The 57,390-nt window shown below is 58.8% G+C and carries 49 protein-coding genes and 3 tRNA genes (2 of these 52 cut by a window edge); 32 read left to right on the plus strand and 20 right to left on the minus strand.

Annotated elements, in window-relative coordinates; all coding sequences use genetic code 11:
• A protein-coding gene (locus tag TU76_RS15290; RefSeq protein WP_048351998.1) for a TonB-dependent siderophore receptor crosses the window boundary here: on the plus strand, positions 1-1,664 show its 3' portion. The gene continues 769 nt to the left of window position 1, outside the view; the window shows 1,664 of its 2,433 coding nt (coding positions 770-2,433); its start codon lies off the left edge, out of view; the stop codon is at positions 1,662-1,664.
• Positions 1,665-1,838: 174 nt separating this feature from the next.
• On the opposite strand, the gene TU76_RS15295 is transcribed toward TU76_RS15290, so the two are convergent.
• The 3 genes from TU76_RS15295 to TU76_RS15305 form a co-directional block, all read right to left on the minus strand.
• Positions 1,839-3,083: a D-mannose isomerase gene (locus tag TU76_RS15295; protein WP_048351999.1), complete on the minus strand. Its 1,245-nt coding sequence runs from the start codon at positions 3,081-3,083 to the stop codon at positions 1,839-1,841.
• A gap of 91 nt (positions 3,084-3,174) precedes the next feature.
• A complete protein-coding gene (locus tag TU76_RS15300; RefSeq protein WP_048352000.1) occupies positions 3,175-4,038 on the minus strand; it encodes a LysR family transcriptional regulator in 864 nt (287 codons plus the stop codon).
• Between the two features lie 99 nt (positions 4,039-4,137).
• On the minus strand, positions 4,138-5,043 hold the full coding sequence (locus tag TU76_RS15305; protein WP_048352001.1) for a LysR family transcriptional regulator: 906 nt from the start codon (positions 5,041-5,043) through the stop codon (positions 4,138-4,140).
• Positions 5,044-5,157: 114 nt separating this feature from the next.
• On the opposite strand from TU76_RS15305, the gene TU76_RS15310 reads away from it, so the two are divergent.
• Both TU76_RS15310 and TU76_RS15315 read left to right on the plus strand, forming a co-directional pair.
• On the plus strand, positions 5,158-6,000 hold the full coding sequence (locus tag TU76_RS15310; protein WP_019829012.1) for a type 1 glutamine amidotransferase domain-containing protein: 843 nt from the start codon (positions 5,158-5,160) through the stop codon (positions 5,998-6,000).
• Between the two features lie 46 nt (positions 6,001-6,046).
• Positions 6,047-6,823, plus strand: a complete 777-nt coding sequence (locus tag TU76_RS15315) for a transporter substrate-binding domain-containing protein (RefSeq protein WP_053070221.1) — start codon at positions 6,047-6,049, stop codon at positions 6,821-6,823.
• A 108-nt stretch (positions 6,824-6,931) separates the two neighbouring features.
• Here the strand turns inward: TU76_RS15315 and TU76_RS15320 are convergent, their stop codons facing one another.
• Positions 6,932-9,406, minus strand: a complete 2,475-nt coding sequence (locus TU76_RS15320) for a TonB-dependent siderophore receptor (protein ID WP_048352002.1) — start codon at positions 9,404-9,406, stop codon at positions 6,932-6,934.
• Between the two features lie 326 nt (positions 9,407-9,732).
• On the opposite strand from TU76_RS15320, the gene TU76_RS15325 reads away from it, so the two are divergent.
• On the plus strand, positions 9,733-10,599 hold the full coding sequence (locus TU76_RS15325; protein WP_048352003.1) for a pirin family protein: 867 nt from the start codon (positions 9,733-9,735) through the stop codon (positions 10,597-10,599).
• Positions 10,600-10,709: 110 nt separating this feature from the next.
• Here TU76_RS15325 and TU76_RS15330 read toward each other — a convergent pair whose 3' ends face one another.
• Entirely contained in the window at positions 10,710-11,891 is a 1,182-nt protein-coding gene (locus TU76_RS15330; RefSeq protein WP_019829019.1) for an acetyl-CoA C-acyltransferase family protein, read from the minus strand.
• 39 nt (positions 11,892-11,930) lie between these two features.
• Positions 11,931-12,851 carry a LysR family transcriptional regulator gene (locus TU76_RS15335; protein WP_019829020.1) on the minus strand — a complete coding sequence of 307 codons (921 nt, stop codon included), beginning with the start codon at positions 12,849-12,851 and terminating at the stop codon, positions 11,931-11,933.
• Between the two features lie 133 nt (positions 12,852-12,984).
• On the opposite strand from TU76_RS15335, the gene leuC reads away from it, so the two are divergent.
• The 20 genes from leuC to TU76_RS15435 all read left to right on the plus strand — a co-directional run bounded on the left by leuC (position 12,985) and on the right by TU76_RS15435 (position 32,918).
• Positions 12,985-14,403, plus strand: coding sequence for a 3-isopropylmalate dehydratase large subunit (gene leuC, locus TU76_RS15340; protein ID WP_046809810.1), 1,419 nt, complete (start codon positions 12,985-12,987; stop codon positions 14,401-14,403).
• Between the two features lie 10 nt (positions 14,404-14,413).
• The gene (gene leuD / locus TU76_RS15345) at positions 14,414-15,058 is read left to right on the plus strand and encodes a 3-isopropylmalate dehydratase small subunit (protein WP_019829022.1); all 645 of its coding nucleotides are present in this window, start codon (positions 14,414-14,416) and stop codon (positions 15,056-15,058) included.
• 119 nt (positions 15,059-15,177) lie between these two features.
• On the plus strand, positions 15,178-15,945 hold the full coding sequence (locus TU76_RS15350; RefSeq protein ID WP_048352004.1) for a class I SAM-dependent methyltransferase: 768 nt from the start codon (positions 15,178-15,180) through the stop codon (positions 15,943-15,945).
• A gap of 57 nt (positions 15,946-16,002) precedes the next feature.
• On the plus strand, positions 16,003-17,085 hold the full coding sequence (leuB, locus tag TU76_RS15355; protein WP_019829024.1) for a 3-isopropylmalate dehydrogenase: 1,083 nt from the start codon (positions 16,003-16,005) through the stop codon (positions 17,083-17,085).
• A gap of 68 nt (positions 17,086-17,153) precedes the next feature.
• Positions 17,154-18,266 carry an aspartate-semialdehyde dehydrogenase gene (asd, locus tag TU76_RS15360; protein ID WP_048352005.1) on the plus strand — a complete coding sequence of 371 codons (1,113 nt, stop codon included), beginning with the start codon at positions 17,154-17,156 and terminating at the stop codon, positions 18,264-18,266.
• Between the two features lie 317 nt (positions 18,267-18,583).
• A complete protein-coding gene (locus TU76_RS15365) occupies positions 18,584-19,594 on the plus strand; it encodes an aspartate-semialdehyde dehydrogenase (RefSeq protein ID WP_048352006.1) in 1,011 nt (336 codons plus the stop codon).
• Positions 19,595-19,782: 188 nt separating this feature from the next.
• Complete coding sequence (locus tag TU76_RS15370) at positions 19,783-22,173, plus strand: motility hub landmark protein FimV (protein ID WP_048352007.1); 2,391 nt, start codon at positions 19,783-19,785, stop codon at positions 22,171-22,173.
• A gap of 223 nt (positions 22,174-22,396) precedes the next feature.
• A complete protein-coding gene (gene truA / locus TU76_RS15375) occupies positions 22,397-23,221 on the plus strand; it encodes a tRNA pseudouridine(38-40) synthase TruA (protein WP_019829028.1) in 825 nt (274 codons plus the stop codon).
• Between the two features lie 56 nt (positions 23,222-23,277).
• Positions 23,278-23,901, plus strand: coding sequence for a phosphoribosylanthranilate isomerase (locus tag TU76_RS15380; RefSeq protein WP_019829030.1), 624 nt, complete (start codon positions 23,278-23,280; stop codon positions 23,899-23,901).
• A gap of 268 nt (positions 23,902-24,169) precedes the next feature.
• Positions 24,170-25,090 (plus strand): acetyl-CoA carboxylase, carboxyltransferase subunit beta, encoded by a 921-nt coding sequence (gene accD, locus TU76_RS15385; protein WP_046809805.1) that lies wholly within the window; start codon positions 24,170-24,172, stop codon positions 25,088-25,090.
• Positions 25,087-26,394, plus strand: a complete 1,308-nt coding sequence (folC, locus tag TU76_RS15390; protein WP_048352008.1) for a bifunctional tetrahydrofolate synthase/dihydrofolate synthase — start codon at positions 25,087-25,089, stop codon at positions 26,392-26,394. Before accD ends, folC begins: the two co-directional genes overlap by 4 nt.
• Positions 26,378-27,004 carry an SPOR domain-containing protein gene (locus TU76_RS15395; protein ID WP_048352009.1) on the plus strand — a complete coding sequence of 209 codons (627 nt, stop codon included), beginning with the start codon at positions 26,378-26,380 and terminating at the stop codon, positions 27,002-27,004. The genes folC and TU76_RS15395 overlap by 17 nt, the downstream gene beginning before the upstream one ends.
• 106 nt (positions 27,005-27,110) lie before the next feature.
• Positions 27,111-27,668, plus strand: coding sequence for a CvpA family protein (locus tag TU76_RS15400; protein WP_019829038.1), 558 nt, complete (start codon positions 27,111-27,113; stop codon positions 27,666-27,668).
• Positions 27,669-27,709: 41 nt separating this feature from the next.
• On the plus strand, positions 27,710-29,215 hold the full coding sequence (gene purF / locus TU76_RS15405; RefSeq protein ID WP_019829040.1) for an amidophosphoribosyltransferase: 1,506 nt from the start codon (positions 27,710-27,712) through the stop codon (positions 29,213-29,215).
• Positions 29,216-29,282: 67 nt separating this feature from the next.
• On the plus strand, positions 29,283-30,494 hold the full coding sequence (locus TU76_RS15410; RefSeq protein WP_019829042.1) for an O-succinylhomoserine sulfhydrylase: 1,212 nt from the start codon (positions 29,283-29,285) through the stop codon (positions 30,492-30,494).
• An 8-nt stretch (positions 30,495-30,502) separates the two neighbouring features.
• Complete coding sequence (locus TU76_RS15415) at positions 30,503-31,270, plus strand: SDR family oxidoreductase (protein ID WP_019829044.1); 768 nt, start codon at positions 30,503-30,505, stop codon at positions 31,268-31,270.
• 108 nt (positions 31,271-31,378) lie between these two features.
• A tRNA-Val gene (locus TU76_RS15420) sits at positions 31,379-31,454 on the plus strand.
• A gap of 55 nt (positions 31,455-31,509) precedes the next feature.
• Positions 31,510-31,586, plus strand: a tRNA-Asp gene (locus TU76_RS15425).
• A gap of 101 nt (positions 31,587-31,687) precedes the next feature.
• A tRNA-Asp gene (locus TU76_RS15430) sits at positions 31,688-31,764 on the plus strand.
• 302 nt (positions 31,765-32,066) lie between these two features.
• Positions 32,067-32,918, plus strand: a complete 852-nt coding sequence (locus tag TU76_RS15435; protein WP_048352010.1) for a DUF2242 domain-containing protein — start codon at positions 32,067-32,069, stop codon at positions 32,916-32,918.
• A 238-nt stretch (positions 32,919-33,156) separates the two neighbouring features.
• On the opposite strand, the gene TU76_RS15440 is transcribed toward TU76_RS15435, so the two are convergent.
• Together TU76_RS15440 and TU76_RS15445 are read right to left on the minus strand one after the other, a co-directional pair.
• Positions 33,157-34,197, minus strand: coding sequence for an AraC family transcriptional regulator (locus TU76_RS15440; RefSeq protein ID WP_019829047.1), 1,041 nt, complete (start codon positions 34,195-34,197; stop codon positions 33,157-33,159).
• A 4-nt stretch (positions 34,198-34,201) separates the two neighbouring features.
• Positions 34,202-35,332: a carbon-nitrogen hydrolase family protein gene (locus TU76_RS15445; protein ID WP_019829048.1), complete on the minus strand. Its 1,131-nt coding sequence runs from the start codon at positions 35,330-35,332 to the stop codon at positions 34,202-34,204.
• A 211-nt stretch (positions 35,333-35,543) separates the two neighbouring features.
• Here TU76_RS15445 and TU76_RS15450 point away from each other — a divergent pair, with 211 nt between their 5' ends.
• Positions 35,544-37,580, plus strand: coding sequence for an NADPH-dependent 2,4-dienoyl-CoA reductase (locus tag TU76_RS15450; protein WP_048352011.1), 2,037 nt, complete (start codon positions 35,544-35,546; stop codon positions 37,578-37,580).
• A gap of 114 nt (positions 37,581-37,694) precedes the next feature.
• Here the strand turns inward: TU76_RS15450 and TU76_RS15455 are convergent, their stop codons facing one another.
• The 6 genes from TU76_RS15455 to TU76_RS15480 all read right to left on the minus strand — a co-directional run bounded on the left by TU76_RS15455 (position 37,695) and on the right by TU76_RS15480 (position 42,962).
• Entirely contained in the window at positions 37,695-38,480 is a 786-nt protein-coding gene (locus tag TU76_RS15455; protein WP_037032798.1) for an amino acid ABC transporter ATP-binding protein, read from the minus strand.
• A gap of 16 nt (positions 38,481-38,496) precedes the next feature.
• The gene (locus TU76_RS15460) at positions 38,497-39,738 is read right to left on the minus strand and encodes an NAD(P)/FAD-dependent oxidoreductase (RefSeq protein WP_046810350.1); all 1,242 of its coding nucleotides are present in this window, start codon (positions 39,736-39,738) and stop codon (positions 38,497-38,499) included.
• 48 nt (positions 39,739-39,786) lie between these two features.
• Positions 39,787-40,497: an ABC transporter permease gene (locus TU76_RS15465; protein WP_019829054.1), complete on the minus strand. Its 711-nt coding sequence runs from the start codon at positions 40,495-40,497 to the stop codon at positions 39,787-39,789.
• Positions 40,494-41,213, minus strand: coding sequence for an ABC transporter permease (locus TU76_RS15470; RefSeq protein ID WP_046810349.1), 720 nt, complete (start codon positions 41,211-41,213; stop codon positions 40,494-40,496). Before TU76_RS15470 ends, TU76_RS15465 begins: the two co-directional genes overlap by 4 nt.
• Before the next feature lie 104 nt (positions 41,214-41,317).
• Complete coding sequence (locus tag TU76_RS15475) at positions 41,318-42,073, minus strand: transporter substrate-binding domain-containing protein (RefSeq protein WP_019829056.1); 756 nt, start codon at positions 42,071-42,073, stop codon at positions 41,318-41,320.
• Positions 42,074-42,086: 13 nt separating this feature from the next.
• Positions 42,087-42,962 carry a MurR/RpiR family transcriptional regulator gene (locus TU76_RS15480; RefSeq protein WP_019829057.1) on the minus strand — a complete coding sequence of 292 codons (876 nt, stop codon included), beginning with the start codon at positions 42,960-42,962 and terminating at the stop codon, positions 42,087-42,089.
• A gap of 132 nt (positions 42,963-43,094) precedes the next feature.
• Between TU76_RS15480 and TU76_RS15485 the strand changes: the two genes are divergently transcribed.
• Positions 43,095-44,117, plus strand: a complete 1,023-nt coding sequence (locus TU76_RS15485) for an Ldh family oxidoreductase (RefSeq protein ID WP_048352012.1) — start codon at positions 43,095-43,097, stop codon at positions 44,115-44,117.
• Positions 44,118-44,367: 250 nt separating this feature from the next.
• On the opposite strand, the gene TU76_RS15490 is transcribed toward TU76_RS15485, so the two are convergent.
• Both TU76_RS15490 and TU76_RS15495 read right to left on the minus strand, forming a co-directional pair.
• A complete protein-coding gene (locus tag TU76_RS15490) occupies positions 44,368-45,402 on the minus strand; it encodes an AraC family transcriptional regulator (RefSeq protein WP_048352013.1) in 1,035 nt (344 codons plus the stop codon).
• Complete coding sequence (locus TU76_RS15495) at positions 45,399-46,319, minus strand: GGDEF domain-containing protein (protein ID WP_019829061.1); 921 nt, start codon at positions 46,317-46,319, stop codon at positions 45,399-45,401. The genes TU76_RS15490 and TU76_RS15495 overlap by 4 nt, the downstream gene beginning before the upstream one ends.
• Positions 46,320-46,716: 397 nt before the next feature.
• On the opposite strand from TU76_RS15495, the gene TU76_RS15500 reads away from it, so the two are divergent.
• The 6 genes from TU76_RS15500 to TU76_RS15525 all read left to right on the plus strand — a co-directional run bounded on the left by TU76_RS15500 (position 46,717) and on the right by TU76_RS15525 (position 54,986).
• Entirely contained in the window at positions 46,717-49,251 is a 2,535-nt protein-coding gene (locus TU76_RS15500) for a TonB-dependent receptor (protein ID WP_048352014.1), read from the plus strand.
• Positions 49,252-49,380: 129 nt separating this feature from the next.
• On the plus strand, positions 49,381-51,288 hold the full coding sequence (locus tag TU76_RS15505) for a phytase (RefSeq protein WP_048352015.1): 1,908 nt from the start codon (positions 49,381-49,383) through the stop codon (positions 51,286-51,288).
• A 55-nt stretch (positions 51,289-51,343) separates the two neighbouring features.
• Positions 51,344-52,054 (plus strand): protein TolQ, encoded by a 711-nt coding sequence (tolQ, locus tag TU76_RS15510; protein WP_048352016.1) that lies wholly within the window; start codon positions 51,344-51,346, stop codon positions 52,052-52,054.
• Positions 52,055-52,068: 14 nt separating this feature from the next.
• Positions 52,069-52,515, plus strand: a complete 447-nt coding sequence (gene tolR, locus TU76_RS15515) for a protein TolR (RefSeq protein ID WP_046810227.1) — start codon at positions 52,069-52,071, stop codon at positions 52,513-52,515.
• Entirely contained in the window at positions 52,512-53,306 is a 795-nt protein-coding gene (locus TU76_RS15520; protein WP_046810226.1) for an energy transducer TonB, read from the plus strand. The genes tolR and TU76_RS15520 overlap by 4 nt, the downstream gene beginning before the upstream one ends.
• Before the next feature lie 189 nt (positions 53,307-53,495).
• Positions 53,496-54,986: a DASS family sodium-coupled anion symporter gene (locus tag TU76_RS15525; RefSeq protein WP_048352017.1), complete on the plus strand. Its 1,491-nt coding sequence runs from the start codon at positions 53,496-53,498 to the stop codon at positions 54,984-54,986.
• 118 nt (positions 54,987-55,104) lie between these two features.
• Here the strand turns inward: TU76_RS15525 and TU76_RS15530 are convergent, their stop codons facing one another.
• The 4 genes in view from TU76_RS15530 to TU76_RS15545 are tightly spaced (each overlapping or abutting the next) and all read right to left on the minus strand, a layout consistent with a single transcriptional unit that may run on beyond the window.
• Positions 55,105-55,476, minus strand: a complete 372-nt coding sequence (locus TU76_RS15530) for a Na+/H+ antiporter subunit G (RefSeq protein ID WP_019829075.1) — start codon at positions 55,474-55,476, stop codon at positions 55,105-55,107.
• Positions 55,473-55,751: a K+/H+ antiporter subunit F gene (locus TU76_RS15535; protein WP_016780538.1), complete on the minus strand. Its 279-nt coding sequence runs from the start codon at positions 55,749-55,751 to the stop codon at positions 55,473-55,475. The genes TU76_RS15530 and TU76_RS15535 overlap by 4 nt, the downstream gene beginning before the upstream one ends.
• Positions 55,748-56,236 carry a Na+/H+ antiporter subunit E gene (locus tag TU76_RS15540; protein WP_019829079.1) on the minus strand — a complete coding sequence of 163 codons (489 nt, stop codon included), beginning with the start codon at positions 56,234-56,236 and terminating at the stop codon, positions 55,748-55,750. The genes TU76_RS15535 and TU76_RS15540 overlap by 4 nt, the downstream gene beginning before the upstream one ends.
• Positions 56,233-57,390: the 3' portion of a monovalent cation/H+ antiporter subunit D gene (locus tag TU76_RS15545; RefSeq protein WP_019829080.1), read on the minus strand. Its footprint extends 528 nt past the window's final position; 1,158 of the gene's 1,686 nt are visible here — the last part of the coding sequence; the start codon falls outside the window, past its right edge; it ends in the stop codon at positions 56,233-56,235. The genes TU76_RS15540 and TU76_RS15545 overlap by 4 nt, the downstream gene beginning before the upstream one ends.

Below are 57,390 nucleotides of genomic sequence, written 5' to 3' on the forward strand. Positions count from 1 at the left end.
GGATGATCAATATGGTCTCCAAACGCCCGAGCATGGAGGCCCAGCACCAGATCAAGGTCGGCACCGGCAGCTTTGACCGTTACAACCTGGCCTTTGATACCACCGGCCCGCTGGACGATGCCAAAACCCTGAGCTACCGGCTGATCGGTGTGGGCAATACCGGCAGCGAGCAGGTGGACCACACCGAAGACTCGCGCATGCTGCTTGCGCCCAGCTTCACCTGGGCACCCAATGACAGCACCGAACTGACACTATATGCGCAGTTGCAGCGCGATGACGCACTGGCCGACTATCAGGCCTTGCCCGCAGTAGGCAGCCTGTACCGCAACTCCCAGGGCAACAAGATTGACCGCGACACGTTTTTGGGCGATTCGAAATGGAACGACTACAAGCGCGACCAATATGTGCTCGGTTATCAGTTTTCCCACGACTTCAACGAGGTCATGACCTATCGCCAGAGTCTCAGCTACATCGATGTCGACGATCGCTACAAGGGCTTTTACCTCAACCGTTTTGTAACCGCCCCGGACGGTGCGACCGACACGCACGCCAGTCGCACCAAACTCGACTGGCGTCAGCAAAACAGCTCGTACAGCTTCGACAACCACCTGCAGAGCGACTTCACCACAGGTCCTTTGCAGCACACCTTGCTGGTGGGTCTGGACTACCGTCAGTTCGCTCGCAAGTATCAGGGGTACAACCTGTCTGGCAGCGAGGTCATTGACCTCTACAACCCGAGCAACTACCGCACCATGGGGGTGCCGACTCTGACGACCAAATGGGATAACCGGGTCAAGCAGACCGGGCTGTATGTGCAGGACCAGATCAAGCTGGACAACTTCATTCTGACCATTGGCGGTCGCCACGATTGGGCAAAAGTTGAAAACAACGATTTGCTCGCCCGTTCGCGCGTGACGCAAAACGACAACAAATTCACCGGGCGCGTGGGGCTGACCTATGTCACTTCGTTCGGTCTGGCGCCCTACATCAGCTACACCGAGTCGTTCTTGCCATCGGTGGGCACGAGCGCGCCGGATCGCGGTGGCAAGGCGTTCGTGCCCATGACGGGCAAGCAATACGAAGTGGGGGTCAAGTATCAGCCCAATGACACCACGTTGCTCACCGCCTCGGTGTTCGAAATCACCCAGCAAAATGTCCTTACGGGCGACCTTGAGTATCTGGAATATCAAGTCCAGGAAGGTGAAGTCAGGTCGCGGGGCATTGAAGTGGAAGGCAAAAGCAGCTTCAACAACATCGACCTGATCGCGTCTGTGTCGTATCTGGATGTGATCTACACCAAGTCCAACTACGGCAACGAAGGCAACCGCAGCGAGGCTCAATCACCGTGGGCGGCCAGTGTGTGGGCGGACTATCACTTTACCGGGCAGGCGCTTGAAGGCGTGACCCTGGGCGGCGGTGCCCGTTACACCGGGAAGAACTTCGGCGACTCGGCCAACACCTTCAAAACACCGTCATTTGTCGTCTACGACGCCACGCTCAGTTATGACCTGGCGGCCCTGGATCCTGGCTTCAAAGGGGTCAGCACCAGTCTTAACGTACAGAACCTGTTTGATCGCGAGTACGTGTCCTCATGCAACTACAGTTTTGGCTGTTACTACGGACAGCAAAGGACGGCGGCGCTGGAAGTCAAATACGACTGGTGATGATGTATTTTTACGTAGCAGCTGACGAGCTCCGCGAGGCTGCGTTCGGCTGCGCAGCAGTCGTAAACCATCCTGAGCGGTCTTTCAGGTTCACCGCGCTAACCGGTTTACGACGACTACGTCGTCGGACGCTGCCTCGTTCCTTCGGCAGCTGCTACGGGGCTGTTTGAGTATTCAACGGCGCAATTTGAGTGCACTGGCCAGGCTGATTGCCAGAGGCAGGCGGGGCAACAATGTGGCCTGGTAAGCATGGTAAAGGTCCGGCTTGCCGGGCCAGATGTTTTCTGAAGGCTGATTGTCGATCCCCAGCTCGTGGTGCCAGCTGCCGTTCAGACGATCGATCAAATGCAGGTCGATGTAGTCCCAGAACTGTTGATACCAGACTTCGTACTCATGCTCGTCGGTGCGTTGCAACAACGCTGCCGCCGCAGCCGAGGCTTCAGCCAGGGTCCAGTGCAGACGTTCGCGCACCACGGGCTGGTTGTTCCAGTCCAGGGTGTAAACAATTCCGCTGCCGCTATCGACATTCCAGCCATGCTTGCACGCGCTGCTGAACAGTTGGCGGGCGTCTTCGAGCAGCCACCGGGGTGCCGATAAACCGCGTTGTTTACGGGCTGCCTCAAGGTGCAGGAGTAAGCGCGCCCATTCAAAGGCGTGACCTGGGGTTTTACCGAAAGGGCGAAAGCCATCTGCCGGGTTGTCGTGGTTGTAGTCGGGCAATGGCTGCCAGAGCGCATCGAAATGTTCGACGGGCAGGTAGTCGGACTGCGCAGCATGCTGGTGGATAACCCGCTCGGCGATGCTCAAGGCACGGTCGAGCCACAGGTCTTCGTCGAGCACATCGGCCAGGGCCAGAAAGACCTCGGTGCCATGCATGTTGCTGTTGGCCCCGCGATACGCTTCGCAGTCACTCCAGTCGCTGGCAAAGCTTTCCAGCAAGGCGCCTTCTTGTGGTGACCAGAAATTGTTTTCGAGGATTTGTACGGCATCACCCAGCAACTCAGCCGAGCCACCACGTCCAGCCACAGCTGCGGAACTGGCGGCCAGGGCGACAAAGGCGTGCAGGTATGCGGCTTTGCGAGAGTTGCCATCCTGTGCATTGGGGCTGGCAAACCAGCCGCCATTGACTGCATCACGCAACGGCCCGGCCAATGCAGCCAGACCATGGTCGATCAGCGGGGCGCAACCGGGCAAGCCTTGGATATGGGCGAGGGAAAAGCTGTGCACCATCCGTGCCGTGGTAATGGTGTCAGCCGGGGCATCATCCGGTCGTCGCCCAAACCGGTCCAGTTGGGCGAAGCCAGATGGCACACGCGCGGCCTTGGCGAAATCCACCAACGCCTGGCCCTGATCACGTAGCCACTGTTGATGGGGTGCGCTCGTCAGCCAGCTTTCGTTGGTCCGGGTGAGGTCGGTCATGTGCCACCTGTAGTGTTCTTGTCGGTATTCAGCGCTCGCAGACTAAGGGATTGGGCAAAAAGCTGAAAGCTTTCATCTTTGGCAAACCGGCTTAAATTTCCGGCTCCCAGCGCTGCGACCAGTCGCTGTCTTGCTTGACGATCTCGCGCAGTAACGCGATGCCCTCTTGCAAGGCCGCGCAGTCCCGTTCGCGTGAATACACAAGGTAAGTGGGGTAGCTGAATTCAGGGGCTTTGGGCACGCGCTCCAGAGCGCCACTGTCCAGATAGCTCTTGACCACCCGCGTGCGGAAATAGCCGCTGCCGCCGTTTTCCAGAATGTAATGCAGCGCCACCGGCCCCAGGTTGAAGCTGATGGCTGCGCGAGCTTTGTCGGGGAGGGCAGCGTCATGCTGGCGTCGAAAGTCTTCGCCCCATTCAATGTACACATAAGGATCTGGCTGCTCGGGGCGGCGAATCTGGATCAGTTTTTCTTCCAGTAGCTGTTCCACCTGAACGCCAGGCCAGTAAGCAGGCTGATAGACCAATGCCGCGTCCAGCAGGCCCATTTCGACCTGACGCAGCAACTGCTCGGCATCGCTGATCTGTATGCGCAAGGCATGGGTGGTGAGGTGTTGGCGCAGGGCCTTGGCCCAGTTCAGGATCAGCGGATTGCACAGGCTGACTTCACCGCCGATATGCAGCAGCTGATGCAAGCCCTCGGGGCGCGGCAGATCGCGGCGGGCGGCTTCCCAGGTCTGTAGCAATTGGTTGGCGTACACCACAAACGCCTCGCCCTCAGGCGTCAGCCTGGCGCCAGCGCGGTTACGAATGAACAGCGTCACGCCCAGCAGGCTTTCGAGCTTGTGCACCCGCGCGGTCACGGCCGTCTGGGTGACATGCAGTTTTTCGGCCGCGCCGACAAGGCTGCCGTAGCGAACGATTTCGAGGAAGGTGCGAGCCAGGTCGAGGTCCATAAACGCGCCAGTGAGCAAAGGGCGTTCAGTGTAAGGGAGAACAGGCGGTTGCTCATCCCGGTTTTGAACTCGTGAGGGTGCCTGAAACGCAAACGAGCTCTAGCCATGAACCTGTTTCAACAAAAAGCTGATGAGCGCTTTTGAAGCCGTCGAGAGTTGCCGGTGCGGTGGGTAAATAATTGAGAAAGGACGTGAGCAGCCTGAGGTGTGTTTCAGTACTTCTACCAGCAGCCCGGAGCGGATCTGATCTTCGACGATGAAACGATAGGTCTGGCAAATTCCCAGCCCGTTTTTCGCCATCGATACAACGCCTAAAACATCGTCACTGATTTGTACATTAGCCGTCGGTAGACGTTCTACCGGTTGACCATGGTCCATAAGTTGCCACGGCCTGACTCTTCCACTGCTTGGCACGACAAAGGGCAAGCACTGATGCTGTTGCAAGTCATCCAGGCACTTGGGTACACCCTTGCTGAGCAGGTACAGAGGTGCTGCAACCAGACACAACCGCGCATCTTCCAATTTACGGGCTATCAGTGCGCTGTCAGGCAAGCAGCCCACACGAATGGCCATGTCAAAATTGTCAGCGACCAGATCCACGTTGTGGTTACTGATGCTCAGTTCGATCCTGACCTGAGGGTGTATGCGGCTAAAAGCTGCTAACAGGCCAGGCAGACGGTAATGGCCGTAAGTGGTAGGTGCACTCACTCGCAGGCGAGCATTCAACGCATCGTTAGGGCCGGATAATGAACGCTCCACGTCACTGATCTGCGCAAATGCCAGGCGTGTCTGGTTCAGGTATGTGAGTCCTGCATCAGTGATGCTCAGTCGGCGTGTCGTCAGTCTGAGTAACTGAACCCCCAGATGTGTTTCAAGGCGTTTGATTGCTCGGCTGATAACCGTCGGTGTTGTCGCTAGCTCGACCGCCGCGGCACTGAGGGAGCCGTTGTCTGCCACGGCGATAAAGGCTTCAACGTCAGCCAGGTGATTAAATCGGCGGGCCATTACACCTCCCAGAGGCAAAGTGATTGTCATTCATGCGGATTTCTCAGGACGAACACGGTAATTACATTCCTGAAGTGAAAGAGGCAACGGTTCTCTTAATACTCAGGAGGCACTATGAAACTTTTAAACATCCTCGCGATAAGCGCTGTTGTGGGAGGCGCCAGCTTTACGGTACAAGCCGCCAAGGTGCTGGTTGTATTGTCCGACGCCAGTGAGCTGGAACTGAAAAATGGCCGTTCAATACCCACCGGGTTCTACTTCAATGAACTGATGCAACCGGTAAAAATGCTCCTTGATGCCGGGCACACCCTTACCTTTGCAACGCCTTTGGGGCGAGCACCAACAATGGATCAGGGTTCTTTTGACAAGTCCTATTTCGGTGGCAGTAACGAGGCACTGAATGACCATAAAGTATTGATGGACAGGCTCAAGATTACTTCGTTGACTGACTCGCCGGTGGTCAGCCTATCGCGTATAGAACACGTGGGTTATGCCCAGTTTGATGCACTGTATGTTCCAGGGGGGCGTGCGCCTTTACAGGATTTAGCCACCGACACGTCGATGGGCAAATTACTCACCCACTTTCATCAGTCCGGTAAACCGACAGCATTGGTATGTCATGGGCCAGTGGCCTTGTTGTCGACGTTGCCGGACGCACCAGGATTCGTTGCGCAGCTGGAAACGGCCAAGGATAAACCGCCTTTAACCGGGTGGATTTATGCGGGCTACAAAATGACGGTTATGAACAATACGGAAGAGAAGCTTGCTCAACGTCGGCTGCAGGGCGGAGAAATGAAATACATGCCCCAAACAGCCTTTGAACAGGCCGGTGGTGACTATACGTCCTCTCTCGTGCCGTTCAGTCCTTATGTGGTATCCGATCGCGAACTGATTACCGGTCAAAATCCGGCATCTTCAATCAGGGTCGCCGAAGAGTTGCTCAAGCGCTTGCAATAAAAATTGGTGTGTTTCGTTAATCACTTTTTAAAAGAAGGATCATGTTGTGAGCGCCTTAAACTACGTAATGATTGTATTGGCGGTTGGTTCGATCGCAGGTTGCAGTTCTTCAACTATTTCCTCATGGAAGGGCCGGGACCTGCGTTTTGGCGTTGAAGCCTTGGTGCCTCCTTTTGAAAGTCGCAATGCTCAGGGAGAACTTGTGGGTTTGAACATTGAGTTGGGTAATGCGCTTTGCGCTGAACTTGATGTCAAGTGCCTCTGGGTTGACCAAGACTATGCGACCAATATTGATGCCCTGGAAGCAGGCCGGTTTGATGCAATCATGCCAATGTCAGCGACGCCCTTACGCCGCCAGCGGATCGAGTTTACAGACTCGCTATATACGCTGGACTCAAGGCTTGTCACCCGGGTAAACCGGAATCTAACGCCCGATCCTGCCTCTCTTGAAGGTAAGCGTGTCGGCGTTCTGGCGGGGACCAGTCGGCAAGCCTTTGCCAAGGCGCGCTGGGAAACCGCAGGCGTGGTAATAAGCACTTTTCAATTTAATGATGAATTGATTCGCAGTCTGATGACGGGTGAAATTGACGCTACTTTGCAAGATACGATAGAAATTTCACAGGCATTACTGGATACCCCACAGGGTGACGGCTTTGGATTTTCAGGCCCGCCTGTCAAAGATGAACTGTTAGGGAGTGGCATTGCGATAGGGGTCCGTCAATCAGACACAACACTGCGCATAGCTTTAAATAGCGCCTTGCTGACGTTAAAAGAAAGCGGTCAGTACGCGGATATCGTCAATCGTTATCTGCAGGCTGAATGAGGTCATACCCTCTGTGGGCGCGACGATACGACATGCTCGCGATGCTGGCGCCGCAGTTTGTCAAATAAACCGAGGTGACGTCATCGCGAGCAAGCCGGCTGCAACGCTCTAGAAACTGTACTTGGAGGTCAGCATCAGGCTGCGCGGTTCGCCGTAATAAGTCGTACCGAAGTTGCCCAGGCCCGACAGGTACTTTTTGTCGAACACGTTGTTGGCATTGAGGTTGAACGTCAGGTGTTCGTTGTACTCGTAGCGGGTCATCAGGTTGACCAGCGCAAAGCTCCGCTGCTCGATGATGTCGTAGTCTTCTTTGGCTGAGTTGTAGATCTTGCCGTAGAACGGGCTCTGCCAGTTCACGCCACCGCCCACGGTCACCTTGTTCATCACGCCCGGCAGGCGGTAGGTGGTAAACACCCGCGCCACGTTTTCCGGTTTGGTGGTTTCCAGCGGGTAGCCATAAACCCGCTCCCCATCATCGGAGCGGGTTTTGGCGTAGGTGTAGCCGGCGATCAGGTTCCAGTCCGGCATCAGTTCACCAGACAGCTCAAGCTCGATACCGTTGGTGGTTGCACCATCCAGGGATTCAAAGATACCCAGGTTGGTGTTTACGTTGGTACCGACCTGAATGGGGACATTTTTCTGTTCGGTGCGAAACACCGCTGCACTGGCATTCAGTCGGCCATCGAAGTACTCGCCCTTCACGCCGAGTTCGTAGCTGTTGCCTTCGGTCGGTGCCAGAGTAGCGCCCGAACTGCTCTGCTCGGTGAGGGGTTTGTAGATAGAGGTGTAGCTGCCGTATACCGAGTAGTTCTCGTTGATGTCATACACAACGCCGGCGTAGGGCGTAACCTCTCCGTGCTGTTTAGCAGTGGTTTTGTTGTCCTGGAAGTTGCTGCTTTGCTCGTAATACCGGTAGGTGCTGTTGTACTGGAAGTCACTCAGGCGACTGCCGAGAATAATCGACCAGTCGTCCGCGGGGTTGAAACGTGCGGCGATGTAGGCGCTGTTCTGATTCTGGTTGGTTTCATATTTACCGTTCTTCGGGAAGTCCGGTCGCGGGTATTTGCCATTCCAATCAAAGATGCTTTCGGACAGCACACGATATTCACTGCTGTCAAAGGTCGCGCCGGTTTGCCGGGAAGACTGTGATGTGGCACCGACCACCAGTTCATGTTCGCGGCCAAACAGGGTAAACGGGCCGGTGGCATTGATATCGAAGGTGTTTTGTACGCGATGGCCTTCCCAGTGACCCCAATAGAAGGACATGCCTTTACCGGTCACCGGATCAGGCAAGCCACCACTGGCCGATCCCAACAGGGTGTCGTGATCGTTGGTTTGCTGGGTCAGGGTGGCTTTGACTTTCCAGTCATTGGCAAAGCGGTGTTCCAGGGAGGCGAAAGTCGTCTGGATCTGGACGTCGCGACGGCTCCAGTCAGTTGCCGGGTTGAACGAACGGCTGAAATCGGTCTTGGTGTAGTTGGAGTAGTAGTACGGGTTACCGGTCCAGGATGAACCGCGCGGCTTGATATTCTGGTAGTCCATGCCGAAGGTGAACAGGGTGTCCGGCGTGAGGTCTGCTTCGATGATGCCGTAGAACACATCATTCTTTTTGGAGTAGTGATCAATGTACGAGTCAGCATCCTGATACACCGCAACCATGCGTCCGCGTACGCTGCCATCGTCATTCAGCGGTCCGGAAATATCGCCTTCGGTGCGGTAATTGTCCCAGGAGCCTGCGCTCGCAGTGACTGAAGCCTTGAAGTCGCGGGTTGGTTTTTTGCGGATCAGGTTGACCGTGGCCGAGGGCTCGCCCGAGCCGGACAACAGGCCGGTAGCGCCCTTCACGATATCTACCCGGTCATACAGGGCCATGTCGACCTTGGTTGCGCCCTCATCGAAAACCCCGTCATACAGCGTGTTGACCCCGTCGTACTGGAAGTTGGTGATGGCATAACCGCGCGCCGAATACTCCATGCGGTCGCTGTCGTAAGCCTGGGTGGACACACCCGGCGCGTTGCGCAACACATCGCCGATGCTCTGGGCGGCCTGGTCATCCATCAGTTGGCGGGTGATCACGGTCACGGTTTGCGGGGTTTCGCGGATCGAGAGCGGCAGTTTGGTCGAACTGTTGCTGGCGCCGGTGGTGTAGGAGTGGGTGTCTTCGGTAGTCAGCGAGTTGCCCAGGCCCTGGCCGGAAATCGTGGTCGCGCCCAGCTCCAGGCCGTTGCCTTGAGGGGCGCTCAAAATAACCGTGTCGCCGTTGAGCTGATACGAAATACCACTGCCTTGCAGCAAGGACTCCAGTGCCTTGACCGGTTCGAGAGAGCCGGACACCGAGCGTGACTTGATGCCTTGAACCTGATCCGGGCTATACAGAATTTGCAGATTGGCTTGCTTGCCCAGTTCATTCAGCGCGCTGGCCAGGGATTGAGACGGAATATTCAAAGCCACAGGCGCCGCCTGGGCAATGGATGACCCCAGCAATACCGTCGCTACAAAGGCGCTGGACAGCAGGGTACGGCGAACTGTCTGGCGCTGGGTAGCGATCGAAAGGGGGGTCCGGCTCAAGTTGGGTCGTTGCATCGCGTGCCTAGGCTCCGAAGTGGAATGTTTCTTTTTAGTTAATGGGAATAGTTATTAGACGCAGCACGGTGGAGAAACCAGATACAGGTTTTTCAAATAGTTGTATTTAGCGGATGGCCACAGTCGGGGCCTTAGTGGGAGCGGGCTTGCTCGCGATGGCATCAATGGGATCAATCAGGCAAACCGAGTCGCCTGCATCGCGAGCAAGCCCGCTCCCACATTAAATAGATTGTTCTGCTGGTGGGACGATTTGTGTCGATAACGCTATCTAGTCTTATAGGTGAATCGAATCTAAGCTTGTCACCATGATTTACAGGAGGTGCAACATGAAAAAGATTCTTGGCGTGTACACAGCTCCCCGTCCTCATTGGGTCGGCGATGGCTTTCCGGTTCGCACGTTGTTTTCCTACGACAGCATGGGCAAACACATCAGCCCGTTCCTGTTGCTTGATTACGCAGGGCCAGCGGAGTTCTCGCCTACCACTGAACGCCGTGGCGTAGGTCAGCACCCGCATCGTGGTTTTGAAACCGTGACCATCGTCTACGAGGGCGAAGTCGAGCACCGTGACTCCACCGGTAACGGCGGGGTGATCGGGCCGGGAGATGTGCAGTGGATGACCGCTGCCTCGGGGATCCTGCATGAGGAGTTCCATTCCGAGGAGTTTGCCCGCAGTGGCGGCCCGCTGGAAATGGTGCAGCTATGGGTCAATCTGCCGGCCAGGGACAAAATGTCCGCGCCGGGGTATCAGGGCATTGTGGATCGGGATATTCCGGATCTGGCGCTCAAGGACGATGCCGGCCGGTTGCGCCTGATTGCCGGTGAATTCGATGGCAAGCGCGGCCCGGCGCGCACCTTTACCGATATCGACGTGTGGGATATCCGCTTGAACGCGGGCAAGTCGGCCACGTTCGATGTGCATCAGGGCCGCAATACGGCGCTGGTGGTGTTGCACGGTGCGGTTGAGGTCAACGGTCAGGAAGTGGTACGTGAAGGGCAGTTGGCGCTGTTCGAGCGTGACGGTTCACAGGTCAGGCTTGAAGCAAACAACGATGCTGTGCTGCTGATTCTGAGTGGCGAGCCGATCGACGAGCCTATCGTGGGGCATGGCCCGTTCGTGATGAACACCGATGCCGAAATCCATCAGGCCTTTGTGGACTTCCAGTCGGGCAAGTTTGGCCGTATGCCTGTGTAGCAACGCCTGTCGATACGCTGCTCCCGGTCAAGCCCTGGTGGGAGCGAGCCTGCTCGCGAATGTTCTTCGCGAGCAGGCTCGCTCCCACAATTGATGTCTCTACAGCGCTTTTAAACCCGCTCGAAAATAACCGCTATGCCCTGGCCACCGCCAATACACATGGTTGCCAGGGCGTAGCGCCCCTTGATCCGGTGCAGTTCGTGGATGGCCTTGGTGGCGATGATCGCGCCAGTGGCGCCCACCGGATGCCCCAAGGCGATCCCCGAGCCATTGGGGTTGACCTTGGCCGGGTCCATGTCCAGTTCCTGCATCACGGCGCAAGCCTGGGCTGCGAAGGCGATATTGGCTTCGATAACGTCCATGTCTTCGATGGTCAGCCCCGCCCGTTTCAGCGCCAGGCGTGTTGCCGGAATCGGTCCAAGGCCCATCAGCTCGGGCTCTACACCGGCATGGGCATAGGCCACCATCCGGGCCATTGGCACAAGGTTATCAGCCCGTACCGCAGCGCCACTGGCCAGTACCAGCGCTGCCGCACCGTCATTGAGCCCCGATGCATTGCCCGCGGTAACACTGCCGTCCTTCTTGAACGCCGGTTTCATTTGCGCCAACTGTTCAAGGGTGGTGGCCCGCGGGTGTTCATCCTGACTGAACAACACGGTGCCCTTGCGGCTGCGTACCTCGACGGCGGCAATCTGGCTGTCGAAGTAGCCTTCGGCGATGGCCCGCGCTGCACGCTGCTGGTCCTCAAACGCCAGGGCATCCTGAGTCTGGCGGCTGATGCTGTTGCGCTCGGCGATGTTTTCGGCGGTGATGCCCATGTGAATGCCGTGGAACGGGTCGTGCAGAATGCCGAGCATGTAATCGAGCATCTGCGTATCCCCCATGCGCGCACCCCAACGGGCAGCAGGCATCAGGTACGGGCCGCGACTCATGGCTTCGGCCCCGGCCCCAATGGCAAATTCGGCATCGCCGAGCATCAGGGTATGGGCGGCTGAAATAATTGCCTGCAAACCGGAGCCGCACAGGCGATTGACGTTATAGGCCGGTGTTTCCTTGGGGATCCCGGCATTGATCGCGGCGACTCGCGCCAGGTAGGCATCCTGGGGCTCGGTTGGTATCACATTACCCATCACCACGTGGCCGATGCGCTCGGGGTCGACCTGGCTATTCAGCAACGCGGCTTTTACGGCGGTAGTGGCCAGGTCGCCCAGAGGCACGTCCTTGAGTGCGCCACCAAAGGTGCCGATGGCCGTTCGCTGGGCGCTGAGGATGAAGATTTCAGAAGCTTGCATGGCGGATCCTTGTTGTTTTATTGGGCCAAATGCGCTGGATTATTTCACGGGGTGATCAAGGTGGGAGTCGTCCATTTGAGGGGCCTGGGTGTCGACCTGGCCATCCAGAAGGGTCATGAAGGCATGGGCGGCATTGGACAAGGTCCGCTCCGTATGCACGATATAACCCAGCTGGCGGGTCAACTGGATGCCGGGCAAGGCAATCGATGCCACTTGTTCGTCGAGCATCGTGCGCGGCAGCACGCTCCAGGCCAGCCCGATGGACACCATCATTTTGATGGTCTCCAGGTAGTTGGTGCTCATGGCGATATTGGGTGTCAGGCCCTGGGCTTCAAACAAGCGATGGACAATATGGTGGGTGAAGGTATTGCCGCCGGGGAACACCGCCGGATGGCGCGCAATATCAGCCATGCTGACCGCCTTTTTTCGGGTCAGGCTGTGCTCCGGAGCGACCACGAAGTCCAGCGGGTCATCCCAGACCGGTACGGCACGAATCAGCGAGTGAGGTTCCGGCGCGAGGGTGATCACTGCCAGTTCGGCGCGGCCATGCAGGATTTCGTCATAGGCGACTTCTGAATCCAGAAACTGAATATCCAGCGCGACCTTGGGGTACGTGCGCGTGAACTCCCGCAGCAAAGGCGGCAGCCGGTGCAGGCCAATGTGATGGCTGGTGGCCAGGGTCAGGCGCCCGCTGACTTCACCATTGAGGTTATTCAGCGCCCTGCGGGTGTCATCCAGCACGTTGAGAATCTGATAGGCCCGCGGCAATAAAGCCCGGCCCGCCTCGGTCAGGCTGACCTCGCGGCCCAGCCGGTCGAACAGCCTGAGCTTGAGTTGCTGCTCAATGCTGGCGATGCGTTTACTGATGGCGGGCTGGGTCAGGAACAGCCGTTCGGCGGCTCCGGAAAAGCTTCCGGTTTCAGCAATGGCAATAAAGGCATTGAGATTCGCGAGATCCATCTATTCGAATTCCTGTTGGTTATCCAAAGCATGAAAATTATGAATTTGAGTTATTAACTGTAACGCCATAGGATCGACCTCACAAGCCAAGTGGTTATTGGCACAGAAAAGTAGCTGATGAGGAAACCGTCTGATGGCCGGCAAAACGCTCTACGACAAGCTCTGGGATTCGCATTTGGTCAAGCAGCGCGACGATGGCTCGGCGCTGATCTACATCGATCGTCATATCATTCATGAAGTGACGTCGCCGCAAGCCTTTGAAGGCTTGCGTCTGGCCGGGCGCAAGCCTTGGCGGATCGATGCCAACATCGCCACCCCGGACCACAACGTACCGACCACGCCAGAGCGCAAAGGCGGGATCGAAGCGATTGCTGACCAGGTTTCCCGTTTGCAGGTCCAGACCCTGGACGACAACTGCGACGAATACGGCATTACCGAATTCAAGATGAACGACGTGCGTCAGGGCATCGTTCATGTGATCGGCCCGGAGCAGGGTGCCACCTTGCCGGGCATGACCGTGGTCTGCGGCGACTCGCATACCTCGACCCACGGTGCATTCGGTGCATTGGCCCACGGTATCGGCACCTCCGAGGTTGAGCATGTGCTCGCCACGCAGTGCCTGGTGGCCAAAAAAATGAAGAACATGCTGGTGTCGGTTGAAGGGCAATTGCCATTCGGCGTGACCGCCAAGGACATCGTGCTGGCGGTGATCGGCAAGATCGGCACCGCAGGCGGCAATGGTCACGCCATCGAGTTCGCTGGCAGCGCGATTCGCGACTTGTCGGTTGAAGGGCGCATGACCATCTGCAACATGTCCATCGAAGCCGGTGCCCGCGTGGGCCTGGTGGCGGCGGATCAAAAGACCGTCGATTACGTGAAGGGACGTCCGTTCTCTCCTAAAGGTGCCGAATGGGACATGGCTGTCGAAGCCTGGAAAGACTTGGTTTCCGACAGCGATGCAACATTTGACACCGTGGTTGAACTCGACGCAGCCCAGATCAAGCCACAAGTCAGCTGGGGCACTTCGCCCGAGATGGTATTGGCGGTTGATCAGAATGTGCCGGATCCGGCGCAGGAAGCCGACCTGGTCAAGCGCGGTTCGATTGAACGTGCGTTGAAGTACATGGGTTTGACAGCTAATCAGGCGATCACTGACATCCAGCTGGATCGCGTGTTCATTGGCTCGTGCACCAACTCGCGTATCGAAGACTTGCGTGCTGCAGCCGTGATTGCCAAAGGTCGCAAAGTAGCGTCCACCATCAAGCAGGCGATCGTGGTTCCGGGTTCGGGCCTGGTCAAGGCCCAGGCCGAGTCGGAAGGGCTGGACAAGATTTTCCTGGAGGCCGGTTTTGAATGGCGCGAGCCAGGTTGCTCGATGTGCCTTGCCATGAACCCGGACCGACTGGAGTCCGGCGAGCATTGTGCATCGACCTCCAACCGCAACTTCGAAGGCCGTCAGGGTGCCGGTGGTCGTACCCACCTGGTGAGCCCGGCAATGGCCGCCGCCGCCGCTGTGAACGGTCGTTTCATCGACGTCCGTGAATTGATCTAAGGAGCGCAGCATGAAAGCTTTTACTCAGCACACGGGTTTGGTCGCGCCTTTGGATCGTGCCAACGTGGACACTGACCAAATCATTCCCAAGCAGTTTTTGAAGTCGATCAAGCGCACTGGCTTTGGTCCGAACCTGTTTGATGAATGGCGCTATCTGGATGTAGGGCAGCCGTACCAGGACAACTCCAAGCGCCCCCTGAACAAGGACTTTGTGCTCAACGCCGAGCGTTATCAGGGCGCCAGCGTGTTGCTGGCCCGTGAAAACTTCGGCTGCGGTTCCAGCCGTGAACACGCGCCATGGGCGCTGGAAGAGTATGGCTTTCGCAGCATCATCGCGCCGAGTTATGCCGACATCTTCTTCAATAACAGCTTTAAAAATGGTTTGTTGCCGATCATCTTGAGCGACGCCGAGCTTGATGAACTGTTTGCCCAGGTTGAAGCCCAGCCGGGTTACCAGCTCAGTATCGACCTTGAAGCGCAAACCGTGACCCGCCCCGATGGCAAGGTCATGAACTTTGAGATCGATGCGTTTCGCAAACATTGTTTGCTCAATGGTCTGGACGATATCGGTTTGACCTTGCAAGACGGCGAGGCGATTGCAGCGTTTGAAAGCAAGCATCGGGCAAGCCAGCCATGGTTGTTCCGCGACGCATAACACGTCTTGTAGTCGCTGCCGCAGGCTGCGAAGGGTTGCGTAGCAACCCGTTTCCTGGAATCTCCGCGACCCCTATCGCAGCCTGCGGCAGCGACTACAGATTCAACAAGGACATCAACATGACCAGCACCGCCCAGCACACCCAGGTTGTACAAAAGCAGTTTGGCGAACAGGCTTCGGCCTATCTGAGCAGCGCCGTGCACGCGCAAGGCACAGAATTCGGCCTGCTAAAGGCCGAGCTGGCCGGCAAGTCAGAGGCGCGGGTGCTGGATCTGGGCTGTGGCGCGGGCCATGTGAGTTTCCATGTGGCGGCACTGGTCAAGGAAGTGGTGGCCTACGACCTGTCGCAGCAAATGCTCGATGTCGTAAGCGCCGCTGCGATCGATCGCGAGCTGGGCAATATCAGTACCGTGTGCGGTGCGGCCGAACGCCTGCCCTTTGCTGACGGTGAATTTGATTACGTGCTCAGCCGTTATTCGGCGCATCACTGGAGCGACCTCGGCCTGGCCCTGCGTGAAGTGCGTCGGGTACTCAAGCCGGGTGGTGTGGCGGCATTTATCGATGTGATTTCTCCCGGCAGTCCGCTGTTCGACACCTATCTGCAAAGTGTTGAGGTGCTGCGTGACACCAGCCATGTGCGCGATTATTCCACTGCCGAGTGGCTGCGCCAGGTCAGTGAAGCCGGTTTGCATACGCGCAGCACACAGCGCCAGCGTTTGCGTTTAGAGTTCAGCTCCTGGATAGAGCGCATGCGTACGCCGCAGGTCATGAGCGCGGCCATTCGCCAGTTGCAACAGTCGATGGGCGCTGAAGTTCGCGATTATTTTGAAGTTGAAGCCGATGGCTCGTTCTGCACCGATGTGCTGGTGCTTTGGGCTGAGAAGTAACCCTAAATATTTCAGGATGCGCCTGCGGGGGCATCAACAGACAAGAAAGAGGAACCCATGAGCAAGCAGATTCTGATTCTCCCAGGCGATGGTATTGGTCCGGAAATCATGGCCGAAGCGGTCAAGGTGCTGGCGTTGGCCAACGACAAGTTCAACCTGAACTTTGAGCTGACCCACGACGTGATCGGCGGCGCTGCCATCGACAAGCATGGCGTACCGCTGGCTGACGAAACCCTGGAGCGCGCTCGTGTGGCCGACGCTGTGTTGCTGGGCGCCGTGGGTGGCCCTAAATGGGACAAGATCGATCGCGATATTCGCCCTGAGCGTGGTCTGCTGAAAATCCGTGCGCAATTGGGTCTGTTCGGCAACTTGCGTCCGGCGATCCTGTATCCGCAACTGGCGGATGCATCGAGCCTCAAGCCTGAAATCGTTGCGGGTCTGGACATCCTTATCGTTCGCGAGCTGACTGGCGGCATCTATTTCGGTTCACCGCGCGGCACTCGCGAACTGGAAAACGGTGAGCGTCAGGCTTATGACACGCTGCCGTACAGCGAAAGCGAGATCCGTCGCATCGCCCGTGTCGGTTTCGACATGGCCCGTGTTCGCGGTAAAAAACTGTGTTCGGTAGACAAGGCCAACGTACTGGCTTCCAGCCAACTGTGGCGTGAAGTGGTCGAGCAAGTCGCCAAGGACTACCCGGACGTTGAACTGAGCCACATGTACGTCGACAACGCCGCCATGCAACTGGTGCGAGCGCCCAAGCAATTTGACGTGATCGTGACCGAGAACATGTTCGGCGACATCCTGTCCGATCAGGCCTCGATGCTCACGGGGTCGATTGGCATGCTGCCGTCGGCATCCCTGGACACCAACAATAAAGGCATGTACGAGCCGTGCCACGGTTCGGCGCCGGACATCGCAGGGCAGGGCATTGCCAACCCTCTGGCAACCATTCTGTCGGTCTCGATGATGCTGCGGTACAGCTTCAATCAGAGCGCTGCGGCCGATGCCATTGAGCAGGCGGTGAGCCTGGTTCTGGACCAGGGCTTGCGCACCGGCGACATCTGGTCGGCGGGTTGCACCAAGGTTGGAACACAGGAAATGGGCGATGCAGTAGTCGCCGCGCTACAGAATCTGTAATCTCTCTGGCCCGTTACTTCCTGTTGGTGGAAGTAACGACCCCACTTTTTGTTAAAGGTGTCGTTGTGATGAAGCGTGTAGGTCTGGTCGGTTGGCGCGGTATGGTTGGTTCCGTACTCATGCAGCGGATGCTGGAAGAGCAGGATTTCGATCTTATTGAGCCAGTGTTTTTTACTACTTCCAATGTCGGTGGACAAGGTCCGTCCGTGGGCAAGGATATTGCCCCGCTCAAGGATGCTTACAACATTGAAGAGTTAAAAACCCTCGATGTGATCCTGACCTGCCAGGGCGGCGACTACACCACCGTGGTGTTCCCCAAGCTGCGTGAGGCGGGTTGGCAAGGTTACTGGATCGATGCGGCATCGAGCCTGCGGATGCAGGATGACGCGGTCATTATTCTGGACCCGGTCAACCGCAAGGTGATCGACCAGCAACTGGACGCGGGCACCAAGAACTACATCGGCGGCAACTGCACCGTCAGCCTGATGCTGATGGGCCTGGGCGGCCTGTTTGAAGCAGGTCTGGTGGAGTGGATGAGCGCCATGACCTACCAGGCGGCCTCGGGCGCCGGCGCGCAGAACATGCGTGAGCTGATCAAGCAAATGGGCGCGACCCATGCCGCGGTGGCAGATCAACTGGCTGATCCGGCCAGTGCAATCCTGGACATTGACCGTCGTGTGGCAGAAGCCATGCGCAGCGATGCGTACCCGACCGAAAACTTCGGCGTGCCCTTGGCTGGTAGCTTGATTCCGTGGATCGACAAAGAGCTGCCAAACGGTCAGAGCCGTGAAGAATGGAAGGCGCAGGCAGAAACGAACAAGATTCTGGGTCGCTTCAAAAACCCGGTTCCTGTTGACGGTATCTGTGTGCGTATCGGCGCGATGCGTTGCCACAGTCAGGCATTGACCATCAAGCTGAACAAGGATGTGCCCATTGCTGATATCGAAGGCTTGATCAGCCAGCACAACCCTTGGGTCAAGCTGGTGCCGAATCAGCGTGAAGCCAGCATTCAAGAACTGAGCCCGACCAAGGTCACAGGTACCCTGAATGTGCCGGTTGGCCGTCTGCGCAAGCTGAACATGGGTTCGCAATTCCTCGGTGCATTCACCGTTGGCGATCAGTTGCTGTGGGGCGCGGCTGAGCCGTTGCGTCGCATGTTGCGGATCTTGCTGGAGCGTTAATTCGTCCTGGCAAACCCAAGGCCCGCCTCTCGCAAGAGTGGCGGGTTTTTTATTGGATTCTCGTGTGGTGGTTAGCCGTAGCAGCTGCCAAGGAACGATGGCTGCGTCCGGCGACGCAGTCGTCGTAAGGCCTGAGCCTTCGGTCTACCTGTTAAAACGTGTACACAGGTTTTACGATCGCTTCGCAATCGGACGCAGCCATCGTTCCTCGGCAGCTGCTACGAATTGTCATCAGCCATCAAATTGGCCGGTTGCGTTGCCTGTCGCAGTTGCGCCCGGTAAAGTGCCGCTCCCCACGTTTCGCCTGAGGTAGACACATGAGCCAGTCCTTTGATATCGCCGTTGTTGGCGCCACCGGCACTGTCGGCGAAACCATCGTACAGATCCTGGAAGAGCGCGATTTCCGGATAGCGGATTTGCACTTGCTGGCCAGCAGCGAGTCGGTCGGGCATTCGGTGCCTTTTCGAGGCAAAAACGTAAGAGTGCGTGAAGTCGACGAGTTCGATTTCAGCAAGGTTCAGCTGGTTTTCTTTGCCGCAGGGCCTGCCGTCACCCTTGGTTTTGCTGCCAAAGCCAGCGCAGCCGGCTGCATTGTGATCGATTTGTCCGGTGCACTGCCTTCGGCTCAAGCGCCGCATGTGGTGCCTGAAGCGAATGCGCCAGTTTTGGCTTCGTTGAAAAAGCCTGTTCAGGTCAGCAGTCCGAGCCCTTCGGCGACCGCCCTGGCTGTGGTCCTGGCGCCGTTACGCGGTTTGCTGGACATTGAACATGTGAGTGTGACCGCGTGCCTAGCGGTCTCTGCCCAAGGGCGTGAAGCGGTTTCTGAGCTGGCGCGCCAAACCACTGCGTTGTTGAACCTGCATCCGCTGGAGACCCGTTTTTTTGATCGCCAGATGGCATTCAACCTGCTGGCACAAGTTGGAAAGCCAGATGCTCAGGGCCATGTGCCGCTGGAAAAACGCCTGGTGACGGAGTTGCGCGAAGTGCTGGGCATGCCTGCGCTGAAAATTTCTGTCACCTGCATTCAAGCGCCGGTGTTTTTTGGCGATAGCTTTAGTGTGTCCATGCAACTGGCCGGTCCGGTTGACCTGGCCGGGGTCAATGCCGCGCTTGAAGCCGGTGATTGTATCGAGTTGGTTGAAGACGGCGACTATCCTACAGCTGTGGGGGATGCGGTAGGTCAGGACGTGGTCTATGTAGGTCGTGTCCGTCACGGTGTGGACGACATTTCCCAGCTCAACCTGTGGCTGACCTCAGACAACGTACGCAAGGGTGCTGCGTTGAACGCCGTACAGTTGGCTGAGTTGTTGATAAAAGACCTGCTGTAAAAGATACTTGGCGCCAATTTGTAACTGGTTGCCCAAGGTTCCAGTGCCGGTCGCCGCAGTAAAGCTGCTGTAAGGGCTTGCAGGTTTAATGGGGTGATGTGTCCGGTGGCAAAAGCCCCGGACCATGCCTTCAGGCAGCAGCTATGCAGGTCTCGTGGGACGAGGGCTGTACCAATAAGGAAGAGGCTATGGTTCAGGTTCGCAAATTAGTGTTAGCAATCGCCGCCGCTTCGGCGCTGTCATCCGGTATGGCACACGCGCTTGGGCTCGGGGAACTGACGCTTAAGTCGACCCAAAACCAGCCACTGCTTGCAGAAATCGAGTTGCTGGACGTTAAGGATCTGACCGCGGCACAAGTGGTGCCCAGCCTTGCCCCTGAGCAGGAGTTCAGCAAGGCAGGCGTGCCACGCCCGGCATACCTGGATGATCTGCGTTTCACGCCAGTGATCAACGCTGATGGCAAGAGCGTGTTGCGCGTGACTTCCAGCCAGCCGCTGTCCGAACCTTTTGTTAAGTTCCTGGTGCAGGTGATGTGGCCCAACGGCCGCTTGATGCGCGACTACAGCGTGTTGCTCGATCCTGCAAAGTTCTCGCCCCAGACGGCTGCTGCGGCGTCGGCTTCTGCGCCTGAATCTGCACAGCCAACGCAATACACCACGACGGCCCGTGACACCTTGTGGGAAATCGCCGCCAAGGCACGCAATGGCGGCTCGGTGCAGCAGACCATGCTGGCGATTCAGGCCCTGAACCCTGATGCCTTCATCAACGGCAATATCAACCGTCTTAAAACCGGTCAGGTGCTGCGCTTGCCGGACTCGGGCCAAAGCGTGCTGTTGCCTCATGCCAAGGCCGTTAACGAGGTCGCCTCGCAAAATTCCGATTGGCGTAATGGCCGTCGCACCGTGCCGCTGGCTCAACAGCTGGATGCCACCGGGCGCAAGCCTGAGCAGGCGTCGCCCGCCAAGGCCGTGACCCGGGATGGCTTGAGTCTGGTATCGGGCCAGCCGAGCAAGGCGGCGGGCAAGGGCGCTGCTGGGGACGCCAGTAATGTGAGTGACAAGCTGGCGATGACCCAGGAGGGGCTGGATACCAGTCGCCGCGAAAACGCCGAGCTGCAAAGCCGGATGAAAGATTTGCAAAGCCAACTGGACAAACTCCAGCGCCTGATCGTGTTGAAGAACGACCAGTTGGCCAAGCTGGAAGCCGAAAAAGCGCTACCTGCCGACCCGGCGGCGGCGATACCGGCACAACTGGTCGCCCAGGCGGCGGACGCCCCTGAAGCTGATATTGCGCCTGCCCTTGAGGGTGTGCCCGCTACAGCCGTCGCGCCAACCCCTGTTGAAAACACTGCGCCGCCAAGTGTTGAGCGAAAAATCCAGGACTTGCTGGCAAGCCCGATGCTGCTTGGGCTGATGGGTGGCGGGGCGGTCTTGCTGCTGCTCCTGCTTCTGTTGATGGCGCGTCGACGCAAAGCCCTGCAAGCCGCCGAAAAACATGCACGCATGGCTCGGGATCTCGAAGTGGAGTCCGATTTTTCAGTTGATCTGGATATGCCGCAGAGCAGTTTTGAAGGGTTGGAGACGCCATCGCGTAGCGTCAAGCTCGAACCGGCACCGGCACCGGCACCGGCACCGGCACCAGTGGCAGAAACTGCAATCGTAGCGCCCGTGGTTGCACCCGTGTCGTTGGCCAAGCCTGCGGCAGATGTGCTGGAACAGGCAGAGCAGTTGATTGAGCAACGCCAGTTGAGTGAAGCCGCCATATTGCTCAAGGCATCAATTGATCAAGCTCCGCAGCGCAGTGATTTGCGTCTAAAACTGATGCAGGTTTACGGCGAGCTGGGGGAGCGCGAAGCTTTTATCGCCCAAGAGCGTCAACTGGTTGCCAATGGCAAGAACCACGCTGAGGTCGAGCAGCTTAAAAAGCGCTATCCGGGCATGCTGGTGGCGGCGGGCATTGCCACAGCGGCCGTAGCTACACAGCTTCAAGCACAGTTCGTGCAGGAGATGATGCGTGATGATCGCGAGGTGCAATCCGAGCCTGAGACGGCTCCTCCCGTCGATACGTTTGATCACGACTTCGATTTGAGTCTCGATGAGCTTGAAGCCGCTTCGCCTGCTGTGGTGTCTCCAGAGCCGCCGAGTGTCGACAAACCGGCGGCAGACAGCTTTGAGGCCGTCCTTGAGCAGCAGGCTGAAGCTCAGGCTGCTCGTGAAGACGTGTCGGACTTGGATCTGGGGCTGCCGGATGACTTCGATTTGTCACTGGCGGACGAAAGTGCTCCGGCGAGTACCGAACCGGACAGCTTTTCCTTGGAGCTGGACAAGGTCAATGCCGAGCTGCATCGACTGTCGCAAAGCCTTGAACAGTCATCCCTGGCTGAGCCATTTGCCGATGATGAGCCCGAGTTTGACTTCCTGTCGGGTGCCGACGAAACCGCTACCAAGCTCGATCTGGCCCAGGCCTATATCGACATGGGCGATGACGAGGGCGCGCGGGATATCCTGACTGAAGTCATGGAAGAGGGTAATGCTCAGCAGCAGGCTGAAGCCCAGGAAATGCTGGCGCGGTTGACCTGATCCGGTCTTTGCCGGCTAGAGATTCAACCGAGGGAGTGAGCCTGCTTGCGAAGATCAATCGCGAGCAGGCTCACTCCCTCGGTGGCTTTACCACCAGCAGCGGTATCTACAGGTCGGTTGAAATGTTTCATGGCGTCTTTCCGGGTGCGCCTTATAATGGCCGCCTTTGCGTTTATGATCAGGCTGTAAGTTCTTGGCAAATATAGATAACCCAGCCGCTGAAATGGCTGCCGAAGGTTTTTTTCGAATCGCGCTTGGCGTGGAATACAAAGGTTCGCGCTACAGCGGCTGGCAGCGTCAGGCCAATGGTGTGCTCACCGTTCAGGAAACCCTGGAAAACGCCCTGTCAAAAGTCGCGGCCTCTCCTGTTTCATTGATGTGTGCCGGGCGTACGGACGCCGGTGTGCATGCCTGCGGGCAAGTCGTGCACTTTGACACCCAGGCCGAGCGTTCTTTGAAGGCCTGGGTCATGGGCGCCAACATCAACCTGCCCCATGACATCAGCGTGACTTGGGCCAAGGTCATGCCTGAGGATTTTCATGCGCGCTTCAAGGCTATCGCCAGGCGCTACCGCTATGTGATCTATAACGATCAGATCCGCCCGGCGCACTTGAATCAGGAAGTCACCTGGAACCATCGTCCGCTGGATGTAGAGCGCATGGCCGAGGCTGCCCAGTACTTGTTGGGCGTGCATGACTTCAGTGCCTTTCGCGCCGGTCAATGCCAGGCCAAATCCCCGATCAAGGAAATGCACCATTTGCGCGTGACCCGTCACGGTCGAATGATCGTGCTGGATATTCGCGCCAGTGCATTTCTGCATCACATGGTGCGCAACATCGCCGGTGTGCTGATGACCATCGGTACCGGTGAGCGGCCAGTGGAGTGGATCAAGGAAGTGCTGGAGAGTCGTGCTCGCCGCTCGGGTGGTGTGACGGCGCATCCCTATGGCCTGTATCTGGTGCAAGTTGAATATCGCGACGAGTTTCAATTGCCGGAGCGTTACATAGGTCCACATTTCTTGACTGGTTTTACCGAACTGGACGGCTGACGCCCGGATAAGCATTTGTTACCATCCGGGACTTTCGCGTTCGGGGTGTTATCGAGATGTCCGTTGTTCGCAGCAAGATCTGCGGTATTACCCGCATAGAAGATGCACTGGCTGCGGTCGAGGCCGGCGCTGACGCCTTGGGTTTTGTGTTTTACGCAAAAAGTCCGCGGGCCGTTACCGCGTTGCAAGCACGAGCCATTATTGCGGCTCTGCCACCGTTTGTGACGACGGTCGGTTTGTTCGTCAATGCCAGCGCCTGTGAACTCAACGAAACGCTGGATGCAGTGCCGCTGGATTTGCTGCAGTTTCATGGCGATGAGACCCCGGAGCAGTGCCAGGGTTACCACCGTCCTTACATCAAGGCCTTGCGCGTAAAGGCCGGTGATGACATCGCCGGTGCTTGTAAGGCGTATGCGGGCGCCAGCGGTATTTTGCTCGATGCCTATGTTGAAGGCGTGCCCGGTGGAACCGGTCAGGCATTCGACTGGTCTTTGATACCACGGGATCTGAGCGCGCCGATAATTTTGGCGGGTGGCCTGACAGTCGAGAACGTGGCAGGTGCCATTGTCCAAGTGCGTCCTTATGCCGTTGATGTGAGTGGCGGGGTTGAAAAGAGCAAGGGCATCAAGGATCACGACAAGATTCGTGCCTTTATGCAGGCAGTACGAGTAACAAACTGATGCCCGATGTGACGGCTGGCAATCTGCCGCCGTCCATCATTACCGCTCTGCAAAGCAGGCGGGCCCGGTGATTTGACGGGCAGAAATTAAAGTGGCGGCCGCTCTGGAGCGTGTTGTCGGGAGGCTGAGGGTTGCAGGGTTTCGCTGGTTTGCCGTGGGCTGACCGCAGCATTTGCAACCATCGCCACACACCTAATGAATTTAGCTCAAGGGCATACACGGGGCCTGAACTCAACGGTTCTGGTCGCCGGTACTGGAGAAAGAAAGCATGAGCAACTGGTTGGTAGACAAGCTGATTCCTTCGATCATGCGTTCCGAGGTCAAAAAGAGTTCGGTACCTGAAGGCCTGTGGCACAAATGCCCGTCTTGCGACGCTGTGCTTTATCGTCCAGAGCTGGAAAAGACCCTGGACGTTTGTCCGAAATGTAATCACCACATGCGCATTGGCGCGCGTGCCCGCATCGATATTTTCCTGGATGCCGACGGCCGTGCCGAGCTGGGTGCAGATCTGGAGCCGGTTGACCGTCTCAAGTTCCGCGACAGCAAAAAGTACAAGGACCGCCTGGTCGGCGCACAAAAGCAAACCGGCGAAAAAGACGCACTGATCTCCATGAGCGGTACCTTGCTGGGCATGCCGGTGGTGGTGTCTGCCTTTGAGTTCTCGTTTATGGGCGGCTCGATGGGCGCCATCGTCGGTGAGCGTTTCGTCCGTGCAGCCAACTACGCACTGGAAAACCGCTGCCCGATGATCTGCTTTGCGGCCTCCGGCGGTGCGCGGATGCAGGAAGCGCTTATCTCCCTGATGCAAATGGCCAAGACCTCTGCGGTACTGGCGCGTCTGCGTGAAGAAGGCATTCCGTTCATCTCGGTACTGACCGACCCGGTCTATGGCGGTGTTTCGGCCAGCCTGGCAATGCTTGGCGATGTCATCGTGGCTGAGCCGAAAGCGCTGATCGGTTTTGCCGGCCCACGCGTGATCGAGCAGACCGTTCGTGAAAAACTGCCGGAAGGTTTCCAGCGCAGCGAGTTCCTGCTGGAGCACGGCGCAATCGACCTGATCATTGCGCGTCAGGAACTGCGTCCACGCCTGGGTAACCTGCTGGCACAGATGATGGGCTTGCCTACGCCTGTGTTCGTTGCGGCACCTGTTGAAACCATCGTTGTTCCGCCGGCACCTGCAAACATATGACCCAGCGCACCCTTGGCGAGTGGCTCGCCTATCTTGAACAGCTGCATCCGGCCGCCATTGATATGGGGCTGGATCGCGCGCGCGAGGTAACGAACCGCATGGGGCTGCAAAAGCCCGCGCCTCGGGTGGTGACGGTTACGGGCACCAATGGCAAGGGCTCGACCTGTGCGTTTGTGGCCGCGTTGCTGCAGGCGCAAGGGCTCAAGGTGGGGGTTTACAGTTCACCTCACTTGCTGCGCTACAACGAGCGCGTACACATTGACGGGGTTGAAGTCAGCGACGAACTGCTTTGCGAGGCCTTCGCGGCGTTGGATGCAGGGCGGGGCGAGACTTCCCTGACTTATTTTGAAATGGGCACGTTAGCTGCGTTCTGGCTGTTTGAGCGTGCTCAGCTGGATGCCGTTGTGCTGGAAGTAGGGCTGGGCGGACGACTGGATGCGGTCAATCTGGTGGATGCCGACCTGGCGCTGGTCACCAGCATCGGTGTCGATCATGTTGAATACCTGGGCAATACCCGCGAATCCGTGGCGTTCGAGAAAGCCGGGATTTTCCGTGCGGGCAAGCCCGCCTTGTGTGGCGATCTCAATCCTCCTCATACCTTGCTCGACAAGGCCAAAGAGCTGGGCTGCCCACTCTTCTTGCGCGGTCGTGACTTCGATCTGGCCAGTTCAGAGCAGGTCTGGCATTGGCGTGGCCTGGATGCAAAAGGGCAAGTCCTGGAGCTGCGTGACATTGCGCTGCTGGATTTGCCCATGGAAAACGCAGCCCTGGCCGTGCAGGCCTATGCGTTGAGCGGTCTGCCCTGGGAGCCGGCCCGTATTATCGGCGCGCTAAAAGGAACTCGTGTCACGGGTCGACTGGATCGCCGCTCATTCAACTGGAAAGGCAAAACCTTGAATGTGCTGCTGGATGTGGGGCACAACCCCCATGCGGCCGAATACCTTCAGCGTCGTTTGTCACAGCGGCCTGTGGCTGGCAAGCGCCTGGCGGTGTTCGGTCTGCTGGCAGACAAGGATCTTGATGGCGTAGTGTCGCAGCTCGCTTCGTCGGTCGAGCACTGGGCGGTTGCGCCGTTGAACACCCCGCGTACGCGCACGGCGACCGAAGTTCAGGCCGCGCTACAAGGGCTCGGCGCTTCGGTTTCGGCTTATGGCAGTGTGGATGCGGCGCTTGAAGCACAGTGCGAGCGGGCGACACCTGAAGACGAAATCCTGTTGTTCGGATCATTTTATTGTGTCGCGCAAGCGCTCGAGTGGTTGGAGCGGCGTGCCATGGAGGAGGCTGCAAATGGCTATGCTGGATAAGGTAATCAAGCAGCGCATGGTAGGCGCCCTGGTATTGGTGGCGCTGGCTGTGATTTTTCTGCCGATGCTGTTTTCTCGTCAGGACGAGCAGCGTCAAATCCAGGTGGATGCCCCCACGGCGCCACAGACTCCGGTCATGCGGCCGGTTCAGGTTGAGCCAGTTGTCGTGCCGGAACCTCAGGTCATTGCTGAGGAGCCCGCCCCGGAACAGCTGCCGATTGTCGAGCATCAGGCGCCGGCTCCCGTCGCGCCTGTGGTTGCCAAGCCTGCAGTAGCTGCCCCAAAACCACCGGCGGTCACTCCGGCACAAACGGTTGCCCAGGCACCGGCCAAACTGGATACCACGCAAAAACGTGTTGACCCCAACGGTTTGCCGATCAGTTGGTCAGTCCAACTGGTGAGTCTGTCGAATCGGGCAAGCGCTGATAACCTTCAAAAAACTCTTCGCAATCAAGGGTATAACGCTTACGTGCGATCTTCTGGCGGAATGAATCGAGTTTTTGTCGGTCCATTGCTTGAGCGTGCAGAGGCCGATCGCCTGCGTGATTTGCTCGGCAAACAGCAAAATCTCAAGGGTTTTGTGGTGCGCTTCCAGCCGGAACGTGGTTGAGCGCGTAAAAAGGTTCAATCAGATTGCTTAAGCACAGATAAATCGCCTTACCTGAGAGGCGGCGCTCTGCTAAAATGCGCCGCCTTATCTGTCTGTAGGCTGAACTGTGCCATTTACCTGGGTTGACTGGGCGATCGTTGCAATTATCGCCATCTCCGCTTTGATCAGCTTGAAGCGCGGCTTCGTAAAAGAAGCATTGTCGCTGTGCACCTGGATCATTGCCGGGGTCGTTGCCTGGATGTTCGGCGGTTCACTGTCTCAATATCTCACCGGATACATAGAAACTCCTTCCGCCCGCGTTATCGTTGGGTGCACCATCATGTTTGTCGCCACCTTGCTGGTAGGCGCAATGATCAATTTTCTTATCGGCGAACTGATTCGCGTCACCGGCTTGTCCGGGACCGATCGTTTTCTCGGCATGGCCTTCGGCGCTGCGCGTGGCGCGTTGCTCGTGGTCACTGCGGTCGGGCTGCTTAGCCTGGGGCCGGTACAGCAAGACTCATGGTGGCAAGAGTCGAGGCTCGTGCCACAATTTCTATTGGTTGCCGACTGGTCCAAAAACCTCATTCTGGGGTGGAGCAGTCAGTGGCTGGCCAGCGGAATCAGCGTACCCGCTGACATTCCGTTCAAGGAGCACCTCTTGCCGGCTACCCAGCCCAAGTGAGTGGTGTTCAGTTCAGATCCATTAAGTAGGGGTTGCGTCGCATGTGTGGCATCGTCGGTATCGTCGGTAAGTCGAACGTCAATCAGGCGCTGTATGACGCGCTAACCGTCCTCCAGCACCGCGGCCAGGATGCTGCCGGTATTGTTACCAGCCATAATGGCCGGTTATTTCTGCGCAAGGACAACGGGCTGGTTCGTGACGTGTTTCATCAGCGCCACATGCAGCGCCTGGTCGGCCACGTGGGCATTGGTCACGTGCGCTATCCAACCGCTGGCAGCTCGACTTCAGCTGAAGCTCAGCCGTTTTATGTCAACTCGCCCTATGGCATCACCCTGGCGCATAACGGCAACCTGACCAACGTTGAACAGCTGGCCAAGGAGATTTACGAATCTGACTTGCGTCACGTCAACACCAACTCCGATTCGGAAGTGTTGCTCAACGTCTTCGCCCACGAGCTGGCTCAGCGCGGCAAGTTGCAGCCGACTGAAGAAGACGTGTTCGCTGCAGTGACCGACGTGCACAATCGTTGCCGCGGCGGTTATGCCGTGGTTGCCATGATCACCGGTTACGGCATCGTCGGTTTCCGCGATCCGAATGGCATTCGCCCGATCGTCTTCGGCCAGCGTCATACCGATGAAGGCGTCGAGTACATGATCGCCTCCGAAAGCGTCTCCCTGGATGTGCTGGGCTTTACCCTGATTCGCGACCTTGCGCCGGGTGAAGCCGTTTACATCACTGAAGACGGCAAGCTGCACACTCGTCAGTGCGCGGTTAACCCGCAATTGACCCCGTGCATCTTCGAACACGTGTACCTGGCGCGTCCGGACTCGATCATCGACGGTGTTTCGGTCTATAAAGCGCGTCTGCGCATGGGTGAGAAACTCGCAGAGAAGATCCTGCGCGAGCGCCCGGAACACGATATCGACGTGGTTATTCCGATTCCGGACACCAGCCGTTGCGCTGCTCTGGAGCTGGCCAACCATTTAGGCGTCAAGTTCCGCGAAGGCTTCGTTAAAAACCGTTACATCGGCCGCACCTTCATCATGCCGGGTCAGGCTGCGCGTAAAAAATCCGTGCGCCAGAAACTCAATGCCATCGAACTGGAGTTCCGTGGCAAAAACGTGATGCTGGTGGACGACTCGATCGTGCGCGGTACTACCTGCAAGCAGATCATTCAGATGGCCCGCGAAGCGGGTGCCAAGAACGTCTACTTCTGCTCGGCGGCCCCGGCCGTTCGCTACCCGAACGTCTATGGCATCGACATGCCAAGCGCTCATGAGCTGATCGCACACAATCGCAGTACCCAGGAAGTGGCCGAATTGATCGGTGCCGACTGGTTGATCTACCAGGACTTGCCTGACCTGATCGAAGCCGTCGGTGGTGGCAAGATCAAGATCGACGCGTTCGACTGTGCTGTGTTTGACGGCAAGTACGTGACCGGCGATATCGATGACAACTATCTGGAACGTATCGAGCGTGCGCGCAATGATGCATCCAAGGTGGTTGCCCAAGGTGTTGGCGCGACGATAGGCTTGTACAACAACTAAGTGTTCACCAAACCGGCCCTGATGGGCCGGTTTGCGTTCATCCAATACAAAGCAAGGAGTGGGCAGCATGAGTCAGGATTGGGATGCGGGTCGGCTGGACAGCGACCTTGAGGGCGTAGCGTTCGACACCTTGGCTGTGCGTGCTGGCCAGCACCGTACGCCTGAAGGCGAGCATGGTGATGCAATGTTCCTGACCTCCAGCTACGTGTTCCGCACGGCGGCTGACGCGGCAGCGCGGTTCTCGGGGGAAGTGGCAGGCAACGTTTACTCTCGTTACACCAACCCCACTGTCCGTGCCTTCGAAGAGCGCATTGCTGCCCTTGAAGGTGCCGAGCAGGCCGTGGCGACTGCCACCGGCATGGCGGCCATTTTGTCGGTGGTCATGAGCCTGTGCAGCGCCGGCGACCATATTCTGGTATCGCGCAGCGTGTTCGGTTCGACCATCAGCCTGTTTGAAAAGTACTTCAAGCGATTTGGTGTGCAGGTCGATTACGTGCCGCTGGCCGAACTGGCTGGCTGGGACGCAGCTATCAAGCCCAACACCAAGTTGCTGTTTGTCGAGTCGCCGTCCAACCCGCTGGCCGAACTGGTAGACATTGCTGCCCTGGCGGAGATTGCACACGCCAAAGGCGCGCTGCTGGTGGTCGACAACTGCTTCTGTACGCCAGCCTTGCAGCAACCGCTTAAGCTGGGTGCCGACATCGTTGTGCATTCGGCCACCAAGTTTATCGACGGCCAGGGTCGTTGCATGGGCGGTGTGGTTGCCGGTCGTGGCGAGCAGATGAAAGAAATCGTCGGCTTCTTGCGCACTGCCGGGCCGACCCTGAGCCCGTTCAATGCATGGATCTTCCTCAAGGGTCTCGAAACCCTGAACCTGCGCATGCGTGCTCACTGCGCCAGCGCCCAGGCGCTGGCTGAGTGGCTGGAGCAGCAGGACGGGGTTGAAAAGGTCCACTACGCCGGTCTCAAGAGCCATCCGCAATACGAACTGGCTCAGCGTCAGCAGCGCGGTTTTGGAGCTGTGGTCAGCTTTGAGGTCAAAGGTGGCAAAGAGGGCGCGTGGCGCTTTATCGACGCAACCCGCCTGATCTCGATCACCGCTAACCTGGGCGACAGCAAAACCACGATTACCCATCCGGCGACGACCTCCCATGGCCGTCTGGCGCCCCAAGAGCGTGAAGCGGCGGGTATTCGCGATAGCTTGATCCGCATTGCGGTCGGTCTTGAAGATGTCGCCGACTTGCAAACCGATCTTGCTCGAGGTCTGGCTGCGCTGTGAGTGACGGGATGCACGAAGCACCGGTTGGCGGTAATGGCCGCGTAGCGCTGGTGACTGGCGCTGCGCGGGGCATTGGCTTGGGTATTGCTGCCTGGCTGGTCAGTGAAGGTTGGCAAGTGGTGTTGACCGACATTGATCGCGCCCGGGGTTCCAGGGTAGCCAAGGCGCTGGGCGAAAGCGCCTGGTTCGTGACCATGGATGTGTCGGTCGAGGCCGATGTCATCCAGTGTGTCGCGCAAGTCCTTGGCCAGTTTGGTCGACTGGACGGACTGGTGTGCAATGCCGCGATTGCGGACCCGCACAACATGGGCCTGGAAAGCCTCAGCCTGGAGCGCTGGAATCGCGTTCTGGCGGTCAACCTGACCGGGCCCATGCTGTTGGCCAAGCATTGCGCGCCGTATCTTCGTGCGCACAATGGTTCGATCGTCAATCTGGCTTCCACCCGCGCCCGCCAGTCGGAGCCCGACACCGAGGCTTACGTGGCGAGCAAGGGCGGTTTGCTGGCGTTGACTCATGCGCTGGCCATCAGCCTTGGACCGCAGGTTCGGGTCAATGCGGTAAGTCCGGGCTGGATTGATGCCCGAGACCCCTCTGTGAGGCGTGCAGAGCCGCTGACAGCCGCCGATCACGCTCAGCACCCGGCTGGCCGGGCAGGGACCGTGGAAGACGTGGCGGCGATGGTTGCCTGGTTACTGTCACGTAATGCCGGGTTTGTGACGGGTCAGGAGTTTGTGGTTGACGGGGGCATGAGCAAGAAGATGATCTACAGCGAGTAAGCCTCGCTGCAGGGTGGCCACTATTTTTGCTTATTTTGAAAAAAACTCAATCTTGTCCTTGACTTAGCTTCGATAGATGCGTAAATTTCGCGGCCTCAACGAAGCAAAGGGTGATTAGCTCAGCTGGGAGAGCATCTGCCTTACAAGCAGAGGGTCGGCGGTTCGATCCCGTCATCACCCACCACTTCTTGAGATTCTCGCAAGAGAAAGGTCGTTCTGAAAAGAACAACCACCGACGCGCAGCGGTAGTTCAGTCGGTTAGAATACCGGCCTGTCACGCCGGGGGTCGCGGGTTCGAGTCCCGTCCGCTGCGCCATTTTTGTACAAATCAGGTTCGCCTGGTTTGCGATTGAAAAGCACCGAAGCTCTTCAGTCACAGGTTTAAAAGTTTCAAACGGACGCAAGTCCGAGCGATACGCAGCGGTAGTTCAGTCGGTTAGAATACCGGCCTGTCACGCCGGGGGTCGCGGGTTCGAGTCCCGTCCGCTGCGCCATATTTGCTTCAGAGCCCTTGAACTCTCTGTAGCTGCAAAGAAAGCGACCTTAGGGTCGCTTTTTTTGTGCCTGGAATTTTGCAAACTCCCAACGACTGTGGGAGCGAGCCTGCTCGCGAAGATACTGGGCGATAGCGTGTACTCGCCGGATAACCGCGAAGCTCTTGGCACCTTCGTGAGCCGGTTCGCTCCTGCAGTGAGGTCGCCCGGGTCTTCAGACCCCGATCAGGCGCGACAAACTGCCCTTGATTATCACGACTTGATGCACAATACGCCCCGTACCGTTCTCTTCAGGATCATTAATGCTTATGTCATTCCCCGTGCGTGCCGTAGTAGTCGCCCTTGTGCTGGCTGGACTCGCAGGTTGCTCATCGAAGAAGACAGCGATCTACGAACATGAAAGTTTCGATGATTCCGGTACGTTCTCGCGTAATTACCCGGTAACCGACAAAACCTCCTGTGAGGCCGCACGCCGCGCCTTGCTCAGCCAGGGTTACATCATCACCAGCAGCGATCCGAAAATCATCAGCGGGCACAAGAGCTTCCAGCAAACGGGCGAAAGCCACCTGGAGATCAGCTTTAACATTGTGTGCGCCGACGATGGCGGTTCCGAGCATCACGCCACCATGTTTGCCAATGCCCTGCAGGATCGCTATGCGCTGAAGAAGGTAAACAACTCTGCGAGTCTGGGGGTAGGTGTGCTGGGTTCGGTGTCGATGCCAATTGGCTCCACCGATGACTCAATGGTCAAGGTCGCCAGCGAGACGGTGTCTTCGCCTCAGTTCTACGACCGTTTCTTCACGCTGGTTGAAGCGTTTTTGCCCAAGCCCAAAGAAGTGGAAAAGGCAGTACCTGCCCCGCAAACACCCAAGCCTGACCTGGGAGTGCCAGAGGCAGCGCCTGCAAAGGTCGAAGCCGTTGCACCTGCCACTGAGCAGCCAGCACCTGCTGTCGAGGCTGTGAGTGAGCCTGTCGTGCCACCGGTAGAGGTCGAGCCTATTTCCCCGGTTGAAGTCCCGGCGGTCCCGGCGGCGGTAGAGCCTGAGATCAAGCCGGCCACTGAACAGCCTGAGCCGGCCAAGCCGGTAACGCCACAGAGCGAACCTGCGATCACGCCTCTACCTGCTGCAGTAGAGCCGTTGCCGGCTCAATAACCGTGCGGTAATTCTCAAAAGCTCTGCTACGTTTATAAATGTGTTGTGACAGTGTCCGCGAAGGTGTCATTTTTCCTTCATGCGGGCACTTTATGCTCAGGCATGACTTAAACAAACAGACTGAAAAGGGATGCTGCAATGGACGACTATCAGGAAGAGCTGCTTGAGTATCAGGCTTTTGAGCTGGACCCGCTTGAACCTGCTGACGATGCCACCGAGCTTTGAGCTCCAGGCACGTTTACGCAGATTGGCGTTGACGGCGCCGGTATTCTCCCGGCGTCTGCGCGTTCCAGCGCTTGAAAGCCCTCTGAAACGCCTCGGCTGAGGCAAACCCCAACAAATAGGCAATCTCGCCAAAGGCTAATTCCGTATCGCGGATGTAGGTCATGGCGAGGTCGCGGCGCGTGTCGTTGAGAATGGCGCGAAATTGCGTACCTTCTTCCGTGAGCTTGCGCCTCAACGTCCAGGTCGGCAGCTTCAGACGCGCCGCCACTTCTTCCAGGTCGGGTTCACGACCGCCATTGAGCAAAGGCCCAAGCATTTGTGTGATGCGTTCGCGCAGGCTGCGGGTGCGGGTCAGTTGTTCCAGTTCGCGCTCGCACAACTGCAACAGGTAAGCCCAGGTACTGGGGCAGTGCTGCGGGTTGCGCAAGTCGAGCGTGGCATGGTTCAGGCGCAGCTGATTGGTCTCGGCGCGAAACTGGATCGTCGAGCTGTCCAGCGCGCTGTAACGCTGCGCGTAGTCAGGTTCACTGAACTCAATGTCGATCTGTTCACAGGTCAATGGGCAGGCCGCGACCGATGACAGGTGTTGCAACCAGCCGGCAATGATCGAGTCCACCACAAAGCGGTTGTAGGCGTTGTATGGGCTGATGGAGTAAAACCGCAGCCAGGCACCCTGAGCGTCTTCATGAAAGCTCGATTGCCCGCGATAGTTGGAGCCGTACAGGGCCTCAAAGCGAATCAGGGTGCGTGCCGCTTCCCGTACTGTGGGAGCCTGGGCTGCGGTGACGCCGGCCAGCCCGACCTGGCTCAAGCGGCTTAGCTGACCCATGCGCAAGCCCAGTGCCGGGTCGCCGGTCAGGGCAATTGCCGCGTGTCCCAGGCGCATGTAGCGCGGTATAGACAGGCGCGCCAATGGCTGGGCCAGGCGGGCCGGGTCAAGGCCGAACTGTTCGAGCAACGGCGCAGGGTCTTTGCCGCAGCTGTGAACGGCGTCGGCCAGGGCCTGCACAAACCCGACCGAAAGATCGCCCAAACGCATCGGCAGCGGTTTCATCGCGCTACAACCAGAGGTTCAGCAGCCGCGCCCCGGTTCCGGGCTGATCCGGGCTGGTCTGACCGTTGCGGCTGATAAAGCCCAGGCCGGTGCTGTGTTTGTCCCAGAACTTGCCGCGCAAGAACACGGTGACACCGGCTTGGGCCGTGCTGATGGGCAGGCTGCTGATCAGGGTCAGGCGATGCCAGGCGTCGCCTTCGGTCACTTCGCCGGGCTTGAGGCTGATTTCGCTGGGCGTCGACACGCTTTTATAACCGCCCCAGGGTTTATCCCACGTGGTTTTGCCCACGATGAACGCGGGTACAGCGATCAGTTGCGCGCCTTTTTCGTTCAGCGTTCGGTAATTCTCGGGATACCAGCTGTCGCTGCCGATCAAAATACCCAGGCGTCCGGCCGGGGTATCAACCACATTCAACTCATGGTCGGGGCTGGGCTGAATATAGCTTTGCTCTTCATAGGTGGGCAGCAACTGGCGTTGGGGAGTGCCCAGTGCTGCGCCGTCGCTGCCGAAGACCACGCTGCTGTTGTACAGCGGGCCAGTGCCGGGCAGCAGCTTGCCATTCTCGATACGAGGGGCAGGAAGGGCGATGCTCCCGGCCACCAGGGTGACACCGAACTCTTTGGCCAGGCCGCCAAACAAGGTCTGGTAATCGGCCGCCATGCTGCTGGCTTTCATGCGCAGGTGAGCATCGTTGATCCGGCTTTCACCGTCAGCACGAAGCCAGGCATTGGCAAAGGCCAACGGGTTGCTTAGCGCCAGCCAGCGCATGGCTTCATTCAGGTTGGCCGCCTGATACAGCTCGTTTTTTTCACCGCGAAACACCAGCCACGAACCGATATGTTCTGGCAGCACCACGACGGTCTTGTCATTGAGCAAGCCTGCATCGCGAGCGGTATTGAGATAAGAGGCAAGCTTGAGGTGGACCAGTGCCAGGCTTTGATAGTCGCGTGGTGTGAGGTCTGGCTCGATGCCAAGCAGGTTGCCCCGGCCTTGGTCGACACCCTCGTTGAGGGTCAGCTCCACACGTAAATCTGACAAATAATGACCGACGTCGCGTTGCGCGGCCCAGTAGGCATAGCCGCCGGCAGCGGCGACCAGGGCGATCAATAAGGTGCAGCCAATAAGTTTGCGCATAGAAATAGAACAGACAGCTTTCAGCGGAATTCGACGCCTAGGGTAGGCGGCGCTTGCAGGCTTGCCAAGGGGGGCTGCTCATTTGGGTTAATAATTTGTAACTTTGGGTCATTGAGTGGGGTCGTTTGAGTCTTTACTGTGCCTCTCATTAGACGACGGGAGCCGCAGAGCATCCCGCGTTCCGTGATTTAGCCCGCTGTGGAGCTTACTGATGACTGCCACTCACTACCCGCATTTACTGGCCCCGCTGGACCTGGGTTTTACCACCTTGCGCAACCGCAGCCTGATGGGTTCGATGCACACCGGCCTCGAAGAAAAGCCCGGTGGCTTCGAGCGCATGGCGGCCTATTTTGCCGAGCGGGCCAAAGGCGGTGTGGGTTTGATCGTGACCGGCGGCATTGCGCCCAACGACGAGGGCGGTGTGTACAGTGGCGCGGCCAAGCTGAGCACGGTTGAAGAGGCCGAAAAGCACGTTGTTGTAACCCGTGCGGTACACGATGCCGGCGGCAAGATCTGTCTGCAGATCCTCCACGCCGGGCGCTATGCCTACAGCCCGCGTCAGGTGGCGCCGAGTGCGATTCAGGCGCCGATCAACCCGTTCACGCCCAAGGAACTGGATGAAGAGGGCATCGAAAAGCAGATCAGCGATTTCGTGACCTGCGCCAAACTGGCCCAGAGTGCCGGGTATGACGGTGTCGAGATCATGGGCTCCGAAGGCTACCTGATTAACCAGTTCCTCGCGGCGCACACCAACCAGCGCACTGACCGCTGGGGCGGCAGCTACGAAAACCGCATGCGCCTGCCGGTGGAAATCGTGCGCCGCGTGCGTGAAGCCGTAGGCCCGAACTTCATCATCATTTACCGTCTGTCGATGCTCGACCTGGTAGCAGGCGGTAGCGTCTGGGAAGAAATCGTCCTGCTGGCCAAGGCCGTCGAATCTGCTGGTGCAACCTTGATCAACACCGGAATCGGCTGGCACGAAGCACGAATTCCGACCATTGCGACCAAAGTGCCCCGTGCCGCATTCAGCAAGGTTACGGCCAAGCTGCGTGGCTCGGTCAGCGTGCCCCTGATTACCACCAACCGCATCAATACCCCGGAAATCGCCGAGCAGATCCTTGCCGAAGGTGACGCTGACATGGTGTCCATGGCCCGTCCGTTCCTGGCCGATCCGGAGTTCGTGAACAAGGCGGCTGCCGGGCGCAGTGACGAAATCAACACCTGCATCGGCTGCAACCAGGCCTGCCTGGATCACACCTTTGGCGGCAAACTCACCAGTTGCCTGGTCAACCCCCGAGCCTGCCACGAAACTGAACTCAACTACCTGCCCACTATTGCGGTTAAAAAAATCGCTGTGGTGGGTGCCGGCCCCGCCGGACTATCGGCAGCCACAGTGGCGGCAGAGCGCGGGCATGAGGTCACGCTGTATGATTCGGCGAGCGAGATTGGCGGCCAGTTCAATGTGGCCAAGCGTGTGCCGGGCAAGGAAGAGTTCTTCGAAACCCTGCGCTACTTCAAGCGCAAGCTGCAAACCACCGGTGTCGAGGTGTGCCTGAACACCCGTGTGGATGTACAGCAGTTGATCGAAGGCCGGTTTGACGAAATCATTCTGGCCACCGGGATTGCGCCGCGCACTCCTGCAATTGCGGGTATCGACAACCCCAAGGTGCTGAGCTATCTGGATGTCATCCTGGGTCGCAAACCAGTGGGCAGCAAAGTTGCAGTGATTGGTGCAGGCGGGATCGGCTTTGATGTGTCCGAGTTTCTGGTGCATCAGGGCGTCTCCACCAGCCAGGACCGGGAAGCGTTCTGGAAAGAGTGGGGCATCGATACTGCACTGCAAGCCCGCGGCGGCGTTGCCGGGATCAAACCCGAAGTGCATGCCCCGGCGCGTCAAGTGTTCCTGCTGCAACGCAAAGCCAGCAAGGTGGGTGACGGCCTGGGCAAGACCACCGGCTGGATTCACCGTGCGGGCCTGAAAAACAAGCAGGTGCAGATGCTCAACAGCGTTGAATACCTGAGCATCGACGATGCAGGGCTGCACATTCGAATTGGCGAGGGTGAGCCGCAGGTATTGCCGGTGGACAACATTGTGATCTGCGCCGGGCAAGACCCGCTGCGAGAGTTGCAGGACGGTCTGGTCGCTGCCGGGCAGAGCGTGCATTTGATTGGGGGTGCCGACGTGGCAGCCGAACTGGATGCCAAGCGTGCGATTAATCAGGGGTCAAGATTGGCGGCGCAGCTATAGGCTCCCGCCTGGGGCCTTTGTGGGAGCGGGCTTGCTCGCGATTGGATCGACGCGGTTCAACTTCAATACCGCGGCGCCTTGATCGCGAGCAAGCCCGCTCCCACAGGGTGGTGTCTAGTGCACGATCTGCGCTAAAAACGCCTTGGCCCGCGGGCTTTTCGGCGCGTTGAAGAACTCTTCAGGTGGCGAGTCCTCGATCACCATTCCGCCATCCAGAAACAACACCCGCTCGGCCACCTGACGGGCAAAGCCCATTTCGTGGGTCACGCACAGCATCGTCATGCCGCTGCCTGCCAGATTGACCATCACGTCCAGCACTTCACTGACCATTTCCGGGTCCAGCGCCGACGTGGGCTCATCGAACAGCATGATTTTTGGCTCCATGCACAGCGCACGGGCGATTGCGACGCGTTGCTGCTGGCCACCCGACAACTGGCTCGGGTATTTGTCCGCCTGACTGGCAATCCCGACCTTGGTCAAAAAATGCTGCGCCAGTTCGATCGCCTTCTTGCGCGACAAACCGCGCACCGACATCGGCGCCAGGATGCAGTTATCGATCACGCTCATGTGCGGGAACAGGTTGAAGTGTTGAAACACCATGCCGATTTCGCTGCGCACCTTGCTCGCTTCACGGGTGGGCAGGGACAGGTCGGTATCGTTGATCAGGATGCGACCCTGTTCGGCGATTTCCAGGCGGTTGATGCAGCGGATCAAGGTCGATTTGCCGGAGCCGGACGGGCCGCACAGCACGATGCGTTCTCCTTCGCGGACTTTCAGGTCGATGCCCTTGAGTACGTGAAAGGCGCTGTAGTACTTGTTCAGTCCGGCGATATCCACCACTACCTTGCGGGTGTCAGTGACTGGCGACACAGGGTGAACGTAAGCAGATTGTGCGTGCATGGTGTGTCTCCAGTGATCAGTGAAAACGCTCGGCGCTGTAGGGCGCAGGGTCGGTGAAAGGTGTTTCGCCGGTCATCATCTCGGCCAGCAGGCGACCGCTGACCGGACCCAGGGTCAGGCCGTGGTGGGCGTGGCCAAAGTTGAACCACAGGCCCTTGTGGCGACTGCCCGGGCCGATGACCGGGCACATGTCCGGCAGGCAAGGGCGGCGGCCGAGCCAGGGCTCGGCATCGACCCGCTTGCCCAGCGGATACAGGCGCTGGGCCCGCTCTTCGCAGCGGCGCAACTGGATTTCGTTGATCGGGTCATCGCTGTCAGCGAACTCGATACCTGTGGTCAGGCGGATACCCCCAACCATCGGCGCCAGCACATAGCCGCCCACCGAATCGAGAATCGGGTGCTGCATGGTCTGACCGTCCTTGGCCGCGTAATGCATGTGGTAGCCGCGCTTGATTGCCAGGGGGATGCGATAGCCCAGGGGTTCGAAAATTTCTCGTGCTTGTGGCCCGAGTGCTACCACCACTTCATTGCCGACAATCAGGCCTTTTTGGCTTTCGACCTGCCACTGTCCGGCCGTTGCCCGCAGGCTGGTGGCATTACCGGTCACGAACGTGCCGCCGCGCTTGATGAACAGTTCGGCGTAACCACGGGTCAAGCCGCCGGGATCGCTCACGGTCTTGGGGTCCAGCCAGTGAATGCCGCCGATGACATCGGTGTGCAGGCCCGGCTCCAGAGCGTGCACTTGCTGCTCGCCGAGCACGCGGTAGTTGAGCTTGTATTCGCTCAAGGCCGCGGCGTCGCGCTGGGCTTTGTCGAAATCGGCCGGGGTGCGATACACCTCGATCCAGCCGCTGTCGTCGATCAGTTCAGTCACGCCCGCAGGCTCGGCCAGCAGGTCGTGCTCACTCACGCATTTTTCAATCAGCGGCAGCATGGCCCGGGTGGCCTTGGCCAGTTCCTTGGGGCCGGACTGCTGCCAGTATTTCAACAGCCACGGCCCGGCCTTTGGCAGGTGCTTGAGGCTGTAGCGCACATCGGATTGCTGATTGAGGCCATAGCGCAGCAAACGCGAAATTTCACGGGGGAACGAGTAAGGGATCACGCTGGCGCGCTCGATCAGCCCGGCATTGCCGTGGCTGGTGCCGCTGCCGGGCGTTGCGCGGTCGAGCAGCACAACGCTGCGCCCGCGGGCCTGGAGTTGCAACGCGGTACTGACGCCGACGATGCCGGCTCCCAGAACGATAGTGTCGCAGTGCATAAACAAATCCTTAAAACGGGGGCCGTGTTCGCAGCCCGAACAATGGGCTTACTGCAAATGGCGGCCGAGACGGCCTTCGATCAGCTTCAGACTGCGTCGTACCACTTCCACGATCAGCAGATACAGCACGGCGGCCCACAGGTACACCTGGAAGTCGAAGCTGCGCGAGAACGCCATTTTGGTGACGCCCATCAAGTCGTAAATGGTCACCAGCGACGCAATGGCACTGGCCTTGATCATCAGGATCAGCTCATTGCCCAACGGGCCGATGGCGACCAGCAGCGATTGCGGCAGCACGATCTTGCGAAAGGCGGTCCAGCGCGACAAGTTCAGCGCCTTGCAGGCTTCACGCTGGCCCTGGGCCACGGACAAGATGCTGCCGCGCAGGATCTCGGCCTGATACGCCGCCGTGTTAAGGGTGAAGGCCAGCAGCGTGCAGAACCAGGCATCGCGGAAAAACCACCACAAACCCACGTCTTGCCAGAAGCCCTTGAACGAGCCGAGACCGTAGTACAGCAAAAACAGTTGCGCCAGCAGCGGCGAGCCCCGGAAGAAGTACACGTAGGCGCCGGTAAAGCTGCGCAAAAAGCGGTTGCTGGACAGGCGGCCCAGGGCAATCAGCAAGCCGAGCAGGGCGCCGAGGGTGAACGAAATCGCCACCAGCTTGCCCGTCACCAGCAGCCCGTCGATAAAGCGCGGGCCGTAGCGTTCAAGCAGGTCGGGGTTGAGAAACATGTTTTGCAGATCCGCCAGACTCATGGCTGCGCGCTCCGTTGATGGCGGCTGAAGTAGCGTTCAAGGAAGGCAAACAGCCGCCCGGAAATCGCCGAGAAAAACAGATAGCCCAGGCACGCGACGCTGTAGAACAGCATCGGGTCTTTGGTGACGCTGACCGCCAGGTTGGTCTGGCGCATCAAGTCCACCAGGGAAATGGTCGACACCAGCGAGGTGTCCTTGAGCAGTGACAGCCAGTTGTTGGACAGGCCGGGCAGGGCGATGCGCGCCAGTTGTGGCAGCACGACCTTGCGAAAGGTGGTGAATTTGCTCAGGCCCAGAGCCGAGGCGGCTTCGAACTGGCCCTTGGGGATGGTTTTGAACGCACCCAGCCAGATCTCGCTGGAGAAGGCGGCAAACACAAGGCTGAAGGCGACCATCGCGGCCACGAAGGTATTGATCGTGACCTGTGCGTCGTAGCCCATCATGGCGAGGATCTTTTGCGCGGCGATCTGGCAACCGTAGTAAATGATCAGCAGCGTCAGCAGTTCCGGCAAGCCACGGAACACGGTGGAGAACGTGGTTGCCCACGCCCGCACCCAGCGGTTTTTAGAGCGTGCCGCTACCGCCACGGCCAGGCCCAGAGGTAAACCGATAGGCAGGCAGCTCAAGGCCAGGGCAATGGTCACCATGGCGCCTGCGAGCAAAGCCGAGCCCCAGCCGCCACTGGCGAAAGAAAGAAGTGAGAGTTGATCGAGCATGCTCGAATCCCCGGGCAAAATTGGGCCGAAATTCAGCCGCTGCGCACCTTAAGTGCGCAGGGCAGGGTCATTGGCAGGGAAGCCCTCAAACGAGGGCGGGCGACTCAGTAAATGTCGAAGTCGAAGTACTTGCTGGAGATCTTTTTATAAGTGCCATCAGCCACGATTTCATCCAGCGCCTTGTTGAAGCGCTCGCGCAGGGCGTTGTCGTCCTGGCGCACGGCAATGGCCGCATCGGCATTGGTGCCATTGACGTCACCGATGATCTTGCAGCAGTCGTCGCTGGCCTTGTTGATCCATTCCAGCAGCGGGAACTTGTCGGCAATGACGGCATCGACGCGGCCGTTTTTCAGTTCGGCGTTGGCTTCATCAAGCGTCGGGTACAGGTTGAGTTTGGCGCCGGCTTTCTCGTAGTGATCTTCGGCGTAGATACCTTGGGTCGCTGCGCCCTGGGCACCGATGGTGCGGCCCTTGAAGTTGATCTGGGCATCGGTGATGTCAGAGTCTTTGGGTACGGCGATCGACAGCGGGGTGCGGTAGTAGTGATTGGTAAACGCAATTTTCTTTTTGCGTTCATCGGTCACGATCATCGACGCCACGATGGCATCGTACTTTTTCGCCATCAGCCCCGGAATGATGCCGTCCCAGTCCTGGGCAACGATCTTGCACTGCGCGTTCATGCGTTCGCACAGGGCATTGGTGATGTCGACGTCAAAGCCCGATACCGTGCCGTCGGAGTTGGTGGTGTTGAATGGAGGGTAGGCGCCTTCGGTGGCGATAGTCAGCGTGTCGGCGTGCGCGTTGGCTGCAACGGCGGCCACGAGTGCACATGCACTTGCAAAGCGAATGACGTATTTCATCTAGCACCTCGTTTTATTGTTTTGATCCGGGTGAGGATGTGTAGCCCACGAACTCATTGTGTAAGGCCGCGGTTGCCTCAAGACGCTTCTCAACGTCCGGCCCCAGTTGTTTGCACACTTCATTGATCAGCAGATGCACCAGCGACAGCATTGCCGAGGTGGACTCCCAGAACAGGTTGAATTCGGTGGGCACGCGAAACACTTCATTAGCGCTCTGGTCAGCCCAGTCGCAGAAGGTATCGGTGATGAGCGTGACCTCAATCCCTGCTTCACGTGCCTTGCGGCACAACAGCTGGGCATGGCGCGAGTAGCGTCTGGCTTCAAACACCACCAGCGCGCAGTCTTGTGCAGGGCATAGCAGCACGTCGGCGTAATGCCCGGCGGCACCGTCGACCAGTTGCACGCCATCGCGCAGGTATTGCAGCAAATGCACCATGGAGGCGGCGATCCCGCGCTCGGTCTGGAACCCTGCCACAAACACCTTGCGCCGCGTGGCCAGGCGCTGACTGACGGCACGCCACTCAGGCGTAAGGCTGTATTCATAGACCTTGACCAGCGCACCGACTTCAAGCTCAAAACTGCGCGGCAATGCCTGCGGGCTCTGGCTCGATTGCTGGCGGAATTCTTGCAGGCGATCACCGACCAGCCACGGGCCATCGCCCAGGTCGTCCTTGAGATCGTTTTTCAAATCCTTGAAATGGCTGTAGCCCAGGGAGCGGCAAAAGCGCCCGACACTGGATTCGCTGACCCCCAGTTTGCTGGCGATGTCAGCGGCGGTCTGAAAGGGCAGCTCGTACAAATTGGCCAGCATATAGCTGGCAATCGCCCGACCCGAAGGTGCGGCGGTTGACAGACTGCTTTCAAGGCGTTGTTTAATCGGCTGGCTCACGACTGCTTCCTGTTTTTATTTCAGCGCGTTGCAGAAAGTGAATGTTTTCTGTCATTAAGTCAACAATTGACAGAGAACTGTCACCCAAGGATAGTTTGCCACAGACAAAAATAATCAGATTGGAGCGCCAGAATGTCCCAGCCCGTCACCTCCACCCAGTCGCTTTCCCTCGCTGAATTGACCGCCTTGCTGCAAAAAATTTTTGAACGTCACGGCACCTCGCAAGCAGTGGCTCAGGTATTGGCTGACAACTGCGCCCGGGCTCAGCGCGACGGCTCGTACAGCCACGGTGTGTTCCGCATTCCGGGCTACCTGTCTTCGCTGGCCAGTAGCTGGGTTGATGGCCAGGCTGTTCCCGTCGTGGAGGATGTTGCCTCGGGTTTTATCCGGGTGGACGCGGCCGGTGGCTTTGCCCAACCTGCGTTGGCAGCCGCCCGTCAATTGCTGGTCGAAAAAGCCCGCAGTGCCGGGATAGCAGTACTGGCGATTCGTAACTCCCACCACTTTGCTGCGCTTTGGCCGGACGTGGAGCCGTTTGCCGAAGAAGGCCTGGTGGCGTTGAGCGTGGTCAACAGCATGACCTGCGTGGTGCCCCACGGTGCGCAAAAGCCCCTGTTTGGCACCAACCCGATTGCCTTTGCGGCGCCCCGTGCCGAGGGTCATCCGATCGTATTCGACCTGGCGACCAGCGCCATTGCCCACGGCGATGTGCAAATTGCCGCTCGCAAGGGCCATCAGCTGCCTGCCGGTATGGGGGTGGACAAACAGGGTGAGCCGACTGAAGACCCTAAAGCCATTCTCGACGGCGGTGCCTTGCTGCCATTTGGCGGGCACAAGGGCTCGGCGCTCTCGATGATGGTCGAGTTGCTGGCAGCGGCCCTGACCGGAGGTAATTTCTCGTTTGAGTTCGACTGGTCCAAGCACCCCGGTGCGCAAACTCCCTGGACCGGTCAATTGCTGATCGTGATCGACCCGAGCAAATCCGGCGGCAACAGTTTTGCCCAGCGCAGCGCAGAACTGGTGCGTCAGATGCACGCCGTGGGCCTTGAGCGCATGCCCGGCGATCGCCGCTTTATCGAGCGTGCCAAGTCGTTGAATGAAGGCATCCCGCTGGGGGCAGAAGAGTTGGCCAAGTTGCGTGAGCTGGCGGGGTAAGCCGCGTAGGAGCGAGCCTGCTCGCCGGATTGTGTGAGCTTCTTGGGGGCTTGTGCTGCTCACTAAAGCGCCCTTGTGGGAGCGAGCCCGTTCGCGAAGGCAGCACAGTGATTGTTCGGACCCACCGCGGCGCATGAATCGCGAGCAGGCTCGCTCCCACAGGGGGCTTTGGCCAGTAACCAAATTTCTACAGCATTTGAGTATCAGTTGTGAGTTGCGCAGGGTTTTGAGTTTGAGCCCATGCGTGGGATTACAACGCCAAAAACTGTCGGATCAGGTTAGGGGTGCATCCCGTCCAGCGTTTCAGGGCACGGCGAAAGTTTGCCGGGTCGCTGAAGTTGAGGTACTCGGCCACGGCTTCGTGGCTCAGCCCCTTGAACTGATACAGGTACAGCGCCATGTGTTTGCGCGCTTGATCCTGCTGGGCCTGAAAGTGCGTGCCGTGTTTGTTCAGTTTGCGCTTGAGGGTGGCCTGGCTCATTGAAAAGTGCTGCGCCGCCTGCTCAAGACTGGGGGCGTGTTGCGCATTGTTGCGCAAGTACACATACAGCCGGTCAAGCAGGCTGGCGCTGAATCCCAGGCTGAGCAACTGCTCCTGCGCCTGCTGGTACGCCACCTGCCGGGCAATGGCCGAAGCGTTGGGCCAGGGCCGGGTCAGGTATTCGCGGGGCAGGCGCATCATGTCCAGCTGACAACCAAACTGAGTGTTTTCACCCAGATGCACCCAGTACTGCTCCACATAACGTGGCTGCGGATGGTTGAAGCTGCACTCCCACGGCAGGCGCTCACCGCTGAGCCATTGGCTCATGGCCTTCAGCGCCGTCATGCTGGCTTCCAGCACAAAACGCAATTGCTCCCCGGCACCGCAACTGTCGAGCCAGTACACGTAGGCGTACTTGTCGTCCAGCAACAGGCGTGGCGTCAGCAAAGGGCTGAGCAGGGCGCGGTGATGGATCAGGGTTTCCAGTGCCTGATGCAGATTTTGCGCCTGCTGCAGGGCGTGACTGGCCGGGCCGTAGTGCCCCGGCCACAGGCGTTGGCCAAACAGAAAACTGCTGTCATCGGCTTCGAGCAAGCGCTGGGCGTTGGCAATCAGGCCGAAGCATTGCTGTGGGCTGAGGCGGGTGTGGCCGGCCACAATATCGTCGTAAAACAACCCGGTGCCGCGCAGCAAGCGATGACTGTCGATGTCTCGTGACAACGCCAGATCAATCAGGGTGGCAGGTTGGTAATGGCCGACAATAAAACGGCTGTCAGATTCGTACCAGTGAGTGTGGCGCGTCATGCGCGTTTGCTCCGTGGCGGCTTGGCTCGAACCAGTGCCAGATTCAGCCGCTTGAGCAACTCATCGGGTGCCTCATCGAGCGCCATCACCACCGCCGTACTGGCTGACAAATACACCCGTTCACCATGCTGGCGGGTTTTGTGGGCCAGGCTTTGAACTGCCTGTTGCAGTTCCAGCGCCAGCAACCGGGCCTGACTTTCACCCGTACCGGGCAGCAGCACGACAAAGCGGTCGCCGGCCAGTCGGCAGAGCAGATCGTGGCGGCGCAGGTTGAGCAGGAGCAGTTGGCTGAGGGCTTGAAGCACGGCATCACCTTCGGGGTGGCCGTAGTGCTGATTGATCGAGGCAAAATCGTCGATATCCAGCGCCAGAAGTGACAGCGGTTGTTGCTGCTCAAGGCTTTGCGCAAGGCAGTCGCTGACCTGGCGCTTGAGGTATTCGGCGCCGCCCAGGGGGGTCAGTTTGTCGAACAGCCGATGCTCGCGAAACACCCGTTCGCGCTTCTCCATGTGCTGGTTGATCGCCTGTTGTTCACGGTGCCAGTGGAACAGTCCGATGGTCAGCAAAATCATGCCGATGGGCATCGGCCCCGATTCCAGCCAGTGATCCCAGCCGATGTGTTTGGGCAGGCGAATGAACTCATCCAGCACGTCCAGCCACCAGGAGAAAAACATAAAGCACAAACCGCTGGCCAGGTAGTTGGTGACCCGTCCGGTGGGTCGGCTTTTAAGCACCAGCCCCAGCCAGAACAGCATAAACAGAGCCGTGCCCCCTTCACCGACGATGTCCAGCCAATGCCATTCGCTGAAGGCCTTGGGCGTGCCGAAAGCCAGGTTCAGCCACACGGCCATATTGGCCGCCAACAGCAGCAAGCCGAGCTTGTAGCGATGGTGTTTAAGGACGTTGAGCCAAGTCATCACAGTTCTACCAAAACGTATTGCCGGTCAGCAAAACAGAGGTGTGTGACAGCTGTGTGACAGGTTGTGCGGGTCGAATCAGCTCAGGTGTCTTGTGCAAAAACCTTGAACATTCACCTGTTTGACCGTGGGAGCGGGCTTGCTCGCGATGCAGGCGACGGGGTGGCTCAGTTGCACCGTGTTGATGCTATCGCGAGCAAGCCCGCTCCCACAGGGTGCGGGGTAGCTGACGCGGGTCATATCAGCTCAATTGCCTTCAAAGTGCCGCTCAAAAGGCTCTGTTTCGGGGTTTCAGCCAAACACTGTCACAGCGTTGTCATCCACCAACCCTAGCGTTCGCTCCCAAGTTGTCGGGCCATTTGCCCGGCCTGAAGTGCGATTTTGGGGGAGGACAAACATGTACAAGTCTCGCAGCAAGGCGCAGTGGGTCGGCTTTACCGTCAGTGCATTGGCCCTGGCAATCGCCAGTGAGCGCCTGAGCGCCGCTGAGGCATCGACCATTGGCGCCACCGAACACGTAGAAGTGGTCGGGCAGGCCGTCAGCCTGGACAAGGCGCTCAAGCAACAGCGCAGTTCGGACAACATCGAGAGCGTGGTGCATGCCGATGGCGTGGCGCAGTTGCCGGACGCTAACGTCGCCGAGGCGGTACAGCGCTTGCCAGGTATCAGTATTGAGCGCGATCAGGGCGAAGGTCGTTTTGTCAGCGTACGGGGCCTGGGGCCTGACCTGAACAGCGTGACCATCAACGGCACGCTGGTGCCGTCGCCGGAGAGCGCCCGCCGCGCCGTGGCCCTGGACGTTTTGCCGTCGGAACTGGTGCAGTCGCTGTCGGTGATCAAGACCCTGACACCGGACATGGATGCCAACTCACTGGGTGGCACGGTCGATGTCGAGAGCTTGTCCGCGTTCGACCACAAAGGTCTGTTTTATACGGGCAGCACTGAGGCCGGTTACAACAAGAACAGCCATCAGACCAGCCCCAAGGTGTCTGGCGCCATCAGTGATCGTTTCAGTCTCGGCGACGGTGTCGACAACTTTGGTGTCGCGGCCGCATTGAGCTGGAACAAGCGCGATTTTCGCTCTGACAACGTAGAGACCGGGGGCGACTGGGACTTCAGTGACGGCGCGCGCCTGAACAGCTTCGAGCAGCGGGTCTATGAAATCAGCCGCGAACGCACCGGTGGCGGTCTGAACTTTGACTACAAGCCCGACGACGACACCAGCCTGTACCTGCGCACGCTGTACAGCCGCTTCGAGGACAACGAAACCCGCAACTCCACCAGCTTTGAGTTTTCCGATCCCCAGGCCGAGGGCGAGGTGGGTAAAACCAAGACCAAGCGCAAGCTTAAACAGCGCGAGGAAACCCAGGAAATCCAGTCTTACGTGTTCGGCGGCGAACGCATGATGGGCCTGTGGACCCTCAGTGGGCAGGCCGGTTACAGCGAGTCCAGCGAAGACAACCCGGGAGGCATTGCCGGGGCGACCTTCAAAGGTGATTCGAGCATCGGTAACGGTGGTTTCTACGACACCGAAAAACCGCGCCCCATCATCGGCGCAGGCTTCTATGACCCGGCCAACTTCAGCCTCGACAAGGTGGACTGGCAAGAGCAGCACACCAAGGACACCGAGAAAAATATCCGCCTGGACCTGGCCCGTGACTACGACGTGCAGGGTTATGCCTCCCAGGTCAAATTCGGCGGCAAGGTCAGTCGGCGCAACAAGGACAACGACCTCAATGCCTGGACGTATAAGGACTTTTCGGATTTGGGCTTCAGTGACGAACAGCTCAACCTCGAACAGTTCAACAAGGGCAACCTGCACTACAACCTTGGGCGGTTCGGCCCGGGCATCAGCGGGGGTGCGATCAAAGATCTGATCGGCGGCTTGAACCGCGACGACTTCTATAACGAGCAAGACTCGCGGGCCAATGACTTCACCATGCGCGAAGACATCAACGCGGCCTACCTGATGAACACCGTCGATATCGATGACTGGCGCTTCATTGCCGGCATGCGCTACGAGGGCACCGAGTTCGAAGCCAAGGGCACGGGCGTGCGCAATGGCGTTTTCGAAGATCAGGACACCCGGCGTGATTACCATCACTGGTTGCCCGGCCTGCATGCGCGTTATCAATTGGCGAAAAACACCCAGGTGCGTGCGGCCTGGACCAACGCTGTGGTGCGCCCGACCTTTGGTCAACTGGCCCCGGGTTTTGTGATCGAAGATGACAAGGCCGAGTTCGGCAACCCTAATCTCAAACCGCTGGAGTCGAGCAACTTCGACCTGGGCATCGAGCACTTCATGGGGCAGGCGGGCACGGTGTCGGCGTTCCTCTTCTACAAAGACATCAAGAACTTCGTCTACAACAACGACCTGGCCGGCAGTGGCGAGTGGGTCGACTTCACTGAAGCCCACAGTTATGCCAACGGCGACAGCGCCAAACTCTACGGACTGGAACTGGCCTATTCGCAAAAATTCGACTGGCTGCCAGCGCCCTGGAACGGCGTGATCCTGGGTGCTAACAGCACGTTCAGCCGCTCCAGTGCGAGCATCAAGGGCGTCGATGCGGCAACCGGGGCAACCCTCAAGCGCGACATCGATTTGCCGAACCAGTCCAACACCGTCGGCAACCTGATGCTGGGCTGGGAAGACGACAAGCTGAGCCTGCGCCTGTCCGCCAACTACAAATCGGACTACCTCTACGAGTTGGCGGGAGTCAACGACAAAGCCCATGACACCCATGTCGATGCCCAGACTTTTGTGGACTTCAGCGCCCGCTATTCGCTGACCAAAAACCTGCACATCAAGTTCGACGCCCAGAACCTGACGGACCAGCCGTACTTCGTCTACAGCGGCAACAGTCGCTACAACAACCAGTACGAAGAATACGGCCCGACCTACTCCGTGGGCCTGACCTTCACCCATTTCTAAACGTCCGCAGCCTCTTGTGGGAGCGAGCCTGCTCGCGAAGGTCGTAAGCGATGCCGAGGCCATCGCGAGCAGGCTCGCTCCCACTGAAAGACCGTGCTTTTTTTGAACAGCATTCAGGATTGATCACTCATGTTTAAACGCAAACCCCGACTACTGCCCTTGCTGGTGTGCCTGACCGCAGGGAGCGTGCAGGCGGCCACTGAAGTCGCCGCTCCGGCATTGCAGCAATGGTCCACCAGCAAGGCCCAGGCGTTGAGTTACTTGCCAAACGGGACGGGCGACGAACGCCTGGCCGTGAGCAAGCGCGAAGGTTTGTTGTTGCTCGATAAACAGGGCAAAACCTTGAGCCGGGTGCCCGGGGTGTTTGCCGGCCTGGACAGCCGTGCGCTGGGGGATCAGGTCCTGGTAGCCAGCAACGACAAGGACAAACAGCAAGTGGCGCTGTTTAGCCTCGACCCCAAGACCCATCAATGGCAAGCCCCGACGTACTTGCCCGCCCGTGACTATTCGGTTGAGGGGGTGTGCCTGTACCAGGATGACGCGAGCAACATTTACCTGTTCACCGTGGGCGAAGAAGGCAAGGGCGAGCAGTGGCTGGTAGCTGCGGACAGCCGGCGCTTGGCTTCACCGCTACGGGTGCGCAGTTTGCCGTTGCCGCCGCAAGCGAAGTTCTGTCAGGTGGACGATGCCGCGCAGAACGTGTTCGTCAACGAAGAAAATGTCGGCTGGTGGGCTTACCCGGCGCACGCCGAAGCTGACGTTGAGCGCGTTCCGGTGGCGATGGTCGAGCCCTTCGGCAATGTGAAAAAAAGTGCCGGAGCAATGGCACTGGTACCGGGCGGGATGCTCGGGCTTGATCCCGAAGCGGCGCAGCTGAATCTGTATCAGCAGCAGGGCAAGCGTTGGTCGCCTGTGGCCAGCCTGGCGCTGGCTGGAGTGGTCGAACCTGAACATCTGGCGCTGCGCCAAACACCCCAGGGCCTGCAACTGCTGGTGCAGGACGGTGCCAGCAACAGACTGTTCGAAGGCCTGCTGGGCTGGCAGGCCAGTGCGGTGAATGTGCCGCCGGTATTGGCCAGCGTAAAACCTGCGGTGCAAACCGAGGTGGTGATGAGCCAGGGCGACGCGGCGGATGACCCGGCGATTTGGGTTCACCCGCAGGCGCCGGCCCTGAGCCGTGTACTGGGCACCAATAAGCAGCAGGGGCTTGAGGTGTACGACCTTCAGGGCAAGCGCGTACAGCATTTGCCGGTTGGGCGGCTTAACAACGTCGATGTGCGCCCGGGCTTCGAGCTGGGCGGGCGCACTGTGGATTTGGCCGTGGCGACCAATCGCGATCACAACAGCCTGAGCCTATTCAGCATTGATCGCACCACGGGTGAGGTGCAGGAGGCGGGCGAGATCGCCACACCGGTTTCAGATATCTACGGCCTGTGCCTGTTCAAGGCGCCGTCGGGCGAGATCTACAGCTTTGCCAACGACAAGGACGGCACCTTTGTGCAGCACCGCTTGTTTGCCAAGGGCAACAAGGTCGAGGGCGAACTGGTGCGCCAGTTCAAGGTGCAGACCCAGCCTGAAGGCTGTGTGGCGGATGACCGCGGCCAGCGCCTGTTTCTCGGGGAAGAAGACGTGGCGGTATGGGCGGTGGATGCCCGTCCTGACCAGCCGGCAACGCTCACTAGCGTGATCAAGGTGGGTGAGCATGTGCATGACGACATCGAGGGCATGGGGCTGTATCAAACCGAAAAAGACAACTACCTGGTGATCTCCAGCCAGGGCAACGACAGCTATGTGGTGGTCGATGCCGAGCCACCTTACGCCGTGCGTGGCGCTTTTCGGGTGGGGGTGAATGCCGCAGCGGGGATTGATGGCGCGTCAGAGACCGATGGGCTGGAGGTGACGTCGGCCAACCTCGGTGGCCCCTGGAGCAAAGGCATGCTGGTGGTGCAGGACGGTCGCAAACGCATGCCCGAGCAAGCGCAAAACTTCAAGTACATCCCCTGGAGCGAGGTGGCCAAGGCTTTGCACTTGCCATAACCCGGTCATCTGAATGCTTTTCAATCCCTCAATCGCGGATCAATGGAGTAACAACATGCACGCAACCATGGAACACATGACGATCTGGGGCCTGATCAGCGACGCGAGTCTGCTGGTCAAAGGCGTGATGCTGACCCTGCTGCTGGCCTCGCTGTTGAGCTGGTTTTTGATTGTGCGACGCAGCGCCATTTTGCGTCGCAGCGAGCGCGACATGGACAATTTTGCGCAGCGGCTCCGGGCTCAGGGCGAGCTGAATGCGCTGTACCGTGAAAGCCGCGATGCCAGTCATGAAGACGCCGGTGCCGAGCAGGTATTTGTCGCCGCTTACACGGAGTACGCCCAGCTCAAGCAGCAACCCTCGGTGGATGCCGAAGGCGTGATGCAAGGAGTTGAACGGGCGCTGTATGTGGCCATCAGCGAGCAGGAAATCCGTCTGGAAAAAGGCCTGCAGTTTTTGGCCACCGTGGGTTCGGTTAGCCCCTACATCGGCTTGTTCGGCACCGTGTGGGGGATCATGAATTCCTTTATCGGTCTGTCCCAGGTGCAGCAGGCGACCCTCTCCACTGTGGCCCCGGGCATTGCCGAAGCCTTGATCGCAACCGCCATTGGCCTGTTTGCCGCGATCCCGGCGGTGATTGCCTATAACCGCTTCTCGGCCCGTGGCCAGACCCTGCTGACCCGTTATTACAGCCTGGGCAACGAAGTGCAGATGCGCTTGTACCGCAGCTTGCATGCCGGTTCGCGGAACATGTCTGCCGTCGCTTGAAAGGGAGTTTGAACATGCTTGCTCGACCACAGCGCAAACACGGGCCCAAGGCCGAAATGAACGTAGTGCCTTACATCGACGTGATGCTGGTGCTGTTGGTGATCTTTATGGTGACTGCGCCGATGCTGACCCAGGGGGTGAAAATCGAACTGCCTAAAGTCGCCAGCGAAGCCTTGGTTAATGACAGTCAGCAAAAAATCCTGACGCTGTCGGTCAAGGCCGAGGGCGGTTACTACTGGAATCTGGGCAGCGAGCTGGACACCAAAAACCAGACCGACAGTGCCGTCAGCCTTGAAGAGCTGCAGGCCAAGGTCGGGCAGGTGGTGGCGCAAGACAGCGACACCCAGGTGTATATCCGCGCCGACAATGAAGCGGGCTATGGCAGCGTGGTCAAAGCCATGGCGGCTTTGCAGCAGGGCGGCGTCACTCACCTGGGGCTGGTGACCGAGGCCCCGCAATGACTGGCACCTTGATGCACGGAGCGCTGGCGCACGCGCAGCCGTTGCCTTGGACCCGGCTGTGGCGTGACAGTCAGGCGCTGGTGGTGAGCGTCGCCCTGCACAGCGCCGTGGTGGCTTTTTTGGTGCTGGGCTGGAGCATGGAGCAATCAATGCCAGAGCCTGCGCCGTCGACGCTCAAAACCCGGCTGGTGATGTTGCCCGCCGAACCGCTCGCGGCACCCCCTGCGCCTGAACCTCTGCCGGTGGTAGCGCCTGCGCCCGTGGTTGAGGCTAAACCCGAGGTGGTAAAGCCCGTGGTTGATCCGCTTGTTCAGGCGCGCAAGCTGGAGCAAGCAGTGCTGGCGCGTAAACGGGTAGCCGAACAAAAGCAGGTGCAGCTGGAGCAAGACAAAGCCGCTCGCCAGCGTGCCGAGCAACTGGAGTTCCAGCGTCAGCGAGCGCTGGCCGAAGCTTCGGCGCAGCAGGCCCGTGTGGCTGCGGATAACGCCAGACGAGCGCAACAGGCAGCGGCGGCAGCGGATGTGCGCCAGTACCTGCCCATCAGCAAGCAAGCCCCGGATTACCCGCAGCGGGCACTGGACAAGGGCATTGAGGGTGATTGCACGGTCGAGTATTCGGTGACCCCGCAAGGCAAGGTCGACAACCCCAAAGTGGTGGGCAACTGCCATCCCGCGTTTATCCGGCCGTCACTGGTGGCGGCGGCGACCTTCCGTTATCAACCTCGGATGGTCGATGGTCAGGCCGTGACCGTACCGGGGGTGCGCAATACCTTTCACTACAAGATCCAGTAGCGGTACGCACAACCCTGTGGGAGCGGGCTTGCTCGCGATGGCAACGACGCGCATTAACTGAAAGACCGAGGCGCCTGTATCGCGAGCAAGCCCGCTCCCACAGGGTTTGCCGGTCACCTGACGAGTATCAACATCCTTCGTGCTTCCTTGGCCTATGCTCCACGGGTTTTCAAGCATAAGGAACTGGCCATGAATGCGCCTGCAACCACCCCGACGCCTGCTACGGCAAAAGCGAAACTCCCCATAGGCCTGGTGATTGCGGTCCTGGTGATGATCGGCATTTTGCTGTTGCCATTGCCTGCCGACTTACCGGTGGCGGGTCATCGCATGCTGGCGATTCTGGCATTTGCAGTGGTGGTATGGATCACCGAAGCGGTGTCGTACGAAGCCAGCGCCATCATGATTACGTCCTTGATGGCGTTTTTGATCGGCATGGCGCCGACCCTGGCAGACCCGTCAAAGCTTTACGGCACATCGGCCGGTATCACCATGGCCCTGACCGGGTTTTCCAATGCCGCCCTGGCGTTGGTAGCGGGTGCGTTGTTTATCGCCGCGGCCATGACCCACACCGGCCTGGACCGGCGCATTGCCCTGGTGACCCTGTCGCGCATCGGCACCAGCACCCGGCGCATTTTGCTGGGGGCAATTGCCGTCACCATCTTGCTCAGCCTGGTGGTGCCCAGCGCCACGGCCCGCAGTGCGTGCGTGGTGCCAATCATGATGGGGGTGATCCTGGCGTTTGGCGTGGACAAACGCTCCAACATTGCGGCCGGGATTATGATTGTCGTGGCCCAGGGCACCAGTATCTGGAACGTAGGCATTCAAACGGCGGCCGCGCAAAACCTGCTGACCGTGGGCTTTATGGACAAAATGCTCGGGGCGCGAGTGAACTGGCTCGACTGGCTCATCGCCGGTGCCCCGTGGGCCATCATCATGTCGGCCGTGTTGCTGTTTGTGGTGCTTAAACTGCTGCCACCGGAAAGCGACAGCATTCCCGGCGGCAAGGAGGCGGTCGAAAAGTCACTGGCAGAACTGGGCCCCATGACCGGGCCGCAGAAACGCCTGATGGGTGTGTCGATAGCATTGCTGCTGGCGTGGGCCACTGAAGGCAAACTCCACAGTTTTGACACCACCTCGACCACTTATGCCGGGCTGGTGTTTTTGCTGTTGCCGCGATTTGGCGTCATGACCTGGAAAGATGTGCAGTCACGTATCCCGTGGGGCACGGTGATTGTGTTCGGCGTCGGGATCAGCCTGGGCACCGCGTTGTTGACCACCCAGGCCGGGCAATGGCTGGGGACGCAAGTCGTGGCCAATACCGGTCTGGATCAGGTCGGTCCGGTGGGGATTTTTGCGATTTTGGGGGCTTTCCTGATCTTGATTCACTTGGGGTTTGCCAGTGCCACCGCGCTCACCTCGGCGCTATTGCCGATCTTGATCGCCGTGCTGCAAACCTTGCCGGGTGAATTCAACCGCCTGGGCATGACCATGTTGCTGGGCTTTGTGGTCAGCTACGGGTTTATCCTGCCGATCAACGCGCCGCAGAACATGGTGTGCCTGGGCACGCAAACCTTTACGGCCAAACAGTTTGCCAAGGTCGGGTTGATAGTGACGGCGGTGGGGTACTTGCTGATGCTGCTGTTCGCCACAACGTACTGGAGCTGGTTGGGCTGGATGTAAAAAGCCGCCAGCCGTAGTAGCTGTAGATGTACAGAGATAACTCGACTGTGGGAGCGAGCCTGCTCGCGAAGATCATTCGCGAGCAGGCTCGCTCCCACAGGGGCGCCTGACTACAGTGCTAATTACCGTTTTCGCTGCGCCCGCCGCTGCTGACTTCCGCCGGTACATCTTCACCCGCCATGCGCTTGCGAAACAGCGAGGTCCGGGCCAGCAGCAAGGTGGTCACGGGTACGGTGATGGACAGCAGGATCGGCATCAGCCAGGCATGCAGCACCGGGGTCGATTTAAGCGCAGAAAAGTACAGGATCGACGCCAGCGCCACACCCCACGCACCAATGGTCGAAGCCAAAGCAGGGGGGTGCATGCGCTGAAAGAAGTCCTTGAGGCGCAACAAGCCGATGGCCCCGCACAAGGCAAACAGGCTGCTGAGCACCAGCAGCAGGGCCACCGGTATTTCGATCCAGAGCGACAACTCGCTGACGCTATTCATTCGATCACCTCGCCACGCAGCAGGAATTTGGCCAGCGCAAAAGAACCGACAAAGCCAAACAGGGCAATCAGCAGCGCGCCTTCAAAGTAAGTGTCACTGGCATAGCGGATGCCCAGCACCAGCATCATCAACATGGCCAGGATATACAGATAGTCCAGTGCCAGAACCCGGTCCTGGGCCGAGGGGCCCTTGAACAGGCGGATCACGGTCAGGACCATTGCCAGGCTGAAGATAAACAGGCTGAGCAAGATGGCATTGGAGAGCAGGGCACTCATTCAAAGATCTCCATCAATGGGCGTTCGTAGGCAGTTTTGAAGTGCTCTATAAACTTCGCATCGTCATCCAGATCGAACACGTGCAGCAACAGCACGCTGCGATCCAGCGCCAGTTCCGACCAGATGGTGCCGGGCACCACGGTGGTGATCATCGACAAGGCTGCAAGGCCGTTGGCATCACGCAAATCCAGGGGGATTTTGACAAACCGCGAGCGTGGCGGATTTTTGCCAGCCCGCAGTACACCCCAGGCCACTGCAATGTTGGACAGCACGACATCGCGGCCCACCAGAAAGAACAGCTTGATGATCACCCACGGATGACGAATGCGCACAGGCAACGGCCGCAACGGTGCGAACATCAGTGGCGCCAGAATGGCCAGTGCCGCACCTAGCAGCAGGTTGCCAGCACTCAGCGACAGGTTGAGCAACAGCCACAGCATCCACAATGCGAGGGACAGCCAGGGAGCAGGGAATAGACGCTTCATGGCTGCACCTGTGGCATGGAGGCCGCCTTGGCCTGCGGGCTTGGAACCGGGCGGGTGCCGATAACGGCCATCACGTAACGCTCGGGGTTATTGAGGGTGTCTGCAGCAGCCTGGGTGTAACGCAACACCGGCTCGGCCTTGAACGTCAGCAGCACACACAGCCCGAGCAGTAACACGATGGGCAGGCATTCGATGCGGCGCAAGATGGGCGACGGGCGCTCAAGGGGCGTCCAGAAACGCTGGATGCCCATGCGTGAGAAGGCAATCAAAGACGCTAGCCCCGAGAGAATCAACAACGCCAGCAGGCACCAGGCCGCCGTAGAAATCGGCGTATCCGTGGCATTGCCCAGGCCTAGCGGATTAAGCAGGGCGTTGAGCAAGCTGAGTTTGCCGATAAACCCGGACAGCGGCGGCATGCCGATAATCAGCAGGGCACAGGCAATAAAGCTCAACCCCAAAAAGGCCATGGTCCAGGGAATGATCTGGCCCACAACCACTTTTTGTTCGTCGTCGAGGTTGCTGCCACGCGGCGGCGGAGTGACGGTCAGGCTCGGCTGGGGTTCCGCATCGTCTTCGAGCACCAGGTCGGCCGAGGAGCGCGAACGCTCGATCAGCTCGGCCAGCAGGAAGAGCGCACTCAGGGCCAGGGTCGAGCTGATCAGGTAGAACAGCGCGGCGGCGGTCAGGTTGGGTTGGGCGAAACCTACTGCCGACAGCAGGATGCCTGCGGAGACCAGGATGCTCAGGCTGGCCATGCGCTCCAGTCGCTGGGCGGCAAGGATGGCGATGCCGGCACAGACAATGGTCGCCATACCGCCATAGATCAGCCAGTCGCCCGCAAAGTACGCCGAGGCCCCGGCTTGCCCGGAGAACAGCAGGGTCCACAAGCGCAACACGGTGTAGATCCCGACCTTGGTCATGATCGCGAACAGGGCCGCAACCGGGGCACTGGCCGACGAATAGGCAGGCACCAGCCAGAAGTTCAGCGGCCACATGCCGGCCTTGGCTAAAAAGGCCACCGCCAAAATGGCTGTGCCCGCATGCAGCAAGCCACGATCCGCTTCAGGCACCAGAGGGATTTTCAGCGCCAGGTCAGCCATGTTCAGCGTGCCGGTGACGCCATAGATCAAGGCCGCGCCAATCAGGAACAGTGA

Source organism: Pseudomonas psychrophila, assembly GCF_001043005.1.
GTDB classification, from domain to species: Bacteria; Pseudomonadota; Gammaproteobacteria; order Pseudomonadales; family Pseudomonadaceae; genus Aquipseudomonas; species Aquipseudomonas psychrophila.

What these genes read in the sequence shown, in the direction of transcription:
- TU76_RS15295 (WP_048351999.1), bottom strand. Translation starts at nt 3,083, where the DNA reads ATGACCGACCTCACCCGGACCAACGAAAGCTGGCTGACGAGCGCACCC.
- TU76_RS15300 (WP_048352000.1), bottom strand. Translation starts at nt 4,038, where the DNA reads ATGGACCTCGACCTGGCTCGCACCTTCCTCGAAATCGTTCGCTACGGC.
- TU76_RS15305 (WP_048352001.1), bottom strand. Translation starts at nt 5,043, where the DNA reads ATGGCCCGCCGATTTAATCACCTGGCTGACGTTGAAGCCTTTATCGCC.
- TU76_RS15310 (WP_019829012.1), top strand. Translation starts at nt 5,158, where the DNA reads ATGAAACTTTTAAACATCCTCGCGATAAGCGCTGTTGTGGGAGGCGCC.
- TU76_RS15320 (WP_048352002.1), bottom strand. Translation starts at nt 9,406, where the DNA reads ATGCAACGACCCAACTTGAGCCGGACCCCCCTTTCGATCGCTACCCAG.
- TU76_RS15325 (WP_048352003.1), top strand. Translation starts at nt 9,733, where the DNA reads ATGAAAAAGATTCTTGGCGTGTACACAGCTCCCCGTCCTCATTGGGTC.
- TU76_RS15330 (WP_019829019.1), bottom strand. Translation starts at nt 11,891, where the DNA reads ATGCAAGCTTCTGAAATCTTCATCCTCAGCGCCCAGCGAACGGCCATC.
- TU76_RS15335 (WP_019829020.1), bottom strand. Translation starts at nt 12,851, where the DNA reads ATGGATCTCGCGAATCTCAATGCCTTTATTGCCATTGCTGAAACCGGA.
- leuC (WP_046809810.1), top strand. Translation starts at nt 12,985, where the DNA reads ATGGCCGGCAAAACGCTCTACGACAAGCTCTGGGATTCGCATTTGGTC.
- leuD (WP_019829022.1), top strand. Translation starts at nt 14,414, where the DNA reads ATGAAAGCTTTTACTCAGCACACGGGTTTGGTCGCGCCTTTGGATCGT.
- TU76_RS15350 (WP_048352004.1), top strand. Translation starts at nt 15,178, where the DNA reads ATGACCAGCACCGCCCAGCACACCCAGGTTGTACAAAAGCAGTTTGGC.
- leuB (WP_019829024.1), top strand. Translation starts at nt 16,003, where the DNA reads ATGAGCAAGCAGATTCTGATTCTCCCAGGCGATGGTATTGGTCCGGAA.
- asd (WP_048352005.1), top strand. Translation starts at nt 17,154, where the DNA reads ATGAAGCGTGTAGGTCTGGTCGGTTGGCGCGGTATGGTTGGTTCCGTA.
- TU76_RS15365 (WP_048352006.1), top strand. Translation starts at nt 18,584, where the DNA reads ATGAGCCAGTCCTTTGATATCGCCGTTGTTGGCGCCACCGGCACTGTC.
- TU76_RS15370 (WP_048352007.1), top strand. Translation starts at nt 19,783, where the DNA reads ATGGTTCAGGTTCGCAAATTAGTGTTAGCAATCGCCGCCGCTTCGGCG.
- truA (WP_019829028.1), top strand. Translation starts at nt 22,397, where the DNA reads ATGGCTGCCGAAGGTTTTTTTCGAATCGCGCTTGGCGTGGAATACAAA.
- TU76_RS15380 (WP_019829030.1), top strand. Translation starts at nt 23,278, where the DNA reads ATGTCCGTTGTTCGCAGCAAGATCTGCGGTATTACCCGCATAGAAGAT.
- accD (WP_046809805.1), top strand. Translation starts at nt 24,170, where the DNA reads ATGAGCAACTGGTTGGTAGACAAGCTGATTCCTTCGATCATGCGTTCC.
- folC (WP_048352008.1), top strand. Translation starts at nt 25,087, where the DNA reads ATGACCCAGCGCACCCTTGGCGAGTGGCTCGCCTATCTTGAACAGCTG.
- TU76_RS15395 (WP_048352009.1), top strand. Translation starts at nt 26,378, where the DNA reads ATGGCTATGCTGGATAAGGTAATCAAGCAGCGCATGGTAGGCGCCCTG.
- purF (WP_019829040.1), top strand. Translation starts at nt 27,710, where the DNA reads ATGTGTGGCATCGTCGGTATCGTCGGTAAGTCGAACGTCAATCAGGCG.
- TU76_RS15410 (WP_019829042.1), top strand. Translation starts at nt 29,283, where the DNA reads ATGAGTCAGGATTGGGATGCGGGTCGGCTGGACAGCGACCTTGAGGGC.
- TU76_RS15415 (WP_019829044.1), top strand. Translation starts at nt 30,503, where the DNA reads ATGCACGAAGCACCGGTTGGCGGTAATGGCCGCGTAGCGCTGGTGACT.
- TU76_RS15435 (WP_048352010.1), top strand. Translation starts at nt 32,067, where the DNA reads ATGCTTATGTCATTCCCCGTGCGTGCCGTAGTAGTCGCCCTTGTGCTG.
- TU76_RS15440 (WP_019829047.1), bottom strand. Translation starts at nt 34,197, where the DNA reads ATGAAACCGCTGCCGATGCGTTTGGGCGATCTTTCGGTCGGGTTTGTG.
- TU76_RS15445 (WP_019829048.1), bottom strand. Translation starts at nt 35,332, where the DNA reads ATGCGCAAACTTATTGGCTGCACCTTATTGATCGCCCTGGTCGCCGCT.
- TU76_RS15450 (WP_048352011.1), top strand. Translation starts at nt 35,544, where the DNA reads ATGACTGCCACTCACTACCCGCATTTACTGGCCCCGCTGGACCTGGGT.
- TU76_RS15455 (WP_037032798.1), bottom strand. Translation starts at nt 38,480, where the DNA reads ATGCACGCACAATCTGCTTACGTTCACCCTGTGTCGCCAGTCACTGAC.
- TU76_RS15460 (WP_046810350.1), bottom strand. Translation starts at nt 39,738, where the DNA reads ATGCACTGCGACACTATCGTTCTGGGAGCCGGCATCGTCGGCGTCAGT.
- TU76_RS15465 (WP_019829054.1), bottom strand. Translation starts at nt 40,497, where the DNA reads ATGAGTCTGGCGGATCTGCAAAACATGTTTCTCAACCCCGACCTGCTT.
- TU76_RS15470 (WP_046810349.1), bottom strand. Translation starts at nt 41,213, where the DNA reads ATGCTCGATCAACTCTCACTTCTTTCTTTCGCCAGTGGCGGCTGGGGC.
- TU76_RS15475 (WP_019829056.1), bottom strand. Translation starts at nt 42,073, where the DNA reads ATGAAATACGTCATTCGCTTTGCAAGTGCATGTGCACTCGTGGCCGCC.
- TU76_RS15485 (WP_048352012.1), top strand. Translation starts at nt 43,095, where the DNA reads ATGTCCCAGCCCGTCACCTCCACCCAGTCGCTTTCCCTCGCTGAATTG.
- TU76_RS15490 (WP_048352013.1), bottom strand. Translation starts at nt 45,402, where the DNA reads ATGACGCGCCACACTCACTGGTACGAATCTGACAGCCGTTTTATTGTC.
- TU76_RS15495 (WP_019829061.1), bottom strand. Translation starts at nt 46,319, where the DNA reads ATGACTTGGCTCAACGTCCTTAAACACCATCGCTACAAGCTCGGCTTG.
- TU76_RS15500 (WP_048352014.1), top strand. Translation starts at nt 46,717, where the DNA reads ATGTACAAGTCTCGCAGCAAGGCGCAGTGGGTCGGCTTTACCGTCAGT.
- TU76_RS15505 (WP_048352015.1), top strand. Translation starts at nt 49,381, where the DNA reads ATGTTTAAACGCAAACCCCGACTACTGCCCTTGCTGGTGTGCCTGACC.
- tolQ (WP_048352016.1), top strand. Translation starts at nt 51,344, where the DNA reads ATGCACGCAACCATGGAACACATGACGATCTGGGGCCTGATCAGCGAC.
- tolR (WP_046810227.1), top strand. Translation starts at nt 52,069, where the DNA reads ATGCTTGCTCGACCACAGCGCAAACACGGGCCCAAGGCCGAAATGAAC.
- TU76_RS15520 (WP_046810226.1), top strand. Translation starts at nt 52,512, where the DNA reads ATGACTGGCACCTTGATGCACGGAGCGCTGGCGCACGCGCAGCCGTTG.
- TU76_RS15525 (WP_048352017.1), top strand. Translation starts at nt 53,496, where the DNA reads ATGAATGCGCCTGCAACCACCCCGACGCCTGCTACGGCAAAAGCGAAA.
- TU76_RS15530 (WP_019829075.1), bottom strand. Translation starts at nt 55,476, where the DNA reads ATGAATAGCGTCAGCGAGTTGTCGCTCTGGATCGAAATACCGGTGGCC.
- TU76_RS15535 (WP_016780538.1), bottom strand. Translation starts at nt 55,751, where the DNA reads ATGAGTGCCCTGCTCTCCAATGCCATCTTGCTCAGCCTGTTTATCTTC.
- TU76_RS15540 (WP_019829079.1), bottom strand. Translation starts at nt 56,236, where the DNA reads ATGAAGCGTCTATTCCCTGCTCCCTGGCTGTCCCTCGCATTGTGGATG.